Origin of the sequence: Psychrobacter sp. 2Y5 (assembly GCF_051847375.1) — a bacterium.
Lineage (GTDB): Bacteria > Pseudomonadota > Gammaproteobacteria > Pseudomonadales > Moraxellaceae > Psychrobacter.
The window spans coordinates 1-47,147 of the sequence record NZ_JBPYDA010000013.1 but is presented as its reverse complement, the minus strand read 5'-3'; the positions used below and the strand labels follow the sequence as shown (position 1 = coordinate 47,147).

The following is a 47,147-nucleotide window of genomic DNA, read 5'->3' as shown; positions in this document are numbered from 1 at the left end:
ACCGGCAACAGCGTACTTAACAACGCAGGCTTTAGCTTCGTTGACGGTACAGGCCCGAGCATTACAACGGCTGGCATTGATGCGGGTGGTACTACGATTACAAATGTAGAAGATGGTGTTAATGACAAAGATGCCGTTAACAAAGGGCAGTTAGATGCTATTACTGGCAATATAACTGCAGGTGGTGTTCAGTATGATCGTAACGCTGATGATACCGTTAATTATGACCAAGTCAGTTTCGCTGGTACACTGGCTGTTATTGACACAGATGTCAATGGTAATAGAATCGTTGTAAGTGGTGGTACTAGGCTTACAAATGTGGCTAATGGTATCAATGCATCTGATGCCGTCAACAAAGGTCAACTAGATAGTGTTACTAAAGTTAAAGTATTTGATGAAAATGGTGATGAGGTCACTGTTAATATCACGGATCAAATCGTCAACAACGATGTCAATAATGACGACCTAGAATCGTTATTTCTGACTTACGATAAAGAAGGTCAGGAAGTTACCGACCGTCTAACCATCGGTGAGACGGTACAAAAAATGAATACTGAAGGGGTCAAGTTCGCTCATACCAATGCAAGTCCTCAAAGCAAGGGAGATATTGCTAGTGGTGTAACAAACGACTCAAGTGCAGGTGGCCTTGACTCAACTGCTATAGGTGTTAACGCTATTATTGAAGCCGAGGCTGACAATACTGTTGCTCTTGGTTCGGATACTTTAGCCAAATCAACCGCCAAAAATTCTGTAGTTATTGGTAACCAATCAGTAGTCGCTGGCGAATCTTCAATTGCAATTGGCGATAGCGCTCAAGCTAATGGTAATCAGTCCATCAGTATTGGTACTGGTAACATCGTAAATGGTAATAACTCCGGCGCATTTGGTGATCCAAGCACTATTAATGGTAGTAACAGTTACTCAGTAGGTAATAACAATACTATTAATAGCGATGATACTTTTGTATTAGGCAACGGTATTACAGCAAACCAAAACGGTTCAGTGATATTAGGTACTGGCTCCATGGCAGCAACAGGTGCAGGTATCGCAGGATTTGGTGCCGCCAACAACGCTGCAATTACAGCGACGACTAGCACTACAGGTGCGGTTGCCGTCGGTAATGCTGCCAATGGTATTTATCGTCAAATCACTGGTGTAGCTGCTGGTACCGCTGATTCCGATGCAGTCAACGTTTCTCAGCTGAAAGCGGTCAGTGACGCGCTTGGCGATAGTAATACTTCGCTCAGCAATGCTGCGGTACAATATGATAAAAACCAAGATGACACTGTCAATAAAGGCAGCATCACTTTAGGCGGTGGCGTTGGAGGCACTACTATTACTAACGTAGCCGATGGAGTTCAAGCATCAGATGCCATTAATAAAGGTCAGTTAGATAATCTCGGTAGCGGCGTCGCTGGCATTATCGGTGGCGATGCTAGCTACGATGCTGATGGTAACTTGACTGCTAGTAACATCGGCGGCACTGGTCAAGGTAATATTAGTGACGCCATCGCTGCTGTTAACCAAGGTAACGCTCAAGCTAATGAGGACATCCAAGCCAATAGCGAAGATATCCAAGCCAACACCGATAGACTGGATTCTGGTCTAAGCTTCGGCGCTGATAGTGGTGACAACATCAATAAGTCGATAGGTGATAGCACTGCTGTCAATTTCCAAGGCAGTAATAATATCAGTACAACCACGACTGATAGTGGTATTAAGTTTGACTTGAATGGAAACATCAGTGTAGACAGCGTCACTACCGGTAACACCGTTGTTAATAATAACGGTGTGACGATCAAAGATGGCCCAAGCATCACTGCAAACGGTATCGATGCAGGGGGCAAAGTGATCACAGGTGTCGCTGATGGTGTCGAGGTCAATGACGCTGTCAATCTAGGCCAGCTAAACGCCCTAGATAGCAAGCTGAGCAATAGCGTCAATGATCTAGGCTACAAGATTGGCGAAGTCGAAGATGACGCTAATGCCGGTATTTCAGCGGCGATGGCGATGTCTTCACTACCGCAAGCTTATATCCCTGGTAAGTCTATGGTCGGTGGCGGTGTCGCAACTTACAACGGCGAGAGCGCGGTTGCAATTGGGGTCTCAAAAGTCTCTGATAATGGTCGTTGGGTCATGAAGATCAACGGTACCGCAGATACTCAAGGCAATGCTGGCGGCGCAATTGGCGCAGGCTTTCATTTCTAATATAGCTACTACGCTTAATGAAAGCGCTTGTTTTGGATAGACAAGCGCTTTCACACCAACTATAAGATCTATTGAGGAATGAATAATGAAAAAATCTTTATGTCGTAACAGTATTGTCCTTGCCGTAATGCTCATGTCAGCAGTTGGCTGCACCCGTAATGTCAGTAGCAACTTGACTGACAATGGTCACGTCAATGCTAGTGATTTAGTGTTTCCAGCAACCGATGAGGCTTGGCAACAAGAAGGCAAATTCGTCAACGAAGATAATCTTGCTAAGATAAGAGCTGGTGTTAATAAAGATGAGCTGTATCAGCTTATCGGCCCGCCGCACTTTAGCGAAGGTTACAAAGCGCGCGAATGGGATTATATCTTTAAGTTTTATGATGAAAATGATCAAGTTAAGATCTGCCAATATAAGGTCATCTTTGATAAAGAGTATAGAGGGCAGGAGTTTTATTGGTTGCCTGCCGATTGCGCTCCTAACACAGCGGCTAGCATGCCATATGCACCCGTAGCCGTGACGCCGCCTATGACAGAGCGTATCAATCTAGGTGCTGATGCTTTATTTGCATTTGATAAGTCTAGTGCTCAAGACATCATACCAGATGGCAGATATGAGCTTGACGCTTTAGCGCAAAAGCTCAGAGAGTATCAGCAGATGGGCAGCAGTCGTGTGCTCATTACCGGTCATACGGATCGAAAAGGTGACGAGGCCTATAATTTGAGACTATCAACGCAGCGCGCGCAGACGGTCGCCAACTACTTAGTCAGTCAAGGGGTCAATCCCAACACAATCTCAGCAGCAGGGGCGGGGGAGATGCAGCCAGTACAACAGTGCTCAACGTCGCTACCGCGTGAGCAAGAGATTGCTTGCTTGCAGCCGAATCGCCGTGTCACTATTGATGTGATGTTTATGCAATAAGCTTCTCTACCTTTCAAACGCTGTATAAATTCATGTTATCTACAAAGAAGGGGCCAATCTATGATTAGCCCCTTTTTTTGCGTAATTTTGGACGGTAAACGTCCATTAGCGTAGAAAAAAATTTAATTATTAGGTGTCAAATTCAGCCAACATTGACGTGATGCGTTTATCCTTTTGACGCCACAGCTGCTCAACCCAAGCAAACATTTGCTCTTTGGTAGCCCCGTCGTTCTCGTAACCGCCGTTTTGGAGACTAGCAAATAGCTCGTCAGGGATTTCGATATGTCGGACATCGACACCTAAGCGCTTGATATTGCCTTGCCACAGCTCGCCATAAGTTGGTATGCCATCAGGATAGACGATGGTCATATCCAAAATACCATCGATCTCATTCCCCAAAGCATTGATCGCTAGCGCTAGACCACCGGCCCGCGGTTTAAGCAGATGGGTGTAGGGCGATTGCTGTGCATCACGCTTTTTTGGGGTGAAGCGCGTACCTTCTAGATAGTTGAGTAAAGTAAAAGGCTTATCTTTTAATAGCGCGCAAGCACGTTTGGCCTCGATGATATCTTTGCCCGCTAGTGCAGGGTTTTTGGTCACTGCTTGCTTAGAGTGGCGGCGCATCATTGGGAAGTCTAAAAAGTAAAAGGTCTGACCGACGATAGGGATATATATCAGCTCAAACTTAGTAAAAAACCGCGTCAAAGGCAGACGATCGCGGCTGATATATTGTACGATGCTAGTATCGACCCACGATTGATGGTTGCTGACCAGTAAGTATTTACCATGGACATCGACATCATCAGGCAGACTAACGCGCCAGTCTTTTTTAGGTAAGATAGTATCGATCAAAGTGTTATTACTATTGATCCAATAGTTAGCAATTTTTATCACGGTTTTATCAGCGATATCAGCGCCAGTAATGATTTTGGTGGCGCCCATTAGCCAGATAGGGATACTTCCAGCGAAACTATTACCAACAATGACCCCTGTCGCTGTCGCTAATGATACCGCTTTGCCAAGCTTTGGCGTACGCTCATGCATTTTTTGAAAAAGTGAGTTGAGTCGCATAGCAAACCTTTCCTTTATATTTTCTATTATTAATGACTGTAACATTACGACACAATTTTAGCAGAAATATGGTGCAGGGTAGTCAGACTAGCGTGACTGGTGGTAACAAAGGGCTGCGGTGCGCTAAAATTGATGAAGAACAACTTGATGCCTAATAACAAAGGATGATGACTACTCATTTTTAGCGATAGCTTTAAGTGGATAAAAGTGTTTAGAATAAAGTAACGGACTTAGCTCATACTCTTTAAGAGCCAACACAGTAAAGGATGACACTATGACAAACGATCTAAATAACCAAATAGCTGCGAATGTAAAAGATAACGTCAGCGCCGCAGAGTGGCAGATGCGCGTTGATTTGGCCGCTTGCTATCGGCTGATTGCCCTATACGGTTGGGACGATCTGGTCTTTACTCATATCTCAGCGCGCGTGCCCGATAGCGACGATGCGTTCTTGATTAACCCCTATGGCTTATTGTTCGAAGAGATCACCGCCTCAAACCTAGTTAAAGTCAATCAAGCCGGCGAAAAAGTCGCGCCCTCACTTTATGATATCAACCCAGCAGGCTTTACCATTCATAGCGCCGTACATGAGGCGCGTAGCGATGCTCATTGCGTGATACATCTGCATACGAGCGATGGGGTGGCGGTGTCTACTCAGCAGCAAGGCCTGCTACCTATCTCGCAGCAGTCGCTATTCCCCTTATCAAACTTGGCTTATCACGACTATGAAGGGGTAGCGCTAAACCCGGATGAAAAAGTACGTCTGGTCGCCGATCTAGCGGATGCAAACTTTATGATCCTACGTAATCATGGCCTGCTGACTTGCGCCCATACCGTGGCCGATGCTTTTCTTTTTATGTATATCATGCAAAGAGCCTGCGAGGTACAAATCAAAGCGCAAAGCGGCGGTCGTGAACTGACTATGATAGCGCCGCAGATCCTAGCCGGTATTCAGGCTGCTTCAGCAGAGGTAACCAAAGGCGCTGGCGGAGATATCGCTTGGCCGGCACTACTGCGTAAGCTACGTCGCACCGATCCGTCTTTTGCGGAGTAGCTGATGATTACTCTGCAGCAGTGGCGACAACAAGGGCAGCTTGAGTCAATCAATGGACAGCAAATCTTTACTCGCACAGGCGGTGATAGCAGTGCCCCAGCGCTAGTGTTAATCCATGGTTATCCGAGCGCCAGCTGGGACTGGGAGGGAATGTGGCAGGCGCTGACCCAGCGCTATTATGTGATTACGCTCGATATGTTAGGTTTTGGGTTTTCTGCCAAGCCTAAAAACGCGCGTTACTTGATAACAGAGCAGGCGGATATTTTTGAGCAGTATTTACTTAATCTCAAAATCACCGAGTATCACATTTTAGCTCACGATTATGGCGATACGGTAGCGCAAGAGCTGCTAGCTAGGCTGCGTGACGGTAGTGCAAAACAGCGTATCGCTAGTGTGTGTCTGCTCAATGGTGGTCTGTTCCCGGAAGCGCATAAGCCAGTGTTAATCCAAAAATTGCTACTCTCGCCTTTAGGACCCTTAGTCTCAAAGCTTATCACTAAGCCCAAATTTGCGGATAATTTACGGCGCATCTTTGGCCCAAATACGCCGCCAACCCCTGAGGTTATCGACAGCCTATGGCAACTGCTCAATCATAATAAAGGTCCTGCGGTGATGCATAAACTCATTGACTATATGCCGCAGCGTCAGCAGCACCGCAAGCGTTGGGTCGAGGCTATTATTGAGAGTAGGGTGCCGGTCAAGCTCATTAATGGCGTTAAAGATCCCATCTCAGGCCAGCATATGGTCGAGCGTTATCGGCAGTTAATTCCTAATGCCAATGTCACTGAGTTATTAGCGTTAGGTCATTATCCGCAGCTTGAAGAGGCTGAGGCGGTGACGACAGCTTATTTACAGTTTAGAGAAAGTATAAATTAATGAGGATTTACTATTAAAAAGACATAACGACTAAAAAGGACTCACTATGAAACGCGCCGCCCAATTACAGCCTCTATCTCGCCAACATCACTTGGGTCTCAATATATCTCGCCATGCAAAAGAGTGCCCTGACAAACCTGAAGACATCAGTAAACATTGGCACAATCTCACTGCTTATCTTAATGATTTGCAAAGTCATTTTGAGATTGAAGATCATCTCATCGCCACTGCGCTACTGCCTTATAGTATCAGTCAGCCCGAAGTGGCCTCAGCGCTCACGACGCTCGACGAACAGCATAAGTCTCTACATGCTTTGATGGTTCAAACCCAAAACCCTGCAAACTCTCAAAGCCAGAATATCAGCGTCACCCAAGTCCAAAAACTCGCTACTTTGCTATACGACCATATTCGTTTTGAAGAGCGCGAACTGTTTCCTATTGCTGAGCGCTATCTGACAACAGCGGAATTAGATGCTATTTATACCGCCAGTCCTGATAGCGTCAAACGCCCAGATGAGAGCCGTTAAATCATAAAAGCTGTTTAGATAAAGAGTCAAAACTATCGTTGAACTGGCAGATAACCGGCGTCAGCGAAGTACTGTTGGCCAGCACTGGATTGCAGATAATGGGAGAAGTCAGTAGCGATAGGGCGCTTATTGAGCACTATGCCGTCTTGTAATATCGGCGGATAAGATGTCGGCGCTAAGGTATAGAACTGTTCAGGCTTAGCTTTGCTCGCGATCAGCTGAGCTTGCGCCACAAACCCATAATCGACACTGCCAGTATGCGCATATTGAAAGGCCTGGCCGATATTCTCAGCTTGTATTAGGCGTTTTTGTTCGAGCATAGCGTCGTAAATATTTTGGCTTTGCAGATAAGCTCTGGCAGAGTCGCCGTAAGGCGCTAGCTGCGGGTTGGCAATGGTGACCTTAGCAGATTTCGCTGTCAATAATTTATTGAGGGTAGCCGGATTAAGCTCGCTTAGAGAATGAACAACGCTATAGAGCGCTAGCTGACCTTGAGTGTAAGTGAATGGCTGAGTGCTATTTTGGCTAGTCGCCTTATCAATCGCTAGTGCTTCTGCGGCTAGTTTGGTAGGAAACTCTTGGTTAGCAGATAAAAATAGATCGTATGGCGCGCCTGAAGTGATTTGCGCATAGAGCTTACCTGAGGAGGCATAAGTGACCTCGATTTCTTGAGCTGGCAGATTATTATCGACTTTATAGCCTGCAATGACTTTAGGCAAGACGTCCGATAAGTTGGCAGCAGCAGCGATTCGTAGCGCTTGGGTCGATTCAGTGTTCTTTATAGCGCTATCTTTGCTACAAGCCGTGAGCGTAACTGCTAAGCAGAGTACCGTTATTACTATTGTTTTCATTGTCACTCTATCTTCTGATTATCCAATCGCAAGTGTACCTAACAGCCTTGAGTTTTGAAAACCCTATTTATTTTGTAAGAGATTAACCGTAGCATCTAATTGATTATGGTAATAATAATAATTATCATTTATAATGCCTTCTTGTTGAGGTTATTCTTATAACTGGCCTATAAAATATCACGAAATGAGCACTGTTAACTTAGCGAATTGATGGCTGCTGTTGCTCTGATTTCTCGCAAAACTCTCATCTTAACGTCACTGATACTTATAAGCCTTACATAACTTATAAAGCATAAGATGAATCACTCAAATACTATTTGATAAATCGTTATGACTGAAAAAACCAATAAAAAAACTTTTCCAAACCTTTATACAGGGACATTTATCGCTGTAATTGCGCTTCATGCTATTACAGGATGGGCACTTGCCAATGTAAAAACACCAGAAGTAGCTATCCCTGAGCTTGTAGAAGCACCGCCATTGGAAATTGAAATCATTAAACCTATTATCGAAAAACCTGAGGTTGTAGAAGTTCAGCCGCAAGCTGAACCAGTCATTGAACCAATCCCCGAGCCAAAAGCTGAACCAAAGTCTGAGCCAGTATCTACTGTAGCGCTGCGACCTGAGCCGGTACCGCAGGTTGAACCTGAAACCAAACCAGAACCTAAACCAAAAAGTAAAAAACCACTAAATACACAGCAACCTAAGCAAGAAGTGCAAGACAAAAGAGTAGTAGAACAAGAACGGCAGGCAATACTAAACGCGCAAAAACAAGCAGAACTCAAAGCCCAAGAAAGCGCAAGACTACAAGCGCAAGAACAAGAACGACTAGAAGCGCAAGAGCAAGCACGATTAAACGCGCAGGAAGAAGCGAGAATCAAAGCAGAAGAAGATAGGCGCAAGGCCGCCGAACAAGCGAGAATCAAAGCAGAGGAAGCAGCCAAGCGCAAAGCTGCAGAACAAGCAGCAAATAGTGAGCCTGTGAGTTTTACAGCGACTAGTGCCGATTGGGCGTCTACTCCACGCTTTAGTTTCCCTAACGATGCACGAGCTAAGCGTAGGACGCGTCCTGGTCAAAAGCTAGAAGTGGTATTGAGACTACGAGTAAATAAACAAGGCGCTATCGAAAGGGTTAACGTTGCCAAGTCGTCGGGTAATCCGTCAGTGGATCAAGCAGCGCAGCAGCAAGTGAGTCAAGGTAGGTTTAACCCTTTTAAGAAAAACGGCGCCGCTGTAGTCGGTAATGTCACTCTACCTATCGTCTATGAAGTACCGAGATAACGACACAATAGATTACAGCAAAAGACTTTACTTACCGTTTAAATATTAAGTATCAAAAACAAAGTATCAAAAACAATAAGGAGTCTACAATGGACTTTGCAAGCTACTGGCAATACAGCGATATGGTGACAAGAACTTTGTTTTTCTTGCTGTTAGCATTATCGGTACTCTCTTGGGTGACAGGTATTATCCGTATTATCCAAAGCCGAAAATTAGCAGCGACGGTTGCCGACGACTTAGCGCAGCAGATTCAGGCTAGCCGTGCTGAATTGGCAGCATCTGATAGTGCAAATCAGCGCTTAGTCACTGAGCAAACCCTGCTCAAACATATTGGCCGTTACCGTTTTGCCAGTGAGCGCGGATTACCAATCTTGGGCACCACGGCTGCCATCGCGCCGTTTATCGGGCTGTTTGGTACGGTGTGGGGTATCTTTCATGCCTTGCATAATATTGGTACAACCGGGCAGGCAGGTCTAGCACAAGTGGCAGGGCCAGTAGGGGAAGCCTTGATTATGACCGGTTTAGGTATCGCCGTTGCTATTCCAGCCGTGGTGTTTTATAACCTAGCTATCCGTATCAATCGCCGGGTGATGTACCATGCCAATGACAAAGCTCATGATCTACTAGCGCAGTCTACCCGCGATGCGCTACCAAAGACAGAGTCTACTCAAAGAGCTGTGACCAGTGAACGGGTTGATGCAACGACTTCTAATCACCAAGCACAGCCTCAATATCAACATTCAGTCAGCTCGCAATCAAAGGCGTCATCCTAGACTTGTATAAGTATTGACATAGGTACTGGCATAGACACTGAGAATAACAGATCTAAGAAGACAACTGAGAATAAGAGACAACTATGGCTTTTCAATTAGGTGATGATGACACGCAAAGTATGAATGAGATGAACCTCATTCCACTTATCGATGTCATGCTGGTATTGATGATTATCTTCTTATTAACAGCGACGGTACTTAATCCGACCGTACCGCTTAATCTGCCGCAGACCAGTGCTAAGATCAATGAGCCGCCAGTCGATCCCATTCAAATCAGTATTGATAAAGACGCAGGCCTATTTTGGGATGACAAGGCAATTAGTATGGATGAGCTTGAGACGCGTCTGCAGCAACAAGGGGTAGGCGGCAAAGATCCCTCTATTCAGCTGCGCGCCGATAAAGACAGCCGCTATGACAATGTCGCGCAAGTGCTTGCGGCAGCGAGCGGGGCAGGGCTGACTAAGATTGCTTTTGTTAATGAGTAGTCAGTCCAAAAAATAATAACAATAATAAGTATGATCAGCACTTTTCTCCAGGCCCTACTAGCGATATCGCTAGTAGGGTTTTTGTTGCCGAATAACTTTAGGCTCTAAAATTTATTATAGTAATGATTATCATTTACAAATGAGAATCTTTATTATATATTCTATCTGCTTTGTTACTCTATGTAGAGACAATAACGACTTATTAGTATCTCTATAGCCGCTATTTCCCTTTTCAAAACCAAATGAAGAGCCTTTTATGCCTAAACATCCTCACAAGAAACCTTTAGTCAAAGCGATACAGCTTAGTTTTTTAATGGGTATAAGTTATCAAGCTTATGCTGCGACTGACCTTATTGATATAAGTGATAACATTAGTGAACCTGAAACATCGACTCAAACCAATATGCCCAGTACCACACTAGAGGCGATCACCGTGTACGCAGACAGCTACCGTACGACCGGTACTAAGACTATGCTTGACCCTGATGATGCGCCAGTAACTTATACTCGTATCGATCAGGAGTTATTGCAAGAGCGGCAAGCTGACTCTGTTAATGCCGCGCTGCGTTATGAGCCTGGAGTAACTAGTGAAAGCCGAGGCACGGTGACGATATTTGATGAGTATAATATTAGAGGCTTTCAAACATATTCTAATTTTTATGATGGATTAAGGCTGCCGTATGACGGGACGTGGAACTTGATGCCGCAAGTTGATATTTATGCTACCGAGGCGGTAGAAGTCGTTAAAGGCTCAGCGTCCTCTCTGTATGGTTATGCGTCTGCCGGCGGTATTGTCAATCAAATCGCCAAAACTCCCAAGAGCACGGCTGCAAATGAAGTCAAATTGCGCGTCGGTAATCAAGACTTAAGGGAGCTGGCGCTAGATAGCACTGGACCACTAGCGAATAACCTAAACTATCGTATTGTAGCATTGGGGCGTAAAAAAGACGGTCAAATGCAGACCACAGAAGAGGAGCGTTTATTAATAAATCCTTCTATCGAGTGGCAAGCGAGCGATGATATCTCAGTATTAGCAAGTGTTTATTATCAAGACGATCCAAAAATGGTGCCATCGACGCCATTGCCAGCATTAGGTGCTAACTATCGTGCAAGCTATGGCAAGCTAGATAGCGATGCTTATGCAGGAGACAACTGGGTAGCGTTTAGTAAAGAAGTGCTCATGCCAAGTCTAACCGTCAACTGGGATGTCAGCGATAATTTACAGTTTAAGCATGTTCAGCGTTTTACCGACTCTGAAGCCAAGCAGCGTAATATTTATAATAGAGGGTTGGCTGCTGACACAGATAATATATTGATCCGTGATGCTTATACTACCAATGAGGAAATGAGCAACTGGTCGACTGACAATCAGCTCGCTTATCAGACTAGCCTTGGTGAGACTGAGCATAATCTGCTATTTGGTATCGACTATCAAACGACTGATAGCGAGGCACTCTACTATGATGCTGGAGTAGAGGGCACACCAACACTTGATTTGGGCCAACCTAATTTTGATCTGATTGATCCAAATACGCTACCTTTAGAGAACTACCGCCAATCTGATGATATCGATCTGCGCCAGCTTGGTTTTTATATACAAGACGAGATGCAGTGGCAAGATTTGACGGTGGTGGCAGGTCTGCGTCATGATGATTTCAAGAGTGAGAATAGACAAATAAAAGCCAGTCTAGGTGAAGTGTACAGTGATGAGACGATAATAAATGATGCCAATGAGACTAGTGGACGTATTGCGGCTATCTATAACTTTGCTAACGGTTTCTCACCTTATGCCAGCTACTCGCAGTCGTTTCAGCCGGTAACGGGCAGCAACTTTATTACCGGTGAAGCATTTGAGCCTACCAAAGCCGATCAAGTAGAGGTGGGACTAAAATACCTCTCATCTGATAATGCGACGCAGGCGGCGCTCGCCATATTCGATATCACGCAAGAAAACGTGGTCGTCAGTGACTTTGTCAATTATCTGAATCAAACTCAGACGGGAGAAATTGGCTCGCAAGGCTTCGAGATATCAGCCAATCACCTGGTTAATGACTGGATGGATATCGCAGCAAGCTACAGCTATACCGATGCTGAGATCAAAAAGGATGTAATTAACCCTGAGACTGTAGGTAATATGCCGGCGCAAATTGCTAAGCATAAAGCGACGCTATGGGCAGATTTTTATCCTAGTGAGAAGCTAACGCTCAATGCAGGCGTGCGTTATCAAGACGGTATGCAAATAGACCGGCTCAATACAGATGAGCTGCCAAGTGTGACTTTAGTGGATATAGGCGGTAGATATCAGCTCAATCCAACGTGGTCTCTAGGCGCGAATGTCAGTAATTTATTTGATAAAACCTACGTCGGTAATTGCTTTGATGTAAACAATTGCTGGATGGGGCCTGAACGTGAAATAAGTGTGAGTGCGACGGCTAAATTTTAAACTCTAAGTTTCAATATTTTGTTACTGCTACTAATAATAAACCCTGCTATTTATAAATAGCAGGGTTTTGTTGCTTTACGAATCATAAAAATAAAATCGTTAAAAAAATGTCTCTTAATCATGACGCCAATAGACTTTTACTACCATATCACTACGTTCTAAATTTAGTCTGTCTTTGAGCAGTTTGCGTAAGGCTTTGGCGGTTCCTGCTTCTAAAGCGCCCCAAACCTTATCAATACTTAGAGGCTGCTTGACTAAATAAGCGCCGAGATTATTATCGATAAGCGTTGCCAAATCAGCACCAGCATTAACTTGATTAGTAACTAAAGGCACAAGGGTAAAATCGCTTTTAACTTCATCAAAATAAGCTTGGTCACCTGCGTCTTGAGTGATACAAAGTACCAGCGGCGGCAATGGATTTTCCCAAAGCTCAAGCAGGCGCGCCACTGTCGGTATTGAAGTTTCATCGGCAATAAGTAACGCTTGTCCGTCTTGCAAATGCTCAATCTTTTCGGGGACTTCGCGCTTTATCAATACGGTATCGCCCGCTTGTAGCGACTCCGCCCAAAGTCCACCTGAGGTGTCGCCATGCAAAAACACATCGACCCACGCGTGTCTATCTGTATCGGTCTGCCATGCTTTTCTAAGCGTGTAATAGCAGTGTGGCCGCGGAGTCTTTATATTATCTCTCTTCTGACTATCTTGAATATTGTGCTCTAAATCAAACAAGTAAGCATAGCCTGGCTCATTAATGGGCATAGGGCTTGAATTGGATTGGTTAACGGCAGCAGTGTCAGTATCGTTATCCACATTTTGAGAAGTGCTGGAGTCAGGAAGGCTAAGCTCAAGGCGAAGCATGTTTTTGCTGACCATAGTGTTGCTGCGTACGCTAAACGCCTGCTTGGTCAGCTTAATGGTTTTTTTGCCGAGCTTTTTATCGACTCTTTGTTTGAGCAAAATATACTGAGTTTGTAAGTCCTCAAGCTGGGTAATAGAGGTGGTGAACGGAATAAAGAGCAGCTGATTCTGCGAAGATTGCTCTTGTGATTCAGTAGAGCGATTTTCTAAAGGTTTAGGTTGAGCTTGTAGAGCGAAGCCTTCGGCATAAATAGCGCTTAGCTGTAGGTTGAGCTTATCAAGCTCAGCTTTGGAGTGGTCAGTAACAACACTAGCAAACGCAATGAGCTCATCGAGATGCTCTTCGTTAAGATGAGTGATGATATCAGTCAGTTCAGGCACTTGTATCGGGGTGTACGGCTCTTGATAAGAACGGTTGTCTTTAGAGGCTGCAGAGGAATTAACCATAAAATACTCGCGTATAAAAATTACCAGTACGTTAATGATAATTGTTTTTGTTCGCATTTACGAGTAAAATCGGTTTTTATTGGTTTTGATGATGACTTTAAATAACCAAGCTAAATAACCAAGCTAAATAACCAAGCTAAATAACCAAGCTAAATAACCAAGCTGAGCAAACCTAGATAGGTATTATATTTTTCATTTATAACGAGTGCTTCTATGTTACGTGCTAATAATCTGACCATCAATCGCCAAGGCAATACTTTACTTGATAATGTGGAGTGCGAGATTGCCACCAAACAACTGGTTGCGCTAGTGGGGCATAACGGTTCGGGCAAGTCGACTTTGATTAAAGCCTTGGCAGGTGAGATGACAAGTAGCAGTGGAAGCGTGACCTTAGATGAACGTTCTATTAGCGATTACGGCAGTAAGGAGCTGGCGCAGCATATGGCTTATTTGCCGCAGCAACTGCCTGAAGCCGCTGGGTTTACGGTACGCGAGCTGGTGATGCTAGGACGTTATCCACATCAAAAGTGGCTGCAAAAGCCAAGCCAAGAAGATAAAGAGAAAGTAGCAGAGGCGCTAAGAGTCACCCAGACCGAAGCATTTGCTGAACGGATTACCGCGACCTTATCAGGGGGCGAGCGGGCACGGGCGTGGCTGGCAATGTGTTTGGCGCAAGATAGCCGCTACCTATTGCTCGATGAGCCGTTAGCGGCGCTCGATATGCACTATCAGCTTGAGGTTATTCAACTGATTCGGCGTCTAGTCGATGAGCAGGGTCTAGGCGTGGTCATTATCGTGCACGATATTAATCTCGCGGCGCAGTATGCCGACCGTATTATTGCCCTTAAAAGCAGCCGCGTTTGCCATAAAGGTGATATTGCCAGCACCATGCAACCTGATATTTTACGCAATATATTCAATGTCGAGATGCAACTGCTTAATCACCCTATTACTGGGCAGCCAGTTGCAGTGGCTTAAGTTTTATACGTTTTGCCTTTTATCTATCGCACTTATTTCTTCTGAACCCCTAATTAGATAGGCTGTTATGTTCTCTATTCTGCACGCTTCTCGACATACCAAACCTGCTAAATCCGTCCTAAAGCCTTTGTCTCTCCTAGTAGCTCTAGCCGTCAGCACCATGCTAAGCGCCTGTAATAATCAAGCACCAGAGCAAAACACTAAAATAACGGTGCAAACACAAACGTCTTTAGCAAGTAATAGCCCTAAAATAAATATTGCCTCGCCTGACTGGGGTAATGCCGCCACCTTAATAGCGATGGGTTATGCGCCTATTGCCACCGGTGATGTCAGAACCTGGCATAGATGGGTTGGCACGCCTGGGCTACCGCCTACTATTACTGATTTAGGTATTCGTTACATGCCCAATGCCGAGCTGGTCGCGCAGCTGCCCGTAGACCTAGTAGTGGATAATTTTTTTTATGAGCACGCGCGCAACCTGTATGGCGATGTGCCAGCTGAGTCTGTTATGTCTGCTGCGAAAGGTGATACCGCCGTTTGGGAAGATTATACCGAGCCGACACGCAAGCTTGGCGCGCTGATTGAAGATCCGCAGTTAGCTGAGGATTATATTGTCAAAAGTCGCCAAGATATCGCAGCTGCCAGTGAGCAATTACAGCGGCGCTATCCCGAGTTCAAAAAGTTTGCAGTGGTGCAGTTTGCCGATGCCAATAACCTGCGCATGTATGTCGCCAACAGTCTGTTTGAACCGGCGCTTGCGCAAATGGACAAAGAGCTTGTGGTGTTAGGCGAAGGCAATCAATGGGGATTTGTGCCGCTACGTATGGGGGATTTGGCGCAATTAGATGACGAGGTTTGCTTGTTAATCGTTGATCCCTTAAGTCCGATAACGCGGGCTGAGATTGAAGATAGCTTGATTTGGCAGCGTTTGGGCTACGGCGATACCCGCTGCATGGGCGAGCTACCGCCGGTATGGATATATGGCGGGATGTCGTCGCTGGTGAGCTTAGCGGATAATCTTGCAAACGTAACATTAAACGGCGGGGCTGCATCATGAATAGAACAACGTCGTGGCGGCTCTGGGTCGCACTTGCCCTACTTATGGTTTTATCCTTATGGAGTAGCTGGGCACTTATAGCGCAAGAGTGGACGCGGCCAATTGCTGATTTATTTATCCCAAGCTTGCAGCTTGATATTGCTAGTATGGCGACCCAGCTGCACCTTGTTGCCACCAGTATTGTGGCGCTATTGGCGGGCGGGCTGTTAGGCGTTGTCAGTATTTTGCTACAGCAATTGGTCAAAAACCCTTTAGCCTCTGACACCACCTTAGGCGTCGGTGTGGGAGCGCAATTAGCAATGCTGATTGTGACGCTATTTGTGCCCAGCCTTGCCATTTATAGCGGAGTTTACGTCGCCTTTGCCGGGGCGCTGATCAGTATGGGGTTAGTTTTTGCTTTAGCGGCGCCTAGTCGCTTTAACCCGCTGATTTTGATATTGGCAGGGCTCGTGGTCAATATCTTGCTTGCCGCTGTGGCGAACGTACTGGTGTTATTTTTTGCCGCGCGTAGCAACGGGATTTTGTCGTGGGCGGCTGGATTTTTGGCACAAAACAGCTGGCATACCAGTACTGTATTGGCTATCACTGCCGCCGTGATGGCGCTGGTGTGTCTGCCATTATTAAAGCCGCTAACGCTTATGAGCTTAGATGATGGACAAGCCAGACGTTTGGGTGTACCGATTAATGGCATTCGCGCGTTAGTGGTACTGGTTGTGGCAATAGTGACCGCCTTGGTGATTAGTGAAGTGGGGCTGATTAGCTTTATTGGCCTTGGTGCGGCAAGTCTTGTCAATGCACTGGGTATATCGTCAATCGCTAAGCGTTTAATTGCCGCCTTTGGTCTAGGGGCGCTACTATTATGGCTCACCAGTAATGTGTCTTTGCTGCTTGAGCCGATATTTAATATGCAAATTCCAGCGGGCGCGATGACGGGTATATTGGGCGCGCCCTTGATTATCTGGTTGATACTGCGTCAGCGCCACGAGCGTATAGAGACGGTGACACCGATGCTCGCAGGCACGCGCAAACCAGTGGCGTATGGGCGCTGGGCAGCAGGTGTGGCTATTATCATCATGCTGGCATGCCTTTTCGTGCAAGATATCAGCGGCTGGGGGCTGAGCACCGATTGGGTATTAACCGCGCAACACCGCCTTCCGCGTAGCTTAAGCGCGGCGGCAACGGGTCTGATGCTGGCTGTCGCAGGCGTCCTGTTACAAACGTTGACGCGTAACCCAATGGCAAGTCCTGAAGTACTCGGGGTCAGCTCGGGGGCGGCGCTCGGCGTTATCTTAGGGTTTTTACTCTTACCTATGCTTGGAGTAGCGGCGGGCGCAGGCACGTTACTGCTTTCAGGATTGTCAGGAGCGATAGCGGTGCTACTCCTCGTGATTTGGCTGGCGCGCAAGGTCAGCTCCGGCTATCTACTGCTCGTTGGTATCGGTATTGCGGCGATGATGGACGGGGTTATGCATATGGTTAAGCTTTCCGGGGACCCGCGTCTGGAAGCAATGCTCAGCTGGTTATCAGGCACGACTTATAGCGCCCAACCGAGTACCGTTTGGTATCTGATTGCTATTGCGCTGATTTTATTTGCCTTCAGTTTGCTGATTATTAAGCCGTTACGCGTATTAGGCCTTGGCACAGGCGTCGCTCGTAATCTCGGCGTCGCGGTGACGCCTGTAACTCTTGCGCTACTGGTACTGGTGGCCGCGCTGAGTACCGCCAGCACCCTAGCAGTCGGACCGCTGAGTTTCATTGGCCTGATGGTACCACATTTAGCAACGTCGCTTGGCGCGGTAAAGCTTGAGCGCCAACTGCCGCTAGCGGCTCTATTAGGCGCTGGGGTAATGGTGATAGCCGACTGGATTGGCCGCTATGTTATCTTCCCTTATGAGCTACCTGCAGGTACGGTGGCTGCCATCATTGGCGGCGCGTATTTTTTATGGCTGATTCGTAAAGTGCCTGCTAGTCACTAGTAGGCAATTAATACCCCTGTACTTTTATAGTTGCCCGTTGTTTTTAAGTGGTTCTTAGGAGTGATTTTTTGTCTTATCCTTCTGCAAAGTCTCTATCTGTGCATGCCAATGACGCCTCTGAGCTTACCTTGTGGCAATTGCTATGGCGTCAACAGCGTAAAGCATTATTAACCGTAGTGGCCCTTAACTTGTTGACAGCCGCTGTTGGCATTGGCGTGATTGCTTTTATCAATAGCTACTTTTTAGCCGCTAATCCTGATACAAGCGCTTTAGTAGCCGGAGTGTCAGGCTTTGATGACCGCGCTTGGATGTATACGTCCGCTTTTTTTGCTTTGATAATTTTGCAATTACTGACTACCTTTATCTCTCAGTTCGCTTTGACCAAACTGGGTCATCGCTTTGTGTATAATTTGCGTCGTCAATTGCTCAAGCGTATTTTAGATACCGATCATGCCCAGCTTGAGAAAGTAGGTAGCGCTAAATTGCTCGCCAGTTTGTCGGATGATATCTTGAACATCACTAGCGCTTTTGTACGCTTGCCACAACTGGTACAAGGCACAGTATTAACATTAGCGGCTATCGTTTACTTATCTTGGATGTCCATTCCGTTGACCATCGTTATGCTGCTATGGCTGACGTTTGTTATTGTGGTCGGCATGCTATTGGTTAATAGGGTCTATGCAAACTTATTACAGATTCGTGGTTTGCAAGATGATCTATACCAAGATTATGAAACGGCTATATATGGGCATAAAGAGCTCATGCTCAATCGTCATCGCAGTCGTCAGTTTTATGAGACAAAGTTCGATCGTCATGCTGATGACTATCGTCAAAAAATTGTTTTATCCGATACCTACCATCTGTCGGCACTGAATTGGTCAAACATTATGATGTTTGCCGCGATAGGTATTTTATTTATATTGGCGACTGCCTTTAATTGGGCCAATCAAGCTACCGTCACCTCATTCGCATTAACCTTATTATTTATTCAATCGCCTCTACTAGCAGCAGTTGGCGCTTATCCGACGTTACAGACGGCCAATGTCGCACTTAATAAAACTGTCTCCCTAAATTTGGCAGCATATCGGGCTGATTTTGCTACCAGCGATATGGATAGGCTGTCAAATTGGCAACGTATCGAGTTGAAAAGGGTTGGGTATCATTATCCTACTGCTGAATCTGCTACAGCAGAGAATAATCCAATTGTTGGCAGTAATATTAATGACGAAACAAGAGTGCTTAACGCTGATAAGTCTGATTATGTCGCGCAGGGATTTGGTCTCTATGATATTAACTTGACTTTAAACCGCGGCGAGGTGGTGTTTTTAATCGGCGCTAATGGCAGTGGTAAATCGACCTTAGCCAAATTACTAGTAGGCTTGTATCAACCTAATAAAGGTCAAGTCCTGCTCGATGGACAAGTATTGACAGAGGATGATTATAACGACTATCAGCAGCACTTTGCCGCCATCTTTGGTGATGGCTATTTATTTGACTGGCTACAAGGAAGAGGGGATAGCTTGCCTGATAACGCTGTGGTTGAGGATTGGTTAGCACGACTACAGCTTACTGATAAGCTCTCGATTATAGAAGGGAGGTTGTCAACTACTAACCTGTCGCAAGGACAGCGCAAAAGACTGGCCTTGTTACTTGTCATCGCAGAAAGTAAGCCCATCCTTCTACTTGATGAGTGGGCAGCAGACCAAGATCCTATCTATCGTCAGACTTTTTATGAGCAAATCATCCCAAGTCTCAAACAGATGGGCAAGACCTTGTTTATTATTAGCCACGATGATCGCTACTTTAAGCATGCTGATCGTTTACTACAAATGCATAATGGCAAACTTGTTGAACTCGATAGCAATGAGCGTCTGCACGCCAGCCAAGATGCAGTAGCGCATCTGCATTCACTATAGTTTAATCGTAGTGAAGAAATGAGCCAAAAGAAAACTAACCAAGATTATAATTTGGAGTAAATAAATATAGAAATGTAAATAATTATCATTTACAATATCATTCACAAAAATAGTACGATCTGTATCAGAACCTAAATAAAGCCTATTCCACTATTATTTGACGAAGTGAACTCCTATGCAACACCATTATCCCCTAGCTTTATCCTTGCTTACACTTTGTATCAGTCAACAACTCTATGCTGCACAGGTTGATGTTAATGCTTCAACACCAAATACTTTAGCCACAGAATCTGTAAACGCTACCGTCGTTGATGAGCCAAGCGTCACTTTAGATACTATTACAGTCAGTGCCAACGCCAGAACAGGAACCGCTTTGGCACAAAAAATTAGCGAGATGCCAGCGGTCACGCAAGTGATTAGTGAAAAAGAGATTGAGAGACAGGCTACGGGGGATCGTACCCTTGGTGATATTTTAGCGCAGCTCGTACCAAGCTTAGGCGTTAGTAGTGGTTCAACCAGTAATTATGGCACGACGATGCATGGTCGTCCGGTACAGTTTTTACTCAACGGAGTACCGCTATCAGGGTCGCGCAGCTTATCACGTGAGCTTAATAGTATTGACCCCGCTCAGCTTGAGCGGGTGGAGGTGCTCTCAGGAGCGACAAGTATTTATGGTGCGGGCGCGGCAGGCGGGCTTATCAATCTAGTCACTAAATCTATGCTGGGTTATGGACCGCTGAGACAAACGCGTATCGGCGTGAGTGCCAGTCGTGAATTTGAGTCCGACTCGCTTGGCTATCATGTTGGACAAACCTTAGGTTATGGCGGCGAGCGGGTTTATGGGCGCTTAGATGTGGACTATGATAGTAAAGGCGGTAAGTTTGATAGCCACAATCGCCGTATCAGCCCTGATGTCAACCAAACGGACCAGCAAGATACTGAGGCCTTGAGTGTCAATGCCAGCTTAGGTATGGCGCTGACGGATACACAAACCGTTGATCTAGCCGTTACTTACTATAACGATGAGCAAGATACTGACTATGGTCCAGACTACGGTAGTAATTTGCAAGTTTTGCTTGCGCCAAATGCTGCGCCGCCATCACTACGAGCCATTGATGGCGCTGATATCCAGCACGAGCCTTATACCACCAAGACCTCAGTGAATCTAAATTATAATAACAGTGATGTTTTAGGCTCAAATCTGAGCATTACCGGCTACTACCGCGATGAAAAAGGACGCTTTTATCCTTCAGGCAAAGATTTTACCGATCAAGCGGGCGAAGTCTGGGTGGCTAATGGTCTTACCGATGAGAGTACGCTAAGACAATTACTGGGCGGGGCAGTCGTTGTTACCCAGTCAGAAGCGGATATCGAGGTGATGGGGCTGCGCGCGGCGATACAAACCGAAGCAGAGATTAAAGGCAAGCAAACCCTATTTAGTTATGGCGCTGATTTTGAGCGTGAAGAGAGCGAGCAAACCTACTACGGGCAGGATTTAAATACATTTATCGCTAGTAATGGTCTTACTTCACGTAACAGCGGCACCACTTATAACGGTGGGCCGGAAACCACTATCGATAAGTGGGGCGTGTTTGCTAATGCTGATGTCGATGTGACTGATAAATGGCATGCTAGCGCCGGCGTGCGTTATCAAAAGCTTAGAGCCGATACTGATGGGTTTATACCTATTTATGAGCAGCTACTAGAGGACTATTTTAATGATCCGCGCATCAGCCCAGTAGGCGATGCTTACGGTATTGACTATCAAGCTGGCCGCGTAGAAGATGGCGATACTGACCACGATAAAACCCTATTTAACCTTGGCACCAGCTATCAGCTTACGCCAAACGACCAAGTATTTGCTAATTTCTCGCAAGGTTTTACCACTGCTGATGTTCAGCGCGCGCTACGGGATGTACGCGCAGGATTTGTGGTAGATTCAAGTAACGTCCAACCGATTGAGATTAATAACTACGAGCTGGGCTGGCAGGGCAAGCGCGGCGATACTGCCGGAAAGCTAAGCGCCTTTTATAACGACTCGGATAAGACCGTACGCTTTACCGACGATTATACGGTAGAGGTCGTCGATACTGACGAGCGCGTGTACGGCGTTGAGGGATCGTTAGTGCAGGAGATTAGCGATCAATGGCAAGTGGGCGGCAGTATTGCTTATACTCGCGGTCAGTATAAAAACGATGGCGATTGGCTTGAGCTGGATGCTGTGCGCATAACGCCGCTAAAAGGCACAGCGTTTGCGCAATATAACTTTGATGGTGGTAGCAATATTCGCCTGCAAGCGCTCGCCATTGGCGGCGACGATGAAGCTTTTAAAGACCAACAACAAGATCCAAATGCCAGTGCTCAGCCTGTGAAAGGTTATGCCACTTTTGATCTGTTGGGTCAGGTACAAATGCCTGTCGGTAAAGTAGGATACGGTATTTATAACCTGCTAAATAAAGATTATAAAACGGTCTATCACCAAAGCACTTATGGCGATCTAAACCGTCTGCCCGCCTCAGGCACGACTTACGGCTTGAGCTATACACTTGACTATTAAGAGGCTTACAATCTCAATATTTTGTAGTCATAAACTACAGTAAAAAGACTTCTAATAGCGAAAAAAAAGCCCTTTAAACATAGCTTAAAGGGCTTTCACTTTATATATATTGATTACCTAAAGTCACTATAGCAAGATTAAAACCTGTGAGTATAGCCAACCGTATACGTACGTCCCAACCCTTTATAATCAAAAGCAGAGGCGGGTGCCGCTTGACCATAAAACACCTGTGCTTGTTGGCCCCAGATAGTGGTATATTCTTTGTCTAGTAAATTTTGCACGCCGATACTAAAGTCGCCTGAAGGTAAGTAATAGGTATAATCTAGATCAACGGTTGTATAGCCATCAAGCTCTTGGGTGCTGTCGGTGCTCGCATTATAGCCTGAAACATCGCGCATCATATTGGCTTGTAGTTTTACGGACTGACTCTCATCCTCCCAGCGTGTCCATAGCGCATATTTGCTAGGGCTGGTGTCGGTGACGACGGTATCTTTATAATCGCCATCGACCTCAGTTTCACTTTCGATCCAATGTCCTAGTCCGCCTACACTGACGTTATCATTGATGAAGTAATCGCCTTTTAGCTCAATACCGTATACGCGCTTTTTGTCATCGCTTTGTGTGATTAACAGCGTTTGGCGGTCGTAATCGATACTACCATCAGACACACTATAATAGCCGGTTAATTGGCCTGCAAAATTGGTGGTATTAAACGAAGTACCTAGCTCATAACTGTCCGTCTTAATACCCTCAAGCTTAGTGCCTGAGACATTAGAGCCATTGACTAGCTCATAGTAGTTATCAGCATTTTTAACGTACTGCCCTTGACCATAAAACTTGGCAGGATCGGGCAGCTCAAAACCTTGCGAGAAGTTCGCAAAATAGCGACGGTTACTCGTCGGCTTATAATTTAGCCCAACATTAAATAAGCTAACCTTGTAGTCATTACTGCCGCCCGGTATCGCATCACCACCAGCGGCCAGGCCCAAAGCGGTCTCAGTCTGCACTCTATCAGCGACAAAATCGTCGATTTCATTATCCAGACGCTGATAGCGATAGCCTGCCGTGGCAGTAAGCGCATCGTTAAAGTCATAATCACCTTGTAAAAACCCAGCTATAGAATCGACTTGAGTTCCTGGGTAGCGTCCGACTATCGCCAGCTCATCGTTGACTAAGCCACCTGTCGCTACACTGGTACGCGGGTCAAAGATCATCTTATTACTCTCAAGATCATCTCGATAGCCATCGATACCGTAAGTTAATTTTAGCTTGTCTGTCCAGTCTTTAGATAGCGCCAAACGAGCTGAGGTCACATCAGTAGATTGCTCAGAGGCGGCAAAGTATCTACCGTAATAAAACGGGATAAAACTAAGCTCTTCTGTACGATGGGAGAGCTGCGCGTAGACATCATGACCGAATAGATCTTGGTGATGATAATTAGCATTGTACTGCTGACGCTTAGTTTCGGCTTGGCGATCGCTTTCAAAGCCATCGCTCACTGTAATATTTAGAGGGGCACCTTGGAGAGCCTCAGCCAAATTAAACTTAAGACCATTATCTGTATCTTGCTCGCTATTATAATACTGCGCTGATACATCGAGCGTTTGGTTATTATCGATCTGCCATTGAGTGCTGGCGAGCACATCGACGGTTTCGTTATCTTGCAAAGAGCCTTGGGTAATATCAGGGACGATAAGCCGCCCTTTGCCATCAAAAAAAGAGCCTGTTTGCTCATAAGTTACCGCTAGATTACCTGTTAGCTCCTCTGTACCGCCACCGATGGAAACATGGCCTTTATAGGAGATATCATCTTCGTCTTGAAAGCCTGAGGTCGCCTGAATCGCTGTGTTAATTTGCGGCGCACCGGCTTGCCCTTTTTTGGTTTTGATATTAATGATACCGCCTGTGGCTCCGCCGCCATACACTGCTGATGCGCCAGATAGCACCTCAATACTGGCAATGTTTTCCATACTAATAGAATCAAGATAACGGCTAATGGCTCGTGACGAATTGAGCGATACACCATCAATCATCACTTGCATATCGCGCCCGCGTAGATTCTGCCCAGCGTTAGTACGGCCGCCGCTACCAAAATCTAAAGAGGGCACTTGCTGAGCAATAAAATCACCTAAACGCTTACCAGTACGTGCCGCTTCGTTCACTTGAGCCTCATCGATATACCACACTGTCGCTGGAATATCAGAGATAGCTGTTGGCGTTTGATTGGCGACGACCACAATAGGGTCTAATGTCGTACTAGGCTCGTCTGTTAGGGTCTGCTGCATACTAGTAGTATTCGGTGGCGTCACTGTCTCTGCTACAGCCGGAGTGAGCTGGAGCAAAGCGCCAGTAGCAACATATAATGGGAGCTTTTTGGTACGAGAGGGCGCTAGGATAGCGCGTTTGAGTCTAGTATAAGAAGGTTTACAGCTAAGTAAAGCAGCGGAATTGTCAGCTAAAAACATAGAGTGTCCAATATAAATGATGAGAATTGTAAACGATAATGGTTACCGTTAATAATACTATTATCATTACATTAAGTATATAGACAATGACATTTTTTATGAATTGAGGATGTAGATGATATTGAAAATATGAGTTGTCTATAATGATATGATTTTTCCATTCATGCGTCTGATTCATATCATTAATGCACCGGTTTGGTACTGATACCGCCGCTATCAGATTATTCGGCAGCAAAAGCGTAGTAGAGAAAAGGAGATAATAACCTTTGTATAGTGATTAATATGGGAATTGGCGTTGACGTTTTGCGAGCGATCCTATAAGATTCATTTAAAATGAATCTTATAGTAGTATTCATTTTTTAATCCTCAATGCGCAATCCACTAAGGATATATAATGGCTTCACCAAAAACTATAGAAATTGTAACCGCAACCGTTCCTGTCCTCGAAGAGCATGGCACTGCTATCACTACGGTGTTCTATCAAAACATGTTTAATGAGCATCCAGAGCTCTTAGATATCTTTAACGAGACCAATCAAAAGCTAGGTCGGCAACAGACGGCGTTGGCAACTACGGTTCTAGCGGCCGCAAAGCATCTCGAAAAATTAGAGACGCTGCTACCACAAGTGACCCAAATCAGTCATAAACATCGCGCCCTACAAATCCTGCCTGAGCATTATCCTATCGTCGGCGAGCACTTAATCGGCGCGATAAAAGAGGTGCTCGGGGAGGCTGCCAACGACGATATTATTGACGCTTGGACTGAGGCGTATGATGAGATTGCAGATGTTTTTATTCAGCTCGAAAAAAACATGTATGAGCAAGAGATGTGGGAAGGGTTTGCAGCATTTAAAGTCGTCGAAAAGAGCGCTGCAGCTACTGACATCGCCGCCTTCACTGTCGTTCCGGTTAATGATGATACAGAAAATAACGAGCAATCGATCGATCTAAGCAAATTGAACCTAACTGCTGGTCAATACATCACCGTAAAAACCGACCCAAAAGATAGTGATCATGTTGCACTACGTCATTACTCTTTATATTCAACCCGTACTGATAAAGGCATCCAGTTTGCGGTAAGACGCGACAATCGCAATGAGCATTATGGTTTGGTCTCCAATCATTTACATGATGAGGTGGAGGTTGGCGATACTATTTTATTGTCCGCGCCTGCAGGCGACTTTGCGCTGAACCAGGAGCTAAGACAGCAAAACGACATCCCTCTGGTATTGATGAGTGCTGGCGTTGGCGTCACGCCCATCCTGTCTATGCTGGAGACGCAAGTGAAGGTCAATCCAAAGCGGCCTATTATTTGGGTTTATGCTTGTCAAAATCAGACGCATCATGCGTTCGAGACGCAGGTCGATGAGCTATTAGCAGCGGCTGAAAACGTTGAAAAGCATATTTTTTATTTTGACTCTAACCAAATACTAAATGAGGCGTGGCTTGCTAAGTTACCACAGCCTGCTGATATTTATGTCTGTGGCTCAATGCCGTTTATGGAGAGTATGATCGATGGACTGATGGCGCTCGACCATGGCGTAGATAGTGTTCATTATGAGCCGTTCGGTCCTAAAATGAGCTTAGAGCTGTCTTGATTTTGTCATAATTTGAAAAGCCTGCGATTTCTTTTGGGATAGTATTGCCAAAAGAGTGGGGCAATAAAGACCAATGATATATTGGCATAAGTAGCTTTAGTAGTCTTTATAAATGCTACTAAAGCTAGAGACTAACTAGTTAGGTACTTAGCGTAAAGAATTGGTCTACTATTTTAAAAAGTCAGGATTCATATAAGCAGGATTGGGATAGGTATAAAACCCTTCGCCAGTTGCCGCGCCTAATTTATTTTGATCAATCAGCTGCTCTTTTAGGTACTTAACCGCCTTAAACCTTACAGGGCTTTGAGTCCTCTCAGCAGACATTTTAGTGATGTTGTAAGCGGTGTTAATCCCTATAGTATCTAAGATACCAAACGGCCCTACTGGCGCGCCTGTCACTATCATCCACGTCTTATCAATAGTATGTGGATCGGCCACTTCTTTGGCGAGTAGTTGCAAGCCTGCGTCTATAAAAGGCGCTAATAAACTATTCATAATATAGCCGGGTTGCTCTTTGTATAGCGGCATCGGTACCATACCTATTGCCGCTGCAAAGGCTACGACTTCATCAAATACTTTAGGATCGGTTCCAGGATGTCCCATGATTTCAGCGACGTTATGCATCCAGATTTTATTAGCAAAATGCAGCGCTAAAAACTGAGCAGGACGCCCCGTTGATTCAGCGAACTGGCTCGGCAGTAAGGTTGAGGTGTTGGTTGCAAATATCGTTTTCTCTGGAGCAAGTTTAGCCAATTTTTCATAAAACTCGATTTTAATCTCTGGAATCTCAGGAATAGCTTCAATCATTAAATCAGCGTCTTTGACCGCTTCTGCAAGATCTGAGGTGTAGCTCAGATTGTCAAAAGCTGTATCCAACTGCTCTTGGGTCGCTCTCAGGTCTTTTCTAAAAGCTTTGCACATCCACTCAAACTTTGACTTAGCTTGCTGTAGAACCTCATCACTGATGTCATAAACCGTGACATTAAAGCCATGATATGCAGCTTGAAAGGCAATTTGGTAGCCTAGGACGCCGCTTCCTGCGACAGTTACATTCTTATACGTCATAATGACTCCTTGAAATAATGACTATGATTTTAGAGTTATTATATAGACAAGTTTATGTAGCATACACAAAAAAATCCCCAGTCGTTAAACTGGGGATTTCGAATCTGGTAGGCGTATCTAGATTCGAACTAGCGACCTCTACTATATCAAAGAAAGTAGGTCAACGAACTGCCATAAATCACTATTAACCTGTGTCTACTTATATTAAAGAGTTATAGCTGTTATTTGTTCATTAAAAAGTAATTACTGTGAATATAAATTAAAATTTAACACGATTTTGGTCACTACATTTTATAGTGTTTTTACCACTACTCTGTCTTCAATAAATCAATTTATAGTGGTTTTCCAAATCGTATTTGTATCTTTTGGCTAGTACTGCACTTGATTGAATAAACGAGTGCAAAAGTATCATACGTTGAATAGACTATTTAATACATGCATAATATGCGGAGAATAAATACATTAATCACCGCATACTTTTGAGAAGATGATGAAGCATACTACCTATATTCATGAAAGATCAGACTGGACTCAATGGCAGTGGTCGCATAAAGAGCTATTGCCGCTCGTTAGTCGTGTGCGAATATTACAAGGAAGGTTGCTTGGTAAACTCTCAACTTTAGGATTTGACTTAAATGTCGAAGCTCAGCTTGATGCAGTGACTTTGGAGATCGTTAAAACCTCTGAGATAGAAGGGGAGGAATTAGATATCGAGCAAGTACGCTCTTCTGTGGCCATGCATTTAGGGGTAGATAATAGCAATATGCCTGCTGCTACTCGTGAGATAGACGCGGTGGTGACAATGATGTTTGAGTCAACCTATCACTATGAGAAGCCGTTATTATTAGATGATTTATTAGGGTGGCATCGAGCGTTATTCCCAGATGGCTATAGTGGGCTTTATCGTATTAAGGCAGGCTCGCTTCGTGATAATAGTCAAGGGCCCATGCAAGTCGTCTCTGGAGGCTATGGTCGAGAGCAAGTGCATTTCGTCGCGCCAAGTGCAGATAGGTTGGATCATGAGCTTGAGCAATTTTTGCTGTGGTTCAACACACCAAAAGATGAGTCATCCCATCTAGATCTGGTGGTGAAGGCGGGAGTTGCTCATTTGTGGTTTGTCACCTTGCATCCCTTCGATGATGGAAACGGAAGATTAACCCGTGCCATTACGGAAAGAGTGCTAGCGCAAAGTGATGAGAGTCATCAACGCTTCTATAGCATGTCCGCACAGATTCTAAAACAGCGCAATGACTACTACAAGATATTAGAACGTACGCAAAAAGGGAATACTGATATTACTAAGTGGTTAGCTTGGTTTCTACAAACGCTAGAGCAAGCATTGCTATCAGCGCTAGAGACGACAGATAAGATAGTTAGTAAAGCAAAATTTTGGCAGACACATAGAGAGCAAGCCTTGAACACACGCCAAGTAAAAATGCTAAATACTCTCCTCACTGATTTTTATGGCAAGCTGACGACTAAGAAATGGGCGACTATGATGAAGTGCTCAGCCGATACAGCATTACGTGATATCAATGATTTGGTAGACAAGGGTATGCTGCAAAAGTCTGTTGCCTCAGGGCGTAGCAGGAGTTATGAGCTGATTTTATAGTCGACGTCATATATGATGATATATGAATTTATGTGAGATCAGCTAAGCAGTCTATTAAAAGCGGTTCCAGTATAGCAGTCTGTTTTAAGTGGCCTATTGATTAGTTATTAGGCCTATTTGGATGGTCCCCTTGGGGTATACCCTTTTAAAAGGACAATAGTATGTTAGTTAAGTTGTTTTGGACTGATAGATGGAATAATGGAGATTTATATCCAGAAGGTATAATTTTAGAAAACAGTTCAAATATAAAGGGACTAATTTTTAACCTCTTGAATGATGATGGAGGACTTGGATTGAGCTATCTAGGAAACTGGATGGATGAAGGGCTTAAAGAAATTAAAAAGGTAAAACAAGGAAGCTTGAACTTTTATGACATGTGGGGGCAATCTTGGGGAGCAGAGGTTAGAAAGGATGAAGTATTAATTTATTGGGGTTATGATGATACAGAACTAGAAGAAACAATGAATTTTTCTAGCTTTTATAAAATACTAACTAATTGGATGATTCTTATAAGTAAAACACCATGCTTAGAAGCAGAAATGTTGTTTGAATGTTGAAGTGATCTGTGCCGTGTGTTTTATAGTTATTAATTTCATATCGAACACTAGCAGTTCGATGCCTGTATAGCGCATCGATCATATTCTCCCAACAGAGTTTATGCTAAATGATTTTAAACGATGTTTTGATTGGTCGTATTGGTAGAAAAAAAGCCCCTCGATGAGGGGCTTTTTTTGGCTTTTTATTTATCTAGCCTTTTAATTTCTTAGTCCAATCAACCTTACAATCTTTATATAAAATTTCACCGCTAGGGCTGTTAACTAATGCAGCAGGCACTTTATGATAATTGTTGATTATCATGCTATCAGTCATCATGTTAAAGTTATTATCATCACCAAATACGGTCACCATATTATCGGTCTGTTCGTAGTTGATAGGCATAAAACGCTTTTTGTCGTTTATTTTAGCGGAGGCATAAGTCGGATGGTTAACGTTGTTGAAACCGTACGTAACTTCTATATTACTATTGCCTTGACAGGTGTAATGAACGAGACGAGTTTTTACTGCATCCTTATGAGCCGCTGCAGGATCCATAACCTGATCTGAAGAAGCTAAGGCTGAACCAGAAGCCAACGTAGTAGAAAGGATAGCTACTGTAGAAAATAGTGTTGTTAATTTTTTCATATTATTATTTGCTCTATTTTATTTAGAATGATATCAATGGGAAGTTTGATTTAACTGATTCCTAAGTTACACTTTTCAATGCTTCTATTCTATAACGCTTTCACTACCGTAAAAACGGGCTTACCGCTAGAGAGTGGCTATTTTATCGCCTATTCACTTATTCGCTGTCGTACTTATTTTCTTTTTTGTTAGTAGAAGGTAAACCTTGCATAGTAGTCACACGCTCAAATAAAGGTTATTGACTTTCGTAGAAAAAAATCCTTATGGATTATAGATGACCCTTCAACATTTTTTACTGATTCATTACTTCTACTATAAATGAATCTCCGAACATCATCAAAAAGTACACCATGAAGTACACTGTGATTGTTCCAGTGAGCAAAGCCTTTGATACCATTAGCCTACAGTCGAAGATTCAAGTCCTCACTAGGGTACCGAACCAGTGAAAGCAACTAATTCCAGCTAGTATCTGGCTGAGGCAAAGTGTCAGCTCGATCTTCCCAACGCCTTGCTTGTTCGGCATAGTCTAAATCAATGGTCTTTAACCCCTTATATAATTCTGTCAATTCATTTGTAGCAACATAACTTCCTTGCTCGGCAAGATGTGTGAGTTCCTTAAGTTTCGGGTCAAGTAGTTGGTGAATCACTTCTACCGTGGAATCATCAAGCGTTTTATTTATTCGACTGATGTAACTCTTTACTAATATAGCCTTCGTGTCTAAGTGCCCTGCTTTGGATAGCAAATAAGCAGTCACGGCTTCAACACTACTCTCAGTCTCATGCTGTAAATTAATAGGGTTGTTATCACTGATATGTCTTTGTTTTTCCGTGATTGCTACCGCAACCATATAATTAAGTAATGGTGATACATCGTCAGGGCTAAAAGATTGATAGTAGTCAACCACATAGCTCATATACTGCACAGCTTTAGCATCGTCTTTAGGTACGAATTCGCCTAAATAACTATAAACCGCCATATAAATGTATGTGTTTATGAACTTGTCTGGATTGTGCTTTTGCTGTTTTACTAGTTGTGCGTTTTGAATTATTTGGTCAAGTTCTTCATTATCTAAACCTTTATATTTAGAGAACCCTTCTGGTACATCACGAATAATTATCTCCGCTATCTTGTCTAAACCGTGTTCAAGTTGCTGATACAGCGCAATAGCCTCTTTGTCACTACTGAATGGGTTACTGGCTTTGCATGGTTGAAAGTCTTCCACTTGAATATCTAAGTCATTAGAATGAACTTCGATACCATTTGGCGTTTGTGTGACACTATTCAGATCAATGGGTGTTTCAGACTGTTCAATTTCATTATAGATGTCACAGCTTGAGATATTTTTTTTTGAGCTATTAGTAACGCTTGATACGTTAAAGGACTGGTTAGGTGTGCTTTGAGCGATTGCCATTGATGACAGTGTAGAAAGTACAGCAACTGACAATATAGATAAAATTGGGTTTAGACACTTATTGATATTTACTTTTTTGTTGTACATCGTGTACTGTCCAATATATTTGATAGAGTGAGTTGTGACCATAGCTTATATTTTGCAGGTTAATAACTTAGATTTACAAAACACGGAACATACCCCATTTGCTTGTTTCCGCCTAATAGATGACAAGTAATAATAGCTGAAAATTCAGCGTTATGGTTTCAGAATAAAGTGGTTCGCAGGATTTGTTCATTTCTAGCTTAATCTATAGTCAATCTCAAAGCTATGCTTTGCTTATTGTAGCGCCGGTAAACCTCCCTCCGATAAATAAGAACACTTAGAAATAGAGATTAACTGCTAAAATATATCAGCAGGAGAATCCTATGAAAAAGACACGCTTTACTGACAACCAAATCATTAATATCCTAAAACAAGCCGAACAAGGTGTCCCTATCACCAGCTGAAACAGAGAAACGTTACTTTAATAAAACCTCTTATCAGGTGTCTAAAATTAGTTGACCACTACACCTGTCACCAAATCAGGCGTCAAGGTCGCAGATGATAGCAAGACACGCGTACCAAACAGACCTGCTAAGTGCATAAGCCTTGATAACGCAGGTAAATCTGCTTGATCAAAGTCGTCTGGTTCATCAAGTATCAAATCACTACTGAGCAAGCGCAGCATAGGCGCGATATATTTACCGCCACGTTTGCACTCGCTCGCCTGAATAATATGATCAACGGTACAGGTCACGATAGGCGCAAAGATCAAATCACGCGCTTTCGGGCTGGCAATGACGGTATCGAGATTTAGCGCCTCATAGTCTTGATAATCAATATCGCTATCAACGATTTCATCTAATAAATCCGCACTTGATTCACTGCCAAAGCTTTCAGACTCATGGTCTGGCTCATCATCTTTTTGATATTCACCGATGATATTGGTGAATTCGCTAGATTTATTGTCGTATGCCATCTCAAACAGCTTTTTATTAGCGCTACCGCCTACAAGTATGGCTAATTGATCACCTGCAAGTTTTAAATCCTTGCGAAAGCTTAGACCTGTTTGTAAAGTTAAAATACGCAGTCCTAGCGCAATAGTGAATCGTGCGCCCTTTTTAGGGTCAGCTAGGGCATACATAATACGAGCATTGCCAATGGTTTTGCCTGCGCCAGTTGACGCCATATTGACACCAAAAAAACCATGCTCGCGCGTGGTATCAGCCAAACCGTAAGTCATCTTAAAAGCTTGATTCTGCCATTTAAACCGATCAATACCTGTGGGCTTGGCTAGTGGGTCGTGATTGCGCAATGACGGCATTTCGCTGGCTATAATAGGCAGCGCTCGGCAAAAATGTGCTGTGAATGCACCAACTCCTAGTAAGTGCTCTTCTAGTGATTGCTTAATAGTAGGTGTGCTAGCAGTCCGATCCGTATTGGCAGCTAGTTTTTTAAATTGACTATCGACACTAATACAGCGTTTATCGTCCTCTTTTAAACTCGAATAGTTATGATCGCCAACCATTAAACATAATCGGGATATATGTAATAAAAAAGGGTCACTGATTGCTTTATTGTCATCAACTGCTTGCTGACCAAGCTGCATCAGAGCAGGATCATTAAGTGCTTTTTTACTCCAGCGTCTGATGTTTTTTTGCCAAACAGCACTATTAATAACTAAATGCTCAAATTGCCAAAAATACTTTAATTGAGCTTGAGTCATCTCATCAATCGATTTTGGGTTTTTTACCCAATAATCAAAAGGTGCTAGGCGATGATAAAACGCTTGTAAATCTTGTTTATAAGGTCGCTTTTCGCGAGAGTTTGCAAGCTGCGCTCTTTGAATGGCGGTAAATGAATGAAATACTTTATCGCCAGGTGGCAAGCGATGATGAGTGACGATGAGCCAAGCAACCCACTGGGCGAGTGGTGGCATGGCTTGAATATTTACATCGTCTGGATTAGTAGTAGACAGCAGCTTTTCTATGTCTTGGCTCTCTAACCAATTGTTTAACTCAATCATGCGCTCAAGCCAAGCAGTATCTGTGGTGCAGTCTTTGATCATCAATTCAAATAACTTGAGTGATATCCATTCATGACGATAAGAATCGCCTTGTTTGCTGCCTTCCTTGAGCTTTTTCTGGAAGCCTTTAGTAGACTTGCCAATATCATGTAGTAGTGCGGCGATAGTAGCGATGATTTGAATACTGCTAACATACGTCCATTCATTTTCCCATTCACTATGTAAGATATTACGCTTGGTACGGTTCACAGGAACCACACCCACCTCATTAAACCGCCGCTTATTACCTACTATCCAAACCAATTCTGTCAGCTGGCGCGTTTTATTACGATGACAGCTCACCGCTGTAGACTTGGTCGCTGACTTGCGTAGCAGCTGCTTAACCGTCTGTAACCCATCCTCGGTAATCGCCGTCTGCCAAACGTTATCACCAATCCGATTGGCAAAAGCATCTAAAATTCTACGAGTGCGTTTCAGCGATTTCTTCTCACACTGAGAGACAAAAGTGACAATCATTTATATCTCCCAGCTTTTGGTCATCGCCAACTGTTTAACCACCTCAAACTGATAATCCAGTGCATGATGTTTGGTAAATAAGTTTAAGCACTCTTGGCGAAACTCTTGCTCACTCATATTTTCGCTAGCACAAATAAAGGCGAGGGGTAGCACGAGGGCATCTTTGATAATATCGGCAATATCAAACACTAATGCGCCGCGTCTTGTTTTGCCATGCATGACTGCAAAGCCATGCGGAATACCCAGTGTCCAAGCCGTCGTAGCGCCTAGACCATAAGCGAGATAATTTCCATGATTAAGAAAATCATTGGCCTTATCGATACCATCATGCTCGCGGGTAAAGCCGTCATAGCCGGTATTTTTTGCCGCGAGTTTATATAAGTTTTTGGTCAGGCGTGCCTCTAACTGCAATAAATGCATGACCTCCATTTGCTTATCAATTTGGCGAATATTGTTCGCGATTAAGGATTTGATATCATCACGATTGCTATCAAATCCTTGACGTTTAAGATCGACATCTTTACTCCAAATCGCTTGTAAGTAAGCCAAACGCGCATGTTGTAGCATTTTAGCGGCAGCGAGGCGCTTGTCGTCATCCCACCACCAACTGAGCCAACCTTGCACGTACTCAGTCGGTCGATACTCGCTTTGCGGCGTCAGTCACTCGACATAGACTTCACGCTCGGCAGCCATAAACAAGGGCGATCCGCCACCACCGCTAAAGCCTACTAATACGCCTGCTTGCGAGAGCAGACGCATCGCAGCTTGGGTGATGGAGGTGCCCGTACCGAGCAAAATAGAAGTGGTATTAGCGATAGGAATGTTGTAGTAGAGATTGGCTTTATCATCTTCAGTCAGATACAGCACGCGCCCATCTTTTTGCATGACGCGGCAGTGTGAGAGATAGTAGATATTGGCACGTTTGGAGTGCAAAATGGTTTTTAGATCGGAGGAGGCGAAACTATTATCGGTATAAGGATTGCTAGGTTTTGCCATAATAGTTCCGTCTGACAAGAAAAGTATGTCATCAACTTTAGCGGAACTTTGTTCGTAAAACAATTAATAATATATTTAAAACGACAGTAGATGTCGCTAGTTAATTGAATGCGAAACCAGATAACCTAAGTTATCTGGTAATTAGTTATACTTATTAGTCTATTTACTTACAGTAATCTGACCACCAAAAAAGCTGATACACCCATCGCAAAACCAAGCGCCCAAACAACTTTGCATAAGATATATAATGATCAGTCATCAAGAATTGATTTCGACACTATAGATAAACTTTGTGAATACTTAGAAGTAGGGGTAGGAGATATTTTTGAATATGTAGAAGAAAATAAAGCAGAAAGCTTTAAGAAATAGATCTTTATTCAAAATTTAGAGTAGAGGTCAAAAAGAGAGGTTTAATTCTAATAGCCTTTGAGCTCTAGTCACGTTTTGGTCACCATCAATTTTTTGATCATTTTAATAGAGGGCTTAACAAGAGTAATAATAGAGATTCCAAATGTTGTATTTTCGCCACAGCCCTTATATTACAGGCATAAAAAAAGCCCCAATCAAAAAGATTGGGGCTTTCGAATCTGGTAGGCGTAACTAGATTCGAACTAGCGACCTCTACCATGTCAAGGTAGCGCTCTAACCAACTGAGCTATACGCCTATTTAGGTTGAGCATTTTAGCAAGTTTTTCAGACTTTGCAAGCTTTTATTACAATAATTGCAGGATATTTAGATAAATACTTTTTTCGCTAGTTTCCCAAGGGTATATTTGCGTTATAGCAAAGTAATCAGACCACTTACTGACGCAAAAAAGTCAATAAGTGTCCCTTAAAAGGCTGTTCTAAATAGATCGTATCTATAGGTTTTTGCTGTTGACTGCTAAACCCTTGTTCTTCCATCTTAGCGATGATTTTGTTTTTCCGGCCTCGTCCCGGATCGACAATGATGACCTCGCAATTCGGCTTGGAATGTCTTCCAATAAAGCCCGCCAGTAGCGCTACGTGTGGATCTTCATAGAGCAAGTCGCTACCGATGATCGTATCGAATAGACCCAAGTCACCTTTATGCTCCGACCACTCTAAACGCTCAAAGGTTATGCGCTTGTCGCCATTGAGTTCAGCGTTTTTGTCTAAGAAATACTGCACTGCTGGATGATAATCTGTCGCCGTAATATCTGCTTGCCGATGATTGAGTAGTAAGCTTGAGAGTGCCATACCGCAGCCGACTTCCAAGATGCGTTTGCCTGCTATATCGTACTCTAGCATATGATGAGCCAGTACTAAGCTTGATGGCCACAGCACCCCAAAGATTGGCCAAGAGGCCGAGCAAATACCCAAAGCCGCTGCTATACCGTCCGGATCGCTATATTCCTGATTGTCACGCAAGGTGCAGACATGAATATCCATATCGCCAAACTCAAGCGTCTGATAACGTAAGCGCACATCCATAGGGGTAGTCATAGCGTATCCTAAACAGAGGGTAAGTGGGCATAGGTGAGCAAAGGGAGGTTTTTTAACAAGCTGTAAAAGTAGGTTGTATTGCACTATGCCTAGTGATCAAACTCAAAGTGGTGAATGAGTTAGGATAAAAACTTAAATAGAACCGTTAATACAAAACACTTTTAATAATGGTAAAGGAGCAGGGTAGGAGTGATATTTATAAAAAACTGTAGCTTTACTTGCTAATAAGCAAGCGATGTCAGGACAGTATGCCCTATTATGCGCCAAGTTGTCGCTATTTATTGGCCTAAGTTTTTATAAACAAACAATTTTTTAAAAAGGCTGCTGGGAAGTAAGGGTGAAATAGGGTTTTAGACACTAAAACAAAAAGCCTTGTACCTCTCTACTCAAGGATAGAAAGGCGCAAGGCTTTTATAGCAAGTGTGGCAAATATAGCAAAGACGTTAGCTGGCTTTAAGCTTCCGTCGTTTCAAACTTTAGCCCTGAGGTTTTGATACCCCAAATCAGCTCAACAAAGGCACGATTATTGGTTAAAGGCTCGCCATCGATGATGACAGCATAACCATCATTATCAATCCACAAAAACACAAAGCTTGTCTCAGGAATGAGCAGATCTACTTGCTGAAAAAACGAGATAGCACGGCTATTAAGCGACCAGCCGCGCTGCTGCTGCCTGAGCATAAACCCTGAAAAATCTGCCGCGGCTACACTTAGCATATCCGCTTCTTCTTGACTATAACCAATCCGCGCTAGACAAAAGCCTTCATCTGAGGCGATAGCGGCACGGCGTTTACCAGATAAGCTGGCGACGACATAAGGCAAAAACTGATCGAGCGGTAGGTTAGGCGCCGGTAAAAAGGTTGAAAGCTTTTCAATAAAACCTTGCTCAACGAAGCCCTCAAGCCACAGCTCAGGAAACGCTTCGAGCCAGTCGGCAACGAGCATAGTCTCACGGTGTGATAACAGCGCTTGTAGGGCAAGTTGCATCGCAGTAGGCTTAGGTTGTGAAAAGGCTTCAAAGACGCCTGCCGGGGTCAAAGTGATATAGGTTTTTTCGGCATGAGCAAAACTGGACATACTAGACATAAAGATAACCTTATTAATAGTGCTAACCTAGTAGCTAAATGAGAAAGTAAGATAAGGGCTAAGTCAGCAGCTAGGCTTCTGATGCTACTTGGGTTTGCTCTAAGTGCTCTTGACAGCTTTGCCAGCGCTGATCGAACTGCCAGTCACTCTTACCTAAACGAAACCAGACGATAGAGAAGGCGAGACGATCATTACAAGCTAAGCAATGCGCGAAGAACTCGTTTTCTATCTGCTCAATAGTGCTCCAATCCTCCTCATCGCGCGCGCTCATCAACTCAATAGTGATGTTCTTAGCGATCTCTTTCGCGTCGTCGCTACTAATACGCAAGCGGTGCGTATCGACGTTGAGTGAAGGAGTAATCAGTACGCTCCAGCGCGTTGCAAACTCGCTACTATGCCTAATATAATCGATCTTATTGATACAGTTGCGAAACGCTCGCTCTATTTGCGGATGCAAGCGGTTCTGGATACGGATAAATATATCCTCAACATCATAAGGAATGTCGTACCAACAGCCATAAAAAAAGTCAGCGACAGCGCCTTGTAGCGGCTCTTTTTCTTTGAGGAGCAAGGCGGCGTTGATCCGCTGCTCATGGTAATAGCGATTATTAGGCGCAGAAAATATCTTACGCGAATAAAAGCGAAAATCATGACGAGCAGTCGCTTCTTGCATCGGGGTGGTGGTGAGGTCACTCATAGCCATATCCTAAGCAGTAATCAAAAGTATGAATATCAACAAGGCAAAAGTGCAAAAACTAAACTAATCAAGCAAGGTTTCCATCAGATCTATCATAAACTCGCCGTCTTCTTCACTCATCGCCTCAAACCCTTGCGCCATACCGAGCTCCGTCAGCACCTCTTTGCCATCCTCATCCTTATGTAAGTTTAAGATAGCATCCATCAGTATTTGGCTATCAGCAAAGCCTTCCTTGATGAGCAGCACATGACTGATATCCGCCAAGTCGCTCTCGATCAGCACCGAGAGTTGAGCTTTAGTGAGACGTGAGAAGCTATGAAAGATCTCGGCCAAAAAGAATCCTACTTGCGCCTCGCCTTTGATGACTTTACGCGCCGCTGCTTGATAAGTCTCAGTAATATCCCAGTTGAGATCAGGCTCCATAATATCGACCGCTTCGAGCAAACGTAGGCCAATCAGTTTGACATCGCGATTATCAGCCATCGTGACTGCCATACCCGCAGTAACTTGCTCTAGACTGCTAATCTCACCATTACTCGCTGCGGCAATGACCATCTCGTCTGATTTGCCGACTGGACGCGCAGCAGCGCGGTAGCCGTGCTCACGAATGAGGGTAGCGGCATCGAAGGGATTGGCATAAATGACCTGGATGTCGCCTTGAGCGATGAGATCTTCTTGCTCGGCATGAGCCGCTGGCATATTGAGATGCATATTGATGTTGGCACGTTTTTGGATCAAAGTGTTGAGCATATGCCAGCCTGCAAAACGCTCAGGTGAAAAATCAGGGGCGATTAACATATTGTGTGTCGTCATGATTTAACCTTCCTCATCTTGTTTCATTTGTGCATATTGCGTAGTGGCGGCTTCGATTTTGCTACGTGATGGTTTACGGCGCACTGAGGTATAGCCAACGGTCTCACCGCGGCGAACATTCGGTACAACGGTGGCATAGACCCAATAATGGCTACCATCTTTACATAAATTTTTCACATAGCCATGCCATTTTTGCCCTGCCTCAGCGGTATTCCATAGATCTTTGTAGGCCGCTTTTGGCATATCAGGGTGACGCAAAATATAATGCGGTTTACCGATTAACTCGTCGATATCATAACCACTGATCTCAACAAAAGCATCGTTGACGTGGGTAATATGACCCGCCAAATCGGTACGTGAGACGATAAGCTTGCCATCCGGATAAGGGCGTTCAATCCCAGTATCATAGATGACGCGCGATGATCCGTCGTGATAAGTCATGGTGATGGGTTCAGCAGTAGTATCTGGCTTATTGGCATCTGGTAGGGAAGCACCCATAGCAATCTCCTTTATTTAGCCTAATCATAGTTATGTCGTAATTATTGTGGCAGGTATTGAAATTGATAAATACTAAAGTTAACCGTTAGATCAGTTTGGCTAGCGCTTCTGAGGCACGCTTGATGTCCAAAAATATCAGGCCAAGCTTAGCATTGGGTTTTGCCATAATCGTTAATACCGCCTCGTCACCGGAGGAAGTCATAATGACATAGCCTTTTTCGCCCTGAATCATAATGCGATCGATACTGCCACGGGCAAGCTCACGTCCCGCACGGTCACCTAGCGACAACAGAGCTGCAGACATAGCGCCGACACGGTCTTCGTCAACGCCAGTCGGTAATGCTGAAGCTATCATAAGGCCATCGTTGGAGATTAGCGCTGATGCTTCGACGTCTGCTGATGAGCTATTTAGGTCTTCCAAGATTTGTTGGAATGAATCTGTACGCATAACTTTTTCTCTACAATTGGTAATGAAATAAACGTTAAATAAAAGATAAATAATATCGTAAGCTAGACTGAGTATTATAAACCCTTACTATTATTATTGATATAGATTAGTAGCCTGTAAATATTAATATCCGAGGTTTTTTTACCTTTTATCCTCTGTTATAGACCTTTCATAAGCTTACATATACTTTAATTGCCAGTAACCTAGCTATAATATTGACAGCTATAATGATAAAAACTAGTATTAGTGGCTGACTATCTAGATGATCTGCAACGATGATTATCGTTTTGCCCCGTATTCTGACGTTATATTGCAAACTTTGAGATCATTAGTGCTAACTTGGTCATAATGGTGGAGACCCGCTTGTCAGCTGCGCCTTTAACGACATTACTAAGAAATGATGACCGTCAAGATCTAATATAACTCCCCATGATGGCGTTATTTACTAGACTTATACGCCCAATAAATGATATATAGATACGTCACAAACGTGAATTTATCCTTTTAGACATCAAACTGACGCTCAAAACGTCTCCTAAATCGAGCCTTTAGTGGACTCGTTGCAGTGCAGATGAGTTGGCCAAGTTTAGTTATATTTGGAATTCAAATTTGAATATATATCAATACAGAAGCTAGCTAGATAGGCACTGTGTTTAATCCTCTTTTAGTCTAATAATTGCAATCCTACATCGGTATAGGTAGCCCATCGCTGAGAATAGCAGCAGGCGATAGCATCACCCTGCCATACCATTGTCAATTATAGGATCATCATCTCTACTTTAAGGACGCTATATGAGTATCAGTCAAGCCATCAAAAAAGTTGAAGCCCGTTATGCCCATCAACCCGAATTTGTGCAAGCCGTAAAAGAAGTTGCGCTTACTATTGCTCCTTTATATGATGCCCACCCTGAATACGAAAAAAATAAAATATTTGAGCGTTTGGTAGAGCCTGATCGTATTATTGCCTTTCGTATTAACTGGGAGAATGATAAAGGAGAGGTACAAGTTAACCGCGGCTGGCGAGTACAGTTTAGTAATGCGCTAGGCCCATATAAAGGCGGCGTACGCTTTCATCCTACCGTCAACCAATCGGTACTCAAGTTCTTAGGCTTTGAGCAAATCTTTAAAAACGCTTTGACTGGTCTGCCTATTGGCGGCGGTAAAGGCGGTTCTGATTTTGACCCTAAGGGTAAAACTGAAAGTGAGATTCGCCGTTTTTGCTACGCCTTTATGCGCGAGCTCCATCACTACGTCAGTAAAGATATGGATGTCCCCGCCGGCGATATCGGCGTAGGCGGCCGCGAAGTCAGCTACATGTTTGCAATGTATAAGAACTTGACTCATGAATATAGCGGTGTGTTGACCGGTAAAGGTGTGGGTTTCGGTGGTAGCTTGATGCGTACCGAAGCCACAGGTTACGGCGCGGTGTATTTTTTAGAAAACATGCTCAAAGTACAAAACGAGAGTATCGAAGGCAAAAAAGTACTGATAACTGGCGCGGGCAATGTGTCGCTACACGCAGCTGAAAAGGTCTGTATGCTTGGCGGCGTAGCCATCACTGTCTCTGACTCAAAAGGCACGCTGTATGATGAAAAAGGCTTCGATCAAGAAAAGATCGACTGGCTGAAGAAGCAAAAAGATCAAAGCAAGCCTTTGGCTGATTATGTCGATAAGTTCGGCGGTGAGTGGTTTGAAGGCAAAAAGCCTTGGCATATCAAAGGCGATATCGCTATTCCTTCAGCGACGCAAAACGAAGTCGATGAAGACGATGCCAAGATGATGGTCGACAATGGTATCAAGTACGTAGTGGAAGGCGCGAACATGCCACTCACTGCCGAAGCGATCGATCATATCCGTGACCACCGCGTCCATTATGCGCCAGGTAAAGCGGCTAATGCTGGCGGCGTTGCGGTATCAGCGCTTGAGATGTCACAGAACTCTGTACGTCAGTACAAGACCTTTGAGCAAATTGATACGCGCTTAAAAAACATCATGAAAGATATCCATGACTGCGCCGCTTCTGCCTCTGATAAATATAATCAGACCGATAATGGCTACATCGACTATATGGCCGGCTCAAACATCGTTGGCTTTAAGCGCGTCGCCGATGCGTTATGTGCTTATGGCATCTTGAACTAATAGTCGATTAGAGTAAGCCTGTTATCTACGGGCTTGCTTAGATAGGTATATATAGCAAAATACCGCGTTTGGCTTTTTTATCAGCTGAACGCGGTATTTTTTTGTTTAGAGTTTGGCTGGTCAGTTTTAACTTTAGGTTGTGTCTAGACTAATATGAATGCACGAAAAATTTATTTTAAAAAGTGATTAAGCGTCTTTGTAGACAGCGCTCGCTAAGACAACTAATGAGACAAGTGAGCATTTTTTGCAATCTCTCAATTCTAAACTTTAACCCTAATACTGACGAATAATCTCCACCCCGATAGGCGGCGCTGCTAGCTCTTGACGCTCGAAAGCCCAATTATGACCTTCCCAAAAGTGCGCTGTCTTATCGTCATCATTAAAGCCAAGCAGCAATATCTCTAAAGGCGCAATCCTCTTCTGTGGGTTATTTATACTCTGCAAGCGCTGCACTGATTTGCGAGCCGCCAATAGCAATCGATACAGCAAAAAACCAGAGGTTGGTGCAGAAGAATGAATGTCGGCAAAACTCGGATAGTCGGCGACCACAGGATGCTGCTCGGATAATACGCGGCAATGCTCAGCGTTATTAAAGATAACCTTTAAATCATTAGCAATATTCAAGACCCGCTCTTCGCTAATAGGATCATCATTCGGCTTAGGATCATCAGCAGGGGTGGGAAACTGATAACTGATATTACTAACAAAAATCCCCAAAGTAGCCTGCTGCGCCATCTGCTCAACAGCGATCAAATTATTGCTCCTTGGGGGCAGGCCGAAATGCAATCTACTATCGCCAATCTGCCTGAAAAATAACAGTTTGGGTAAGGTTTTGGCAAGTATATGAGTAGCAAAAAAGTCAGCGTGAATGAAATCATTGAACAGCACGAGGATATCGGTAGGCTGAAGTGTTTGCTCTAACGTTTCGATAGTAATCGACGGGTTATTGGCAATAATGACCAAGCGATTTTGGCTCAAAAGTGCCTTTTGTATCGTTGCAGGCAAGCTTTCATATGCCAACATCGAGATGTCTGCATTATCGCTATCATTTAGGTGCAGCTTAGAGTTGTTATTATTAACGTCATAGCTGACAGGATTATCATAAAATAAGTCTGGTAAGGGGGGCATAACGGACTTGGTTCTTAGAGGTAAAGACATAAAAGGGAGTAGAGGTTCTGATTCAGATTATGCAGATATTTCGCTTGACTGCTTGTCGAACAATCAGTGATAAAAGCCTTAAACGGGTGCGTTATTATAGCATTTACTAGCATGAAGCAGCAGCCAACTGCAGAGCTAATATTTCTCTTAAACCCTAAACAGGAGTGATACATTACGCTACTTTTTTGCTTTGAAACTCTCCTCTAAAAAACGTTATGCTACCAGTAACACCTTAATACTAATAAGGAGAAAGCAATGAAGAAACATTTCGAAAAGTTTAAAGTCACTAAGTTAGGATCTGGGCTAGGATCCGGATTGGCTTTGGCATTAGCGATAGGTGCTGTCAGTACGGTATCTTATGCCGATATCAATGACGAAATACGCGCCGCGCAAGCTACGAAAATAACCCTAAAGCAAGCTGTCGATATTGCTAATAAACAAGCTAAAGGTATCTTAGTGGATGCCGAGTTTGATGACGATGACAGTGACTCTCAAAGTGGTGGTGGGGTTTATGAGCTGGAGTTTAGTGACGGTGCTACTGAGTATGAAATCAAAGTGGATGCTATCACTGGCCAGGTCGTTGAGCTAGATACCGATAGCTTAGATAGTGGCGATGTCGATGATTATAACAGTCAACGCCGCGCAAAAATAAGCGTTATGGGGGTTATCAATACTATCGAAAAACAAGCTAATAGCCGCGTGCTAGAAGTAGAGTTCAAAAACGACCGTGACTATGCTGATCATCCTAGCTATTTTGAGGTCGATATGCTCAGAGATAATCAAATTATTGAGCTCAAAATAGATGCTGAAACGGGTAGAGAGTTTGCGCGTAAAGTAAAAAAATAATCGACCTTTATTTATAGACCTTAGTATTTTTAAAGAATACTGTCACCTTGCCTCAATCACTGATTGGGGCTTTTTATATATGGCAGACTCAAAAATATAAAGCTTGCTTGCTCCATCATCACTAGCTACTCTTGTAATTTTGCTTTGTGCCTCAACCTTCTGACTTCTGCTCACTATTTTTGTACGTTTTTTTTGCCCAATTCTTACCGAGCCAAGTTAAACTAGTCGTAACCAATCGCAATGACAATAATAACTGTTAATTTGTAACTTATTTAATTTGTAACTTAAGGAAATCCTATGAAACGCCTTGCTTTATTAACTTTAGCTGCTAGCACTGTATTGCTAGCGGCCTGTAGCCAATCTACAACCGACGAAACGGCGAACAATGCCGATAGTAGTTCTGAGGGTGGCTCAGAACTACTACAACGTATCAATAACGGCGGCACTATCAATGTCGGTACCGAAGGCACTTATCCGCCATTTACCTATCATGATCAAAGCGGTAAGCTGACCGGCTATGATGTCGAAGTCACCCGCGCGGTCGCTGACAAACTTGGCGTCGATGTCGAGTTTAAAGAAACTCAGTGGGATGCGATGCTAGCAGGGCTCGACTCTAAGCGTTTCGATATGGTGGCCAACCAAGTGAGCCTTACCACGCCTGAGCGCGAAGCCAAATATGATATTGCGACGCCTTATAGTTGGTCAGGGGCCGTAGTGTTAGCGCAAACTGACGATAACCGCTATAGTGCATGGGAGGCATTAAAAGGGTTGCGTTCGGCACAATCATTAGGTAGTAATTATGGAGAGCTAGCAGATCGTTATGGGGCTGAAATTATCCCAGTCGAGGGTATGGCGCAAGCGATTCAACTGGTCAAACAAGACCGCGCTGACTTTACCATGAATGATAATCTAGCGGTACTCGATTATCTCAAAAAATTCCCAGATAGTGGCCTTGAGATCAAGCTTGTCGCGCCTGCAAGCGAGCTACGCGGCTCAGGGCTCATTTTGCTCAAAGGCAATGAGCAAGTGGTCGATAAGCTAGATGAGGCAATGAGCGCTTTACAAGCAGATGGCACCTTGACTAAGCTTAGCGAAGAGTTCTTTGGCGCTGATATAAGCCAACAAAAATAATGCTAGCTTCTATAACGTCGGTGTTAGCTGATTTATTGGCATTATTGCCGTTTATGAGCCCTGATCGGGCGCAAATCGTTATCAATTCATTTTGGCCAATGCTCAAAGGCGGTATCTATTATTCGATACCGCTGGCGTTGATATCGTTTGCCATCGGTATGGGTATTGCGCTTATAGTGGCGCTGATTCGTATCGTACCGCGTGCTGGCTGGTTCCATGAGGTGATTTATCGACTTGCGCGTATTTATGTGTCGGCCATTCGTGGTACACCGATGCTTGTGCAGCTATTTATTATCTTTTATGGTCTGCCGAGTGTGGGTGTCAAGCTCGACCCCTTTCCCTCAGCGATTATTGCGTTTTCCTTAAATATCGGCGCTTATGCTTCAGAAACCGTGCGCGCCTCTATTTTATCGATTCCAAAAGGCCAGTGGGAAGCGGGCTCGACAGTAGGCTTAACGTATTTGCAGACCTTTCGTCATGTGATTTTGCCGCAAGCATTACGGGTGTCGGTACCGCCGTTGTCCAATACTTTTATTAGTTTAGTAAAAGACACGTCATTAGCGTCATTAGTACTGGTCACAGAGCTATTTAAACAAGCACAGATCATCACCGCGCGTAATTATGAGTTTATGCTGGTATATACCGAAGCGGCGTTTATCTATTGGGGGATTTGTCTGTTTTTGACCTTTATCCAAGGTAAGCTTGAGACGCGCCTCGATCGCTATGTAGCAAAATAACTTAACAGCCAAATGCCAGTTTTTCTATTTATAAACGGAACGTCTCTATGATTCAAATCACTAATATTCACAAGGCCTTTGGTACTAATCAAGTGTTAAAAGGCATCGATTTGACCATTCATAAAGGTAAGGTCGTGGTGATTTTAGGACCATCAGGGTCAGGAAAAACTACCTTTTTGCGCTGTATCAATGCGTTAGAGATTCCGGATCAAGGAATCATCGCTTTTGATGATGAGAGCTTGACGGTAGATTTCAGTGCTAAGCCAAATAAGAAAAAGCTATTAGCCCTGCAGCGCAAATCTGGTATGGTGTTTCAGTCTTATAATCTATTCCCGCACAAGACCGCACTACAGAACTTGATGTTAGGGCCGACAGTAGTGCAAGGGACTTCTAAGGCAGACGCGCAAACCCAAGCTTTAGCTTTGCTCAAAAAGGTGGGGCTAGCGGACAAAGCGGATCTCTATCCGTTTCAGTTATCGGGTGGTCAGCAGCAGCGCATTGGCATTGCCCGCGCTTTAGCAATTGAGCCGTCGTTATTATTGTTTGATGAACCGACCTCAGCACTCGATCCTGAGCTAGTACAAGATGTCCTTGAGACTATGAAACAGCTAGCAAGCGAAGGCTGGACGATGGTAGTGGTCACTCATGAGATTAATTTTGCTCGCGATGTCGCTGATCATGTGGTGTTAATTGAAGATGGTTATGTGGTTGAGGAGGGCAGCGCTAAGCAGATGTTTGAGCTATCGACCCATCCGCGCACGCAAGCGTTTTTGCAGCGTATTGAGCAGTAATAGATTTACAGCCATTCAAATCATCTATCAAATCTCTATAGCACCAGCCTTAAATTTTAAGCAAAATAAAGCCCCAACTGTGGTGTCATGGTTGAACTGACCCCCAAATGTTGGACGGTTTATTTTATAACAAGGACTGAGTTCTGTATTGCACAGGACTCAGTCCTT

Annotated in this window: 38 protein-coding genes, 1 tRNA gene and 1 pseudogene; 23 read left to right on the top strand and 17 right to left on the bottom strand. The window is 44.1% G+C overall.

Annotation, left to right across the window (positions count from 1 at the left end; all coding sequences use genetic code 11):
- The first annotated feature begins 60 nt into the window (after positions 1 to 60).
- Both ACS8E3_RS11860 and ACS8E3_RS11855 read left to right on the top strand, forming a co-directional pair.
- On the top strand, positions 61 to 2,208 hold the full coding sequence (locus ACS8E3_RS11860) for a YadA family autotransporter adhesin (protein ID WP_439244440.1): 2,148 nt from the start codon (positions 61 to 63) through the stop codon (positions 2,206 to 2,208).
- An 85-nt stretch (positions 2,209 to 2,293) separates the two neighbouring features.
- The gene (locus ACS8E3_RS11855) at positions 2,294 to 3,130 is read left to right on the top strand and encodes an OmpA family protein (RefSeq protein ID WP_439244438.1); all 837 of its coding nucleotides are present in this window, start codon (positions 2,294 to 2,296) and stop codon (positions 3,128 to 3,130) included.
- Positions 3,131 to 3,259: 129 nt separating this feature from the next.
- On the opposite strand, the gene ACS8E3_RS11850 is transcribed toward ACS8E3_RS11855, so the two are convergent.
- The gene (locus tag ACS8E3_RS11850; protein WP_439244437.1) at positions 3,260 to 4,201 is read right to left on the bottom strand and encodes an acyltransferase; all 942 of its coding nucleotides are present in this window, start codon (positions 4,199 to 4,201) and stop codon (positions 3,260 to 3,262) included.
- Between the two features lie 274 nt (positions 4,202 to 4,475).
- Between ACS8E3_RS11850 and ACS8E3_RS11845 the strand changes: the two genes are divergently transcribed.
- The 3 genes from ACS8E3_RS11845 to ACS8E3_RS11835 are packed head-to-tail and all read left to right on the top strand — an operon-like array spanning position 4,476 to position 6,657.
- Positions 4,476 to 5,255, top strand: a complete 780-nt coding sequence (locus tag ACS8E3_RS11845) for a class II aldolase/adducin family protein (protein ID WP_439244436.1) — start codon at positions 4,476 to 4,478, stop codon at positions 5,253 to 5,255.
- Between the two features lie 3 nt (positions 5,256 to 5,258).
- On the top strand, positions 5,259 to 6,131 hold the full coding sequence (locus ACS8E3_RS11840; protein WP_439244434.1) for an alpha/beta fold hydrolase: 873 nt from the start codon (positions 5,259 to 5,261) through the stop codon (positions 6,129 to 6,131).
- Between the two features lie 46 nt (positions 6,132 to 6,177).
- On the top strand, positions 6,178 to 6,657 hold the full coding sequence (locus ACS8E3_RS11835) for a hemerythrin domain-containing protein (protein ID WP_439244433.1): 480 nt from the start codon (positions 6,178 to 6,180) through the stop codon (positions 6,655 to 6,657).
- A gap of 32 nt (positions 6,658 to 6,689) precedes the next feature.
- Here the strand turns inward: ACS8E3_RS11835 and modA are convergent, their stop codons facing one another.
- A complete protein-coding gene (gene modA, locus ACS8E3_RS11830; RefSeq protein WP_439244432.1) occupies positions 6,690 to 7,508 on the bottom strand; it encodes a molybdate ABC transporter substrate-binding protein in 819 nt (272 codons plus the stop codon).
- 330 nt (positions 7,509 to 7,838) lie between these two features.
- On the opposite strand from modA, the gene ACS8E3_RS11825 reads away from it, so the two are divergent.
- The 4 genes from ACS8E3_RS11825 to ACS8E3_RS11810 all read left to right on the top strand — a co-directional run bounded on the left by ACS8E3_RS11825 (position 7,839) and on the right by ACS8E3_RS11810 (position 12,490).
- The gene (locus ACS8E3_RS11825) at positions 7,839 to 8,789 is read left to right on the top strand and encodes an energy transducer TonB (protein ID WP_439244431.1); all 951 of its coding nucleotides are present in this window, start codon (positions 7,839 to 7,841) and stop codon (positions 8,787 to 8,789) included.
- 89 nt (positions 8,790 to 8,878) lie between these two features.
- Positions 8,879 to 9,562, top strand: coding sequence for a MotA/TolQ/ExbB proton channel family protein (locus ACS8E3_RS11820; protein ID WP_439244429.1), 684 nt, complete (start codon positions 8,879 to 8,881; stop codon positions 9,560 to 9,562).
- Positions 9,563 to 9,645: 83 nt separating this feature from the next.
- Positions 9,646 to 10,047 carry an ExbD/TolR family protein gene (locus ACS8E3_RS11815; protein ID WP_439244426.1) on the top strand — a complete coding sequence of 134 codons (402 nt, stop codon included), beginning with the start codon at positions 9,646 to 9,648 and terminating at the stop codon, positions 10,045 to 10,047.
- A gap of 256 nt (positions 10,048 to 10,303) precedes the next feature.
- Positions 10,304 to 12,490 (top strand): TonB-dependent siderophore receptor, encoded by a 2,187-nt coding sequence (locus ACS8E3_RS11810; protein ID WP_439244424.1) that lies wholly within the window; start codon positions 10,304 to 10,306, stop codon positions 12,488 to 12,490.
- A 114-nt stretch (positions 12,491 to 12,604) separates the two neighbouring features.
- On the opposite strand, the gene ACS8E3_RS11805 is transcribed toward ACS8E3_RS11810, so the two are convergent.
- Entirely contained in the window at positions 12,605 to 13,795 is a 1,191-nt protein-coding gene (locus tag ACS8E3_RS11805; protein WP_439244422.1) for an SIP domain-containing protein, read from the bottom strand.
- A gap of 213 nt (positions 13,796 to 14,008) precedes the next feature.
- Here ACS8E3_RS11805 and ACS8E3_RS11800 point away from each other — a divergent pair, with 213 nt between their 5' ends.
- The 5 genes from ACS8E3_RS11800 (at position 14,009) to ACS8E3_RS11780 (ending at position 22,279) form a co-directional block, all read left to right on the top strand.
- Positions 14,009 to 14,773: an ABC transporter ATP-binding protein gene (locus tag ACS8E3_RS11800; protein ID WP_439244420.1), complete on the top strand. Its 765-nt coding sequence runs from the start codon at positions 14,009 to 14,011 to the stop codon at positions 14,771 to 14,773.
- A gap of 67 nt (positions 14,774 to 14,840) precedes the next feature.
- A complete protein-coding gene (locus tag ACS8E3_RS11795; RefSeq protein ID WP_439244419.1) occupies positions 14,841 to 15,830 on the top strand; it encodes a TroA family protein in 990 nt (329 codons plus the stop codon).
- Positions 15,827 to 17,806 carry a Fe(3+)-hydroxamate ABC transporter permease FhuB gene (fhuB, locus tag ACS8E3_RS11790; RefSeq protein WP_439244417.1) on the top strand — a complete coding sequence of 660 codons (1,980 nt, stop codon included), beginning with the start codon at positions 15,827 to 15,829 and terminating at the stop codon, positions 17,804 to 17,806. The genes ACS8E3_RS11795 and fhuB overlap by 4 nt, the downstream gene beginning before the upstream one ends.
- Positions 17,807 to 17,874: 68 nt before the next feature.
- Complete coding sequence (locus tag ACS8E3_RS11785; RefSeq protein ID WP_439244415.1) at positions 17,875 to 19,722, top strand: multidrug ABC transporter permease/ATP-binding protein; 1,848 nt, start codon at positions 17,875 to 17,877, stop codon at positions 19,720 to 19,722.
- A gap of 175 nt (positions 19,723 to 19,897) precedes the next feature.
- Positions 19,898 to 22,279 carry a TonB-dependent receptor gene (locus ACS8E3_RS11780; protein ID WP_439244413.1) on the top strand — a complete coding sequence of 794 codons (2,382 nt, stop codon included), beginning with the start codon at positions 19,898 to 19,900 and terminating at the stop codon, positions 22,277 to 22,279.
- A 137-nt stretch (positions 22,280 to 22,416) separates the two neighbouring features.
- Here ACS8E3_RS11780 and ACS8E3_RS11775 read toward each other — a convergent pair whose 3' ends face one another.
- Positions 22,417 to 24,744: a TonB-dependent receptor gene (locus ACS8E3_RS11775; RefSeq protein ID WP_439244412.1), complete on the bottom strand. Its 2,328-nt coding sequence runs from the start codon at positions 24,742 to 24,744 to the stop codon at positions 22,417 to 22,419.
- Between the two features lie 394 nt (positions 24,745 to 25,138).
- On the opposite strand from ACS8E3_RS11775, the gene ACS8E3_RS11770 reads away from it, so the two are divergent.
- Complete coding sequence (locus tag ACS8E3_RS11770) at positions 25,139 to 26,341, top strand: globin domain-containing protein (protein WP_439244410.1); 1,203 nt, start codon at positions 25,139 to 25,141, stop codon at positions 26,339 to 26,341.
- A gap of 168 nt (positions 26,342 to 26,509) precedes the next feature.
- On the opposite strand, the gene ACS8E3_RS11765 is transcribed toward ACS8E3_RS11770, so the two are convergent.
- The gene (locus ACS8E3_RS11765; RefSeq protein WP_439244408.1) at positions 26,510 to 27,406 is read right to left on the bottom strand and encodes a 3-hydroxyacyl-CoA dehydrogenase; all 897 of its coding nucleotides are present in this window, start codon (positions 27,404 to 27,406) and stop codon (positions 26,510 to 26,512) included.
- Between the two features lie 490 nt (positions 27,407 to 27,896).
- On the opposite strand from ACS8E3_RS11765, the gene ACS8E3_RS11760 reads away from it, so the two are divergent.
- Both ACS8E3_RS11760 and ACS8E3_RS11755 read left to right on the top strand, forming a co-directional pair.
- Positions 27,897 to 29,018 (top strand): Fic family protein, encoded by a 1,122-nt coding sequence (locus ACS8E3_RS11760; protein WP_439244407.1) that lies wholly within the window; start codon positions 27,897 to 27,899, stop codon positions 29,016 to 29,018.
- A 161-nt stretch (positions 29,019 to 29,179) separates the two neighbouring features.
- Positions 29,180 to 29,575 (top strand): hypothetical protein, encoded by a 396-nt coding sequence (locus ACS8E3_RS11755; RefSeq protein WP_439244405.1) that lies wholly within the window; start codon positions 29,180 to 29,182, stop codon positions 29,573 to 29,575.
- 190 nt (positions 29,576 to 29,765) lie between these two features.
- Here the strand turns inward: ACS8E3_RS11755 and ACS8E3_RS11750 are convergent, their stop codons facing one another.
- From ACS8E3_RS11750 to cas1f, 4 genes and pseudogenes are all read right to left on the bottom strand, one after another.
- On the bottom strand, positions 29,766 to 30,200 hold the full coding sequence (locus ACS8E3_RS11750) for an ACP-like domain-containing protein (RefSeq protein WP_439244403.1): 435 nt from the start codon (positions 30,198 to 30,200) through the stop codon (positions 29,766 to 29,768).
- A gap of 452 nt (positions 30,201 to 30,652) precedes the next feature.
- Positions 30,653 to 31,699: a hypothetical protein gene (locus ACS8E3_RS11745; protein WP_439244402.1), complete on the bottom strand. Its 1,047-nt coding sequence runs from the start codon at positions 31,697 to 31,699 to the stop codon at positions 30,653 to 30,655.
- A gap of 448 nt (positions 31,700 to 32,147) precedes the next feature.
- Entirely contained in the window at positions 32,148 to 34,175 is a 2,028-nt protein-coding gene (gene cas3f, locus ACS8E3_RS11740) for a type I-F CRISPR-associated helicase Cas3f (protein ID WP_439244401.1), read from the bottom strand.
- A pseudogene (cas1f, locus tag ACS8E3_RS11735) lies at positions 34,176 to 35,171 on the bottom strand (type I-F CRISPR-associated endonuclease Cas1f).
- A gap of 231 nt (positions 35,172 to 35,402) precedes the next feature.
- On the opposite strand from cas1f, the gene ACS8E3_RS11730 reads away from it, so the two are divergent.
- Positions 35,403 to 35,540: a helix-turn-helix domain-containing protein gene (locus ACS8E3_RS11730; RefSeq protein ID WP_439244399.1), complete on the top strand. Its 138-nt coding sequence runs from the start codon at positions 35,403 to 35,405 to the stop codon at positions 35,538 to 35,540.
- A gap of 219 nt (positions 35,541 to 35,759) precedes the next feature.
- Here ACS8E3_RS11730 and ACS8E3_RS11725 read toward each other — a convergent pair.
- The 7 genes from ACS8E3_RS11725 to ACS8E3_RS11695 all read right to left on the bottom strand — a co-directional run bounded on the left by ACS8E3_RS11725 (position 35,760) and on the right by ACS8E3_RS11695 (position 40,177).
- Positions 35,760 to 35,836: transfer RNA gene (locus ACS8E3_RS11725), tRNA-Val, on the bottom strand.
- A 136-nt stretch (positions 35,837 to 35,972) separates the two neighbouring features.
- Positions 35,973 to 36,635, bottom strand: coding sequence for a class I SAM-dependent methyltransferase (locus tag ACS8E3_RS11720; RefSeq protein WP_439244397.1), 663 nt, complete (start codon positions 36,633 to 36,635; stop codon positions 35,973 to 35,975).
- Positions 36,636 to 37,088: 453 nt separating this feature from the next.
- A complete protein-coding gene (locus tag ACS8E3_RS11715) occupies positions 37,089 to 37,721 on the bottom strand; it encodes a hypothetical protein (RefSeq protein WP_439244395.1) in 633 nt (210 codons plus the stop codon).
- Positions 37,722 to 37,791: 70 nt separating this feature from the next.
- Positions 37,792 to 38,418 (bottom strand): hypothetical protein, encoded by a 627-nt coding sequence (locus ACS8E3_RS11710; RefSeq protein ID WP_439244394.1) that lies wholly within the window; start codon positions 38,416 to 38,418, stop codon positions 37,792 to 37,794.
- Positions 38,419 to 38,481: 63 nt separating this feature from the next.
- On the bottom strand, positions 38,482 to 39,231 hold the full coding sequence (locus ACS8E3_RS11705; protein WP_439244392.1) for a PhnD/SsuA/transferrin family substrate-binding protein: 750 nt from the start codon (positions 39,229 to 39,231) through the stop codon (positions 38,482 to 38,484).
- Positions 39,232 to 39,234: 3 nt separating this feature from the next.
- Positions 39,235 to 39,729 carry a PAS domain-containing protein gene (locus ACS8E3_RS11700; RefSeq protein WP_439244391.1) on the bottom strand — a complete coding sequence of 165 codons (495 nt, stop codon included), beginning with the start codon at positions 39,727 to 39,729 and terminating at the stop codon, positions 39,235 to 39,237.
- 85 nt (positions 39,730 to 39,814) lie between these two features.
- Complete coding sequence (locus tag ACS8E3_RS11695) at positions 39,815 to 40,177, bottom strand: roadblock/LC7 domain-containing protein (RefSeq protein WP_010201036.1); 363 nt, start codon at positions 40,175 to 40,177, stop codon at positions 39,815 to 39,817.
- Positions 40,178 to 40,969: 792 nt separating this feature from the next.
- Here ACS8E3_RS11695 and gdhA point away from each other — a divergent pair.
- Positions 40,970 to 42,316, top strand: a complete 1,347-nt coding sequence (gdhA, locus tag ACS8E3_RS11690; RefSeq protein WP_439244389.1) for an NADP-specific glutamate dehydrogenase — start codon at positions 40,970 to 40,972, stop codon at positions 42,314 to 42,316.
- A 273-nt stretch (positions 42,317 to 42,589) separates the two neighbouring features.
- Here gdhA and ACS8E3_RS11685 read toward each other — a convergent pair whose 3' ends face one another.
- On the bottom strand, positions 42,590 to 43,444 hold the full coding sequence (locus ACS8E3_RS11685) for a hypothetical protein (RefSeq protein ID WP_439244387.1): 855 nt from the start codon (positions 43,442 to 43,444) through the stop codon (positions 42,590 to 42,592).
- A gap of 285 nt (positions 43,445 to 43,729) precedes the next feature.
- Here ACS8E3_RS11685 and ACS8E3_RS11680 point away from each other — a divergent pair, with 285 nt between their 5' ends.
- From ACS8E3_RS11680 to ACS8E3_RS11665, 4 genes are all read left to right on the top strand, one after another.
- The gene (locus tag ACS8E3_RS11680; RefSeq protein ID WP_439244386.1) at positions 43,730 to 44,320 is read left to right on the top strand and encodes a PepSY domain-containing protein; all 591 of its coding nucleotides are present in this window, start codon (positions 43,730 to 43,732) and stop codon (positions 44,318 to 44,320) included.
- Positions 44,321 to 44,617: 297 nt separating this feature from the next.
- A complete protein-coding gene (locus tag ACS8E3_RS11675; RefSeq protein ID WP_439244385.1) occupies positions 44,618 to 45,451 on the top strand; it encodes an amino acid ABC transporter substrate-binding protein in 834 nt (277 codons plus the stop codon).
- A complete protein-coding gene (locus tag ACS8E3_RS11670) occupies positions 45,451 to 46,188 on the top strand; it encodes an amino acid ABC transporter permease (protein WP_439244384.1) in 738 nt (245 codons plus the stop codon). The genes ACS8E3_RS11675 and ACS8E3_RS11670 overlap by 1 nt, the downstream gene beginning before the upstream one ends.
- Positions 46,189 to 46,235: 47 nt before the next feature.
- Complete coding sequence (locus ACS8E3_RS11665) at positions 46,236 to 46,979, top strand: amino acid ABC transporter ATP-binding protein (protein ID WP_439244382.1); 744 nt, start codon at positions 46,236 to 46,238, stop codon at positions 46,977 to 46,979.
- Positions 46,980 to 47,147: the final 168 nt, after the last annotated feature.

Bases quoted from the DNA above. Each gene is read 5' to 3' on its own strand.
- ACS8E3_RS11820 (WP_439244429.1), top strand. From the start codon at position 8,879: ATGGACTTTGCAAGCTACTGGCAATACAGCGATATGGTGACAAGAACT.
- cas3f (WP_439244401.1), bottom strand. From the start codon at position 34,175: ATGATTGTCACTTTTGTCTCTCAGTGTGAGAAGAAATCGCTGAAACGC.
- ACS8E3_RS11815 (WP_439244426.1), top strand. From the start codon at position 9,646: ATGGCTTTTCAATTAGGTGATGATGACACGCAAAGTATGAATGAGATG.
- ACS8E3_RS11825 (WP_439244431.1), top strand. From the start codon at position 7,839: ATGACTGAAAAAACCAATAAAAAAACTTTTCCAAACCTTTATACAGGG.
- ACS8E3_RS11765 (WP_439244408.1), bottom strand. From the start codon at position 27,406: ATGACGTATAAGAATGTAACTGTCGCAGGAAGCGGCGTCCTAGGCTAC.
- fhuB (WP_439244417.1), top strand. From the start codon at position 15,827: ATGAATAGAACAACGTCGTGGCGGCTCTGGGTCGCACTTGCCCTACTT.
- ACS8E3_RS11855 (WP_439244438.1), top strand. From the start codon at position 2,294: ATGAAAAAATCTTTATGTCGTAACAGTATTGTCCTTGCCGTAATGCTC.
- modA (WP_439244432.1), bottom strand. From the start codon at position 7,508: ATGAAAACAATAGTAATAACGGTACTCTGCTTAGCAGTTACGCTCACG.
- ACS8E3_RS11800 (WP_439244420.1), top strand. From the start codon at position 14,009: ATGTTACGTGCTAATAATCTGACCATCAATCGCCAAGGCAATACTTTA.
- ACS8E3_RS11685 (WP_439244387.1), bottom strand. From the start codon at position 43,444: ATGCCCCCCTTACCAGACTTATTTTATGATAATCCTGTCAGCTATGAC.
- ACS8E3_RS11755 (WP_439244405.1), top strand. From the start codon at position 29,180: ATGTTAGTTAAGTTGTTTTGGACTGATAGATGGAATAATGGAGATTTA.
- ACS8E3_RS11700 (WP_439244391.1), bottom strand. From the start codon at position 39,729: ATGGGTGCTTCCCTACCAGATGCCAATAAGCCAGATACTACTGCTGAA.
- ACS8E3_RS11695 (WP_010201036.1), bottom strand. From the start codon at position 40,177: ATGCGTACAGATTCATTCCAACAAATCTTGGAAGACCTAAATAGCTCA.
- ACS8E3_RS11665 (WP_439244382.1), top strand. From the start codon at position 46,236: ATGATTCAAATCACTAATATTCACAAGGCCTTTGGTACTAATCAAGTG.
- ACS8E3_RS11715 (WP_439244395.1), bottom strand. From the start codon at position 37,721: ATGTCTAGTATGTCCAGTTTTGCTCATGCCGAAAAAACCTATATCACT.
- ACS8E3_RS11805 (WP_439244422.1), bottom strand. From the start codon at position 13,795: ATGGTTAATTCCTCTGCAGCCTCTAAAGACAACCGTTCTTATCAAGAG.
- ACS8E3_RS11840 (WP_439244434.1), top strand. From the start codon at position 5,259: ATGATTACTCTGCAGCAGTGGCGACAACAAGGGCAGCTTGAGTCAATC.
- ACS8E3_RS11680 (WP_439244386.1), top strand. From the start codon at position 43,730: ATGAAGAAACATTTCGAAAAGTTTAAAGTCACTAAGTTAGGATCTGGG.
- ACS8E3_RS11845 (WP_439244436.1), top strand. From the start codon at position 4,476: ATGACAAACGATCTAAATAACCAAATAGCTGCGAATGTAAAAGATAAC.
- ACS8E3_RS11675 (WP_439244385.1), top strand. From the start codon at position 44,618: ATGAAACGCCTTGCTTTATTAACTTTAGCTGCTAGCACTGTATTGCTA.
- ACS8E3_RS11670 (WP_439244384.1), top strand. From the start codon at position 45,451: ATGCTAGCTTCTATAACGTCGGTGTTAGCTGATTTATTGGCATTATTG.
- ACS8E3_RS11850 (WP_439244437.1), bottom strand. From the start codon at position 4,201: ATGCGACTCAACTCACTTTTTCAAAAAATGCATGAGCGTACGCCAAAG.
- ACS8E3_RS11720 (WP_439244397.1), bottom strand. From the start codon at position 36,635: ATGACTACCCCTATGGATGTGCGCTTACGTTATCAGACGCTTGAGTTT.
- ACS8E3_RS11705 (WP_439244392.1), bottom strand. From the start codon at position 39,231: ATGACGACACACAATATGTTAATCGCCCCTGATTTTTCACCTGAGCGT.
- ACS8E3_RS11835 (WP_439244433.1), top strand. From the start codon at position 6,178: ATGAAACGCGCCGCCCAATTACAGCCTCTATCTCGCCAACATCACTTG.
- ACS8E3_RS11775 (WP_439244412.1), bottom strand. From the start codon at position 24,744: ATGTTTTTAGCTGACAATTCCGCTGCTTTACTTAGCTGTAAACCTTCT.
- ACS8E3_RS11780 (WP_439244413.1), top strand. From the start codon at position 19,898: ATGCAACACCATTATCCCCTAGCTTTATCCTTGCTTACACTTTGTATC.
- ACS8E3_RS11710 (WP_439244394.1), bottom strand. From the start codon at position 38,418: ATGAGTGACCTCACCACCACCCCGATGCAAGAAGCGACTGCTCGTCAT.
- gdhA (WP_439244389.1), top strand. From the start codon at position 40,970: ATGAGTATCAGTCAAGCCATCAAAAAAGTTGAAGCCCGTTATGCCCAT.
- ACS8E3_RS11770 (WP_439244410.1), top strand. From the start codon at position 25,139: ATGGCTTCACCAAAAACTATAGAAATTGTAACCGCAACCGTTCCTGTC.
- ACS8E3_RS11760 (WP_439244407.1), top strand. From the start codon at position 27,897: ATGAAGCATACTACCTATATTCATGAAAGATCAGACTGGACTCAATGG.
- ACS8E3_RS11745 (WP_439244402.1), bottom strand. From the start codon at position 31,699: ATGTACAACAAAAAAGTAAATATCAATAAGTGTCTAAACCCAATTTTA.
- ACS8E3_RS11795 (WP_439244419.1), top strand. From the start codon at position 14,841: ATGTTCTCTATTCTGCACGCTTCTCGACATACCAAACCTGCTAAATCC.
- ACS8E3_RS11750 (WP_439244403.1), bottom strand. From the start codon at position 30,200: ATGAAAAAATTAACAACACTATTTTCTACAGTAGCTATCCTTTCTACT.
- ACS8E3_RS11810 (WP_439244424.1), top strand. From the start codon at position 10,304: ATGCCTAAACATCCTCACAAGAAACCTTTAGTCAAAGCGATACAGCTT.